General features: G+C 32.5%; 60 protein-coding genes, 4 tRNA genes and 1 other annotated feature (1 of these 65 running past the window's edge). Of the genes, 59 read left to right on the top strand and 5 right to left on the bottom strand.

The genetic code is table 11. From position 1 onward, the window contains the following. On the bottom strand, window positions 1-758 hold the 5' portion of the coding sequence (locus ACI313_RS06985; protein WP_320608026.1) for an MFS transporter. Its footprint begins 475 nt before the window's first position; 758 of the gene's 1,233 nt are visible here — the first part of the coding sequence; it begins with the start codon at window positions 756-758; its stop codon lies off the left edge, out of view. Window positions 759-942: 184 nt separating this feature from the next. Between ACI313_RS06985 and ACI313_RS06980 the strand changes: the two genes are divergently transcribed. The 23 genes from ACI313_RS06980 to ACI313_RS06870 all read left to right on the top strand — a co-directional run bounded on the left by ACI313_RS06980 (window position 943) and on the right by ACI313_RS06870 (window position 22,540). Then, a complete protein-coding gene (locus ACI313_RS06980) occupies window positions 943-3,855 on the top strand; it encodes an acyl-CoA dehydratase activase (protein ID WP_439755614.1) in 2,913 nt (970 codons plus the stop codon). Beyond that, the gene (locus tag ACI313_RS06975) at window positions 3,856-5,106 is read left to right on the top strand and encodes a 2-hydroxyglutaryl-CoA dehydratase (protein ID WP_407066607.1); all 1,251 of its coding nucleotides are present in this window, start codon (window positions 3,856-3,858) and stop codon (window positions 5,104-5,106) included. It abuts the gene before it with no gap. A 111-nt stretch (window positions 5,107-5,217) separates the two neighbouring features. Beyond that, window positions 5,218-5,511 carry a 30S ribosomal protein S6 gene (gene rpsF, locus ACI313_RS06970; protein ID WP_320608025.1) on the top strand — a complete coding sequence of 98 codons (294 nt, stop codon included), beginning with the start codon at window positions 5,218-5,220 and terminating at the stop codon, window positions 5,509-5,511. Window positions 5,512-5,523: 12 nt separating this feature from the next. Further along, a complete protein-coding gene (gene ssb, locus ACI313_RS06965; RefSeq protein WP_439755613.1) occupies window positions 5,524-6,003 on the top strand; it encodes a single-stranded DNA-binding protein in 480 nt (159 codons plus the stop codon). Between the two features lie 14 nt (window positions 6,004-6,017). Beyond that, a complete protein-coding gene (rpsR, locus tag ACI313_RS06960) occupies window positions 6,018-6,248 on the top strand; it encodes a 30S ribosomal protein S18 (RefSeq protein ID WP_003864783.1) in 231 nt (76 codons plus the stop codon). A 166-nt stretch (window positions 6,249-6,414) separates the two neighbouring features. Further along, window positions 6,415-7,293, top strand: a complete 879-nt coding sequence (locus ACI313_RS06955; RefSeq protein WP_320608023.1) for a DUF2232 domain-containing protein — start codon at window positions 6,415-6,417, stop codon at window positions 7,291-7,293. Further along, entirely contained in the window at window positions 7,280-9,244 is a 1,965-nt protein-coding gene (locus ACI313_RS06950) for a DHH family phosphoesterase (RefSeq protein ID WP_439755612.1), read from the top strand. Before ACI313_RS06955 ends, ACI313_RS06950 begins: the two co-directional genes overlap by 14 nt. Further along, window positions 9,225-9,674, top strand: a complete 450-nt coding sequence (gene rplI, locus ACI313_RS06945) for a 50S ribosomal protein L9 (RefSeq protein ID WP_320608021.1) — start codon at window positions 9,225-9,227, stop codon at window positions 9,672-9,674. Before ACI313_RS06950 ends, rplI begins: the two co-directional genes overlap by 20 nt. A gap of 3 nt (window positions 9,675-9,677) precedes the next feature. Beyond that, window positions 9,678-11,027, top strand: a complete 1,350-nt coding sequence (gene dnaB, locus ACI313_RS06940) for a replicative DNA helicase (RefSeq protein WP_320608020.1) — start codon at window positions 9,678-9,680, stop codon at window positions 11,025-11,027. Next, on the top strand, window positions 11,017-11,754 hold the full coding sequence (locus ACI313_RS06935) for an MBL fold metallo-hydrolase (protein ID WP_320608019.1): 738 nt from the start codon (window positions 11,017-11,019) through the stop codon (window positions 11,752-11,754). Before dnaB ends, ACI313_RS06935 begins: the two co-directional genes overlap by 11 nt. A gap of 60 nt (window positions 11,755-11,814) precedes the next feature. Then, entirely contained in the window at window positions 11,815-11,991 is a 177-nt protein-coding gene (locus ACI313_RS06930; RefSeq protein WP_320608018.1) for an AtpZ/AtpI family protein, read from the top strand. Then, entirely contained in the window at window positions 11,988-12,341 is a 354-nt protein-coding gene (locus ACI313_RS06925; protein ID WP_439755611.1) for an ATP synthase subunit I, read from the top strand. Before ACI313_RS06930 ends, ACI313_RS06925 begins: the two co-directional genes overlap by 4 nt. Further along, on the top strand, window positions 12,341-13,048 hold the full coding sequence (gene atpB, locus ACI313_RS06920; RefSeq protein WP_439755610.1) for a F0F1 ATP synthase subunit A: 708 nt from the start codon (window positions 12,341-12,343) through the stop codon (window positions 13,046-13,048). The genes ACI313_RS06925 and atpB overlap by 1 nt, the downstream gene beginning before the upstream one ends. Before the next feature lie 19 nt (window positions 13,049-13,067). After that, window positions 13,068-13,310, top strand: a complete 243-nt coding sequence (atpE, locus tag ACI313_RS06915) for an ATP synthase F0 subunit C (protein ID WP_320608015.1) — start codon at window positions 13,068-13,070, stop codon at window positions 13,308-13,310. 18 nt (window positions 13,311-13,328) lie between these two features. Then, the gene (gene atpF / locus ACI313_RS06910; RefSeq protein WP_320608014.1) at window positions 13,329-13,844 is read left to right on the top strand and encodes a F0F1 ATP synthase subunit B; all 516 of its coding nucleotides are present in this window, start codon (window positions 13,329-13,331) and stop codon (window positions 13,842-13,844) included. Further along, the gene (gene atpH / locus ACI313_RS06905) at window positions 13,838-14,374 is read left to right on the top strand and encodes an ATP synthase F1 subunit delta (protein WP_439755609.1); all 537 of its coding nucleotides are present in this window, start codon (window positions 13,838-13,840) and stop codon (window positions 14,372-14,374) included. The genes atpF and atpH overlap by 7 nt, the downstream gene beginning before the upstream one ends. A gap of 16 nt (window positions 14,375-14,390) precedes the next feature. Beyond that, complete coding sequence (gene atpA / locus ACI313_RS06900; RefSeq protein WP_439755608.1) at window positions 14,391-15,926, top strand: F0F1 ATP synthase subunit alpha; 1,536 nt, start codon at window positions 14,391-14,393, stop codon at window positions 15,924-15,926. Next, window positions 15,913-16,761: an ATP synthase F1 subunit gamma gene (atpG, locus tag ACI313_RS06895; protein WP_320608011.1), complete on the top strand. Its 849-nt coding sequence runs from the start codon at window positions 15,913-15,915 to the stop codon at window positions 16,759-16,761. Before atpA ends, atpG begins: the two co-directional genes overlap by 14 nt. 11 nt (window positions 16,762-16,772) lie before the next feature. Beyond that, entirely contained in the window at window positions 16,773-18,179 is a 1,407-nt protein-coding gene (gene atpD / locus ACI313_RS06890; protein WP_320608010.1) for a F0F1 ATP synthase subunit beta, read from the top strand. Then, window positions 18,179-18,574 (top strand): ATP synthase F1 subunit epsilon, encoded by a 396-nt coding sequence (atpC, locus tag ACI313_RS06885; protein WP_320608009.1) that lies wholly within the window; start codon window positions 18,179-18,181, stop codon window positions 18,572-18,574. Before atpD ends, atpC begins: the two co-directional genes overlap by 1 nt. A 90-nt stretch (window positions 18,575-18,664) precedes the next feature. Then, window positions 18,665-20,155, top strand: a complete 1,491-nt coding sequence (locus ACI313_RS06880) for a PHP domain-containing protein (RefSeq protein WP_439755607.1) — start codon at window positions 18,665-18,667, stop codon at window positions 20,153-20,155. Window positions 20,156-20,187: 32 nt separating this feature from the next. Next, window positions 20,188-20,392: a binding site (T-box leader), on the top strand. Window positions 20,393-20,422: 30 nt separating this feature from the next. After that, window positions 20,423-22,339 carry a methionine--tRNA ligase gene (gene metG / locus ACI313_RS06875; protein WP_439755606.1) on the top strand — a complete coding sequence of 639 codons (1,917 nt, stop codon included), beginning with the start codon at window positions 20,423-20,425 and terminating at the stop codon, window positions 22,337-22,339. Between the two features lie 3 nt (window positions 22,340-22,342). Continuing rightward, window positions 22,343-22,540, top strand: a complete 198-nt coding sequence (locus ACI313_RS06870; protein WP_320608006.1) for a hypothetical protein — start codon at window positions 22,343-22,345, stop codon at window positions 22,538-22,540. 16 nt (window positions 22,541-22,556) lie between these two features. On the opposite strand, the gene ACI313_RS06865 is transcribed toward ACI313_RS06870, so the two are convergent. Next, the gene (locus ACI313_RS06865) at window positions 22,557-23,447 is read right to left on the bottom strand and encodes an NlpC/P60 family protein (protein ID WP_439755605.1); all 891 of its coding nucleotides are present in this window, start codon (window positions 23,445-23,447) and stop codon (window positions 22,557-22,559) included. Window positions 23,448-23,578: 131 nt separating this feature from the next. Here ACI313_RS06865 and ACI313_RS06860 point away from each other — a divergent pair, with 131 nt between their 5' ends. The 4 genes from ACI313_RS06860 (at window position 23,579) to ACI313_RS06845 (ending at window position 27,609) form a co-directional block, all read left to right on the top strand. Next, on the top strand, window positions 23,579-23,875 hold the full coding sequence (locus ACI313_RS06860) for a hypothetical protein (RefSeq protein ID WP_320608004.1): 297 nt from the start codon (window positions 23,579-23,581) through the stop codon (window positions 23,873-23,875). A 259-nt stretch (window positions 23,876-24,134) separates the two neighbouring features. Continuing rightward, window positions 24,135-25,235, top strand: a complete 1,101-nt coding sequence (gene metK / locus ACI313_RS06855) for a methionine adenosyltransferase (protein WP_320608003.1) — start codon at window positions 24,135-24,137, stop codon at window positions 25,233-25,235. 74 nt (window positions 25,236-25,309) lie between these two features. After that, entirely contained in the window at window positions 25,310-26,650 is a 1,341-nt protein-coding gene (locus tag ACI313_RS06850; protein ID WP_439755604.1) for an MATE family efflux transporter, read from the top strand. A 38-nt stretch (window positions 26,651-26,688) separates the two neighbouring features. Then, entirely contained in the window at window positions 26,689-27,609 is a 921-nt protein-coding gene (locus ACI313_RS06845) for a nucleotidyltransferase family protein (protein WP_320608001.1), read from the top strand. Here ACI313_RS06845 and ACI313_RS06840 read toward each other — a convergent pair. Together ACI313_RS06840 and ACI313_RS06835 are read right to left on the bottom strand one after the other, a co-directional pair. After that, entirely contained in the window at window positions 27,606-28,145 is a 540-nt protein-coding gene (locus tag ACI313_RS06840) for a YdcF family protein (RefSeq protein ID WP_439755603.1), read from the bottom strand. The two genes, ACI313_RS06845 and ACI313_RS06840, sit on opposite strands and share 4 nt — an antisense overlap. Continuing rightward, window positions 28,129-29,133: a nucleotidyltransferase family protein gene (locus ACI313_RS06835; protein ID WP_320607999.1), complete on the bottom strand. Its 1,005-nt coding sequence runs from the start codon at window positions 29,131-29,133 to the stop codon at window positions 28,129-28,131. Before ACI313_RS06835 ends, ACI313_RS06840 begins: the two co-directional genes overlap by 17 nt. Window positions 29,134-29,297: 164 nt before the next feature. Here ACI313_RS06835 and ACI313_RS06830 point away from each other — a divergent pair, with 164 nt between their 5' ends. From ACI313_RS06830 to ACI313_RS06695, 28 genes are all read left to right on the top strand, one after another. Further along, window positions 29,298-29,819: a YceD family protein gene (locus ACI313_RS06830; RefSeq protein WP_320607998.1), complete on the top strand. Its 522-nt coding sequence runs from the start codon at window positions 29,298-29,300 to the stop codon at window positions 29,817-29,819. A gap of 12 nt (window positions 29,820-29,831) precedes the next feature. Next, on the top strand, window positions 29,832-30,002 hold the full coding sequence (rpmF, locus tag ACI313_RS06825; RefSeq protein WP_154459682.1) for a 50S ribosomal protein L32: 171 nt from the start codon (window positions 29,832-29,834) through the stop codon (window positions 30,000-30,002). A gap of 324 nt (window positions 30,003-30,326) precedes the next feature. Continuing rightward, window positions 30,327-30,417, top strand: a tRNA-Ser gene (locus ACI313_RS06820). Window positions 30,418-30,435: 18 nt separating this feature from the next. After that, window positions 30,436-30,511: transfer RNA gene (locus tag ACI313_RS06815), tRNA-Asp, on the top strand. A gap of 33 nt (window positions 30,512-30,544) precedes the next feature. Continuing rightward, window positions 30,545-30,620 (top strand) — tRNA-Asp (locus tag ACI313_RS06810). Between the two features lie 4 nt (window positions 30,621-30,624). Beyond that, a tRNA-Gly gene (locus ACI313_RS06805) sits at window positions 30,625-30,698 on the top strand. A 110-nt stretch (window positions 30,699-30,808) separates the two neighbouring features. Next, the gene (locus ACI313_RS06800) at window positions 30,809-31,513 is read left to right on the top strand and encodes a tRNA threonylcarbamoyladenosine dehydratase (RefSeq protein WP_439755602.1); all 705 of its coding nucleotides are present in this window, start codon (window positions 30,809-30,811) and stop codon (window positions 31,511-31,513) included. A gap of 45 nt (window positions 31,514-31,558) precedes the next feature. Next, window positions 31,559-32,233 (top strand): RadC family protein, encoded by a 675-nt coding sequence (gene radC, locus ACI313_RS06795; RefSeq protein ID WP_320607626.1) that lies wholly within the window; start codon window positions 31,559-31,561, stop codon window positions 32,231-32,233. 47 nt (window positions 32,234-32,280) lie between these two features. Continuing rightward, on the top strand, window positions 32,281-33,111 hold the full coding sequence (mreC, locus tag ACI313_RS06790) for a rod shape-determining protein MreC (protein ID WP_320104444.1): 831 nt from the start codon (window positions 32,281-32,283) through the stop codon (window positions 33,109-33,111). Between the two features lies 1 nt (window position 33,112). After that, window positions 33,113-33,679, top strand: coding sequence for a rod shape-determining protein MreD (mreD, locus tag ACI313_RS06785; protein ID WP_320607625.1), 567 nt, complete (start codon window positions 33,113-33,115; stop codon window positions 33,677-33,679). Between the two features lie 52 nt (window positions 33,680-33,731). Beyond that, window positions 33,732-36,284, top strand: a complete 2,553-nt coding sequence (polA, locus tag ACI313_RS06780) for a DNA polymerase I (RefSeq protein WP_320607624.1) — start codon at window positions 33,732-33,734, stop codon at window positions 36,282-36,284. Next, window positions 36,284-37,105 carry a DNA-formamidopyrimidine glycosylase gene (gene mutM, locus ACI313_RS06775; RefSeq protein ID WP_320607623.1) on the top strand — a complete coding sequence of 274 codons (822 nt, stop codon included), beginning with the start codon at window positions 36,284-36,286 and terminating at the stop codon, window positions 37,103-37,105. Before polA ends, mutM begins: the two co-directional genes overlap by 1 nt. Beyond that, window positions 37,078-37,683, top strand: a complete 606-nt coding sequence (gene coaE / locus ACI313_RS06770; RefSeq protein ID WP_320607622.1) for a dephospho-CoA kinase — start codon at window positions 37,078-37,080, stop codon at window positions 37,681-37,683. The genes mutM and coaE overlap by 28 nt, the downstream gene beginning before the upstream one ends. Continuing rightward, a complete protein-coding gene (locus ACI313_RS06765; RefSeq protein WP_439755601.1) occupies window positions 37,673-38,800 on the top strand; it encodes a DnaD domain protein in 1,128 nt (375 codons plus the stop codon). The genes coaE and ACI313_RS06765 overlap by 11 nt, the downstream gene beginning before the upstream one ends. Beyond that, window positions 38,800-39,669: an ATP-binding protein gene (locus ACI313_RS06760; RefSeq protein WP_320607621.1), complete on the top strand. Its 870-nt coding sequence runs from the start codon at window positions 38,800-38,802 to the stop codon at window positions 39,667-39,669. The genes ACI313_RS06765 and ACI313_RS06760 overlap by 1 nt, the downstream gene beginning before the upstream one ends. Before the next feature lie 66 nt (window positions 39,670-39,735). Continuing rightward, on the top strand, window positions 39,736-40,602 hold the full coding sequence (fba, locus tag ACI313_RS06755; protein WP_320607620.1) for a class II fructose-1,6-bisphosphate aldolase: 867 nt from the start codon (window positions 39,736-39,738) through the stop codon (window positions 40,600-40,602). Between the two features lie 99 nt (window positions 40,603-40,701). After that, window positions 40,702-41,967: a UDP-N-acetylglucosamine 1-carboxyvinyltransferase gene (locus ACI313_RS06750; RefSeq protein ID WP_320607619.1), complete on the top strand. Its 1,266-nt coding sequence runs from the start codon at window positions 40,702-40,704 to the stop codon at window positions 41,965-41,967. A 36-nt stretch (window positions 41,968-42,003) separates the two neighbouring features. Next, entirely contained in the window at window positions 42,004-42,681 is a 678-nt protein-coding gene (locus ACI313_RS06745) for a LytR/AlgR family response regulator transcription factor (protein WP_320104373.1), read from the top strand. A gap of 66 nt (window positions 42,682-42,747) precedes the next feature. Further along, entirely contained in the window at window positions 42,748-43,521 is a 774-nt protein-coding gene (locus ACI313_RS06740; RefSeq protein ID WP_320607618.1) for an HAD-IIB family hydrolase, read from the top strand. 30 nt (window positions 43,522-43,551) lie between these two features. Beyond that, window positions 43,552-44,460 (top strand): diadenylate cyclase CdaA, encoded by a 909-nt coding sequence (gene cdaA / locus ACI313_RS06735; RefSeq protein WP_439755600.1) that lies wholly within the window; start codon window positions 43,552-43,554, stop codon window positions 44,458-44,460. A gap of 1 nt (window position 44,461) precedes the next feature. Beyond that, window positions 44,462-45,214: a CdaR family protein gene (locus tag ACI313_RS06730; RefSeq protein ID WP_320607616.1), complete on the top strand. Its 753-nt coding sequence runs from the start codon at window positions 44,462-44,464 to the stop codon at window positions 45,212-45,214. Window positions 45,215-45,218: 4 nt separating this feature from the next. After that, window positions 45,219-46,592, top strand: a complete 1,374-nt coding sequence (gene glmM / locus ACI313_RS06725; RefSeq protein ID WP_320607615.1) for a phosphoglucosamine mutase — start codon at window positions 45,219-45,221, stop codon at window positions 46,590-46,592. A gap of 20 nt (window positions 46,593-46,612) precedes the next feature. Continuing rightward, a complete protein-coding gene (locus ACI313_RS06720; protein WP_320607614.1) occupies window positions 46,613-47,272 on the top strand; it encodes a response regulator transcription factor in 660 nt (219 codons plus the stop codon). Between the two features lie 3 nt (window positions 47,273-47,275). Beyond that, window positions 47,276-48,682, top strand: coding sequence for a HAMP domain-containing sensor histidine kinase (locus ACI313_RS06715; protein WP_320607613.1), 1,407 nt, complete (start codon window positions 47,276-47,278; stop codon window positions 48,680-48,682). Window positions 48,683-48,684: 2 nt separating this feature from the next. After that, window positions 48,685-49,677, top strand: a complete 993-nt coding sequence (locus ACI313_RS06710; RefSeq protein WP_320607612.1) for a Gfo/Idh/MocA family protein — start codon at window positions 48,685-48,687, stop codon at window positions 49,675-49,677. Between the two features lie 28 nt (window positions 49,678-49,705). Further along, entirely contained in the window at window positions 49,706-50,164 is a 459-nt protein-coding gene (locus ACI313_RS06705; protein WP_439755599.1) for an NUDIX hydrolase, read from the top strand. Between the two features lie 73 nt (window positions 50,165-50,237). Beyond that, window positions 50,238-51,356, top strand: coding sequence for an Ldh family oxidoreductase (locus ACI313_RS06700; RefSeq protein ID WP_320608286.1), 1,119 nt, complete (start codon window positions 50,238-50,240; stop codon window positions 51,354-51,356). A gap of 23 nt (window positions 51,357-51,379) precedes the next feature. Continuing rightward, entirely contained in the window at window positions 51,380-52,264 is an 885-nt protein-coding gene (locus tag ACI313_RS06695; protein ID WP_320608287.1) for a patatin-like phospholipase family protein, read from the top strand. 35 nt (window positions 52,265-52,299) lie between these two features. On the opposite strand, the gene ilvA is transcribed toward ACI313_RS06695, so the two are convergent. Further along, entirely contained in the window at window positions 52,300-53,505 is a 1,206-nt protein-coding gene (gene ilvA / locus ACI313_RS06690; RefSeq protein WP_320608288.1) for a threonine ammonia-lyase, read from the bottom strand. A gap of 59 nt (window positions 53,506-53,564) precedes the next feature. On the opposite strand from ilvA, the gene ACI313_RS06685 reads away from it, so the two are divergent. The 4 genes from ACI313_RS06685 to ACI313_RS06670 all read left to right on the top strand — a co-directional run. After that, window positions 53,565-54,731: an ATP-binding protein gene (locus tag ACI313_RS06685; protein ID WP_320608289.1), complete on the top strand. Its 1,167-nt coding sequence runs from the start codon at window positions 53,565-53,567 to the stop codon at window positions 54,729-54,731. 8 nt (window positions 54,732-54,739) lie between these two features. After that, window positions 54,740-55,432 (top strand): FadR/GntR family transcriptional regulator, encoded by a 693-nt coding sequence (locus ACI313_RS06680; protein ID WP_320608290.1) that lies wholly within the window; start codon window positions 54,740-54,742, stop codon window positions 55,430-55,432. A gap of 75 nt (window positions 55,433-55,507) precedes the next feature. Then, complete coding sequence (gene ilvC, locus ACI313_RS06675) at window positions 55,508-56,533, top strand: ketol-acid reductoisomerase (RefSeq protein ID WP_320608291.1); 1,026 nt, start codon at window positions 55,508-55,510, stop codon at window positions 56,531-56,533. 62 nt (window positions 56,534-56,595) lie between these two features. Beyond that, window positions 56,596-57,671 (top strand): SPFH domain-containing protein (locus ACI313_RS06670; protein WP_439755598.1); only part of this gene is annotated, 1,076 nt, incomplete at its 3' end.

Genomic DNA, 57,671 nt, shown 5'->3' with positions numbered 1-57,671 from the left:
ATATCAATAATGGTATAAACACCGTCAATATAGAAGAAGAACGCAAGTAAGAATAAGAATATTTTTTTATCTTTCTTCGCATTTTTTAAAGAATGCCATAAACGCCCTAAAGACTGAGAAACGACACGATCTTGTTTTTCAATATAAGATTTTTGTTTATAAGAACCAGCTAGAGGAATAGTAAAGGCAATCCACCAAATCGCATTTAATAAAAAGGCAATCATCATAGCCGTTGAAGTTGATAAACCAATTTTATCACCCATTAAAACTAAGACTAAACTGATAATAAAAGGAACACAACTTCCAATGTAACCAAGAGCATATCCAACCGAAGAAACATGATCCATTCTTTCGTCTGTAGTAACATCATTTAACATCGAATCATAGAAAACCAATGATAAACTAAAGAATACTTTGGCACATACATATAATAGTAAGAAAATTTTCCAGTTACCTGGAATCCAGAAAGCAGCTAGTCCTAAAGCCCCTAATATAGCAGACGATACAAAGTATTTTTTCTTTTTATCTTTATAGTCTGCTAATGTACCTAAAATAGGACCTGCAAAGGCAACAATGATTGTGGCAATACTTGTCGCATAGGACCAATATGTTAAGTAGTCGCTTTCAGCTACTCCAGCAGCCGATGAAATAGAATTGAAATAAATCGGAATAATGGTTGAACAAAGCAAGATAAAAGCAGAGTTTCCAATGTCATATATAATCCACTTTATTTCTAATGACGTTAGTTTGTCTTTCATATATAACCTCTTTTCTAACACTTCCATCATATCATGAAAATAAGATGGTTATGTAATTATTTTGAAAACGAAAGTAAAATTAATGATTTGATATACAAATTATTAACTATGGTAAAATAAATAGCAAAGAACTTGATTTTTTTTGAAAAAAAGTATAAAAAAGAATAATGTCGAGGAGAAAAAAATGAAATACAAAATTGGGTTTGATATAGGAAGTACAACAATTAAAGCAGTTGTAATCGATGAAAACAATCAAATTTGTTATAAGAGCTATGAAAGACACATGGCTCAAGTTCGTCAAAAAGCATTAGATAAATTATATGAATTAAAAGAATATACAAAAGAACCATTTCAATTTGCGATAAGTGGTTCAGGTGCACTGGGATTATGTGAACAAGGAAATCTTCCTTTTGTACAAGAAGTATTTGCTTCTTCACAAGCTGTGCATACTTTCTATCCTGAAACTGATTGTGCAATCGAATTAGGAGGAGAAGACGCTAAGATTTTATTTTTTAAAGGAAGTATTGAACAAAGAATGAATTCCACTTGTGCAGGTGGAACCGGAGCTTTTATTGATCAAATGGCTTCTTTATTAGATATGACACTTGAAGAAATGAATGAAGCCAGTCTTCATTATAATCGTTTATATCCAATCGCATCACGTTGTGGTGTGTTTGCCAAAACAGATATTCAACCTTTAATTAATCAAGGAGTTGATCATGCTGATTTATGTGCTTCTATTTTTCAAGCTGTAGTGGACCAAACTATTACTTCACTAGCACAAGGAAGAAAAATAGAAGGAAATATATTATTTTTAGGAGGACCTTTATATTTTCTAGAAGGTCTTCGTAATCGCTTTAAAGAAACTCTAAAAATGAGTGATGATCAAATTACTTGTCCAGAAACCGCAATTAATTTTGTTGCCTTAGGAACGGCACTATGTGCTAAAGAAGAATATACATTTGAACAATTAGAAGAAAAACTAGTGAATTTAGTAAATTCACCTGTTCATTTAGAAGAATCAGAACCTTTGTTTGAAACCGAAAAAGACTATGAAGAATTTATGACACGTCATAAATCTCATGATGCTAAGTATGCTCCTTTAAAAGGATATGACAAAAAAGCATATTTAGGAATTGATTCAGGCTCAACGACAACTAAGTTAGTTTTATTAAGTGAAAATCAAGAAATTTTATATCAATCGTATTCATCGAATAAAGGAAATCCATTGGATGTTGTGTTAGAAGAATTAAAAACCATCTATCAAACAAATCCAGACATTCAAATTTATGGAGCCTATGCGACAGGATACGGCGAAGAATTAATGCGTCATGCGTTCCATTTAGATGGTGGGATAGTTGAAACAATGGCTCATTATACAGCTGCAAAAGCATTTAATCCGGATGTAGATTATATTTTAGACATTGGTGGACAAGACATTAAGTGTTTTAAAATTCGTGATGGACACATTGATGACATTGTTTTAAATGAAGCTTGTTCATCGGGGTGTGGATCGTTTATTGAAACATTTGCCAAATCACTAGGATACGATGCCCAAGAATTTGCACAATTAGGATTAAAATCAAAACACCCTGTGGATTTAGGAACACGTTGTACTGTATTCATGAATTCAGGTGTTAAACAAGCACAAAAAAATGGTATGACTGTTGAAGATATTTCAGCTGGTTTATGTAAATCGGTTGTGAAAAATGCGTTATATAAAGTTATTCGTGCTAAAAATAAAGACGATATTGGGAAGAATATTGTTGTTCAAGGAGGAACATTTCAAAATGATTCTGTTTTAAGAAGCTTTGAAATGGAACTTCAAAGAGAAGTAATTCGTCCTAGTATTGCACATTTAATGGGAGCTTATGGAGCTGCTTTATATGCCCAAGATTTATGTCATGAAAAAAGTTCAATATTAACATATGAACAATTATGTAATTTTACTCATGAATCTAAATCAATCGCATGTCAAGGATGTACAAATCATTGTTCCTTAACTATTAATACATTCTCCGACGGTTCTAAATTAGTAGCTGGAAATAAATGCGATAAGATGATTAAGACAAATAAAGCGAAAGTAGAGTTACCTGATTTATATAAAGAAAAAACACAGATGTTAAAGGATGTTAAAAATCGCTACAAACACGATAAGAAAATAGGAATGCCATTGGTATTAAATAACTATGATTTACTTCCTTTCTGGTCAGCATTCTTTGATGAATTAGGATATGAAATTGTCTGGTCTACTCCTTCAACTAAACAAATGTATCATGAAGGACAACAATCCATTCCAAGTGATACTGCTTGTTTTCCAGCTAAGGTAGTACATGGTCACATTGAACAATTAATTAATAAAGTGGATACGATTTTCTATCCTTGCATGACATACAATGTAGACGAAAAACAATCCGATAATCACTATAACTGTCCATTAGTAGCATATTATCCAGAAGTAGTACAAGCAAATATTGACTTAAAAGGAACTAAATTTATTTATCCTTATTTGAGTTTTGATGATATTAATAGCTGTGCCAATGCTTTAGTTTTACACTTCAAAAAAGCAGGTATTAATTTTAAGAAGAAACAAGTTGTTAAGGCTGTAGAAAAAGGAAAAGAAGCTTATCTTGAATTTAGAGAAACGTTAGTTCAAAAACATAAGGAAGCGGTACAATTTGCGCGTGAAAATAATTATCCAATTATTGTATTGTGTGGACGTCCATATCACTTAGATCCACTGATCAACCATCAAATGAATCAATTGTTGACACAATTAGGATTTGTAGTTGTCAGTGAAGAAAGTGTACCAAGACAAGAACAACAAAAAGTGAATGTATTAAATCAATGGACATACCATGCTCGTTTATATCAAGCTGCTAAATATGTTTGTGAAAACGATGATATGAATTTAGTACAATTAGTAAGTTTTGGATGTGGAATCGATGCCATTACAACGGATGAAGTAAGAGATATTTTACGTCAAAAAGATAAGTTCTATACACAAATTAAAATTGATGAAATCGATAATTTAGGAGCCGCTCGTATTCGTTTACGTTCACTGAAAGAAGCAATTGCTCAAAAGGAGGTAAGATAAATGGAATACGCAAGATTTAAAAAAGGAATGCGTGAAGATCATTTAATCTTAGTGCCTTCTATGTTACCTATTCACTTTAAATTATTAACACCTATTTTTAAAATGAGCGGATATAACGTCGAAGTATTAACGAATACAAGCCAACAAGTGAAAGAAGAAGGATTATCTCACGTTCATAATGATACGTGTTATCCTGCACTACTTGTAGTGGGACAATTTATTGATGCTTTAAAAAGTGGAAAATATGATTTAGATCATGTTTGTTTAGCGATGACTCAAACAGGTGGAGGATGTCGTGCCAGCAATTACATTTCCTTGATTCGTAAAGCTTTGGAAATGGAAGGATGGGCGCAAAGAGTTCCTTGTTTATCGGTTAATATGTCTGGTCTTGAAGAAGATAGTGGACTCGAAATTACGGTTCCTATGGTTCTTCATATTGTGTATGGTATGTTGTATGGGGATGCTTTGATGTGGTTAAGAAATCAAGTAAAACCATATGAATTAAATGAAGGCGATACAGATAAGGCAATTGATGAAATTGTAGCGGATTTAATTGTTTTATTTGAAAAAGGCGGATATCAAAAATCAAAGAAAATCTATCGTGATATGATTGCCCGTTTAAAAGCGGTTCCACAAGATCGTACTAAGAAGAAAATTCGAGTTGGAATTGTGGGTGAAATTTATATGAAATATTCACCATTAGGAAATGGAAACCTAGAAGATTATTTAATCGAAGAAGGTTTTGAACCGGTTTTATCAGGAGTCATGGATTTTGCGCTTTATTGCGTAGAAAACGGTATTATTGATTATGAATATTATCATATGCACAAGAATACAAAATGGGTTTATACAATAGTAAAAGATGTAATTATGCGTATGCAGAAGACATTTAGAAACATTGTTCAAGAAGATGGAACATTTTATCCACCAGATGATTTTGAAGAAGTTATTCATAATGGAAAGCCATTTATTAATCCAGGAGTAAAAATGGGAGAAGGATGGTTGTTGACAAGTGAAGTAGTGACTTTGATTAAATCAGGTGTAAACAATGTCATTAGTGCTCAGCCATTTGGTTGTTTGCCAAATCATATCGTGGCTAAGGGAATGGTTCGTAAGATTAAAGAACAGTACCCAAATGCGAATATTGTACCAATTGATTATGATCCAAGTGCATCAAAAGTAAATCAAGAAAATCGTATTCGCCTAATGATGGCCAATGCGAAATTAATGAGTGAAATGAGTGAAAAATAATTCATTTCACTCTTTACTTTTATCGAGTAAAATGATAAAGTGTATAGGCAAGTTTGTGCTTGCTCTCTGTTTCTAGTTAATAGAAACCGAAGTCCAAAGGGAGGTGTACACATGAAAAAATACGAAATCATGTACATTGTTAAAGCATCTTTAGATGAAGCTCAATTTGAAAAAGTTAAAACTCGTTTACACGCTACAATCGTAGACAACGGGGGAAGCATTGACTCATTCGATGACTGGGGAATCAAAGACTTTGCTTATGAAATCAATCACATGAAAAAAGGACACTATGTAGTTATTAATGCAACTGCAAACAACGAAGGTATTTTCGAATTCCAACGTTTAGCTCGTATCAATAACGATGTTGTTCGTGTTATGGTTGTAAAAACAGAAAGTGAAAAATAGTCGAGGGATTCTATGATTAATCGTGTAGTGTTAGTAGGAAGATTGACTCGTGATCCTGAATTAAGAAAGACGCCATCTGGAGCAAGTGTATGTTCATATACTTTGGCTGTGTCTAGAAATCGTAGTGCACAACCTGGTCAACCAGAAGCGGATTTTATCAATTGTGTAACTTGGAATCGCCAAGCGGAAACGATGGCTCAATATTTACACAAAGGTTCATTAATTGGGATTGAAGGTCGTATTCAGACTCGTAGTTATGATAATCAACAAGGACAAAGAGTATATGTTACGGAAGTGTTAACGGATTCTGTTCAATTCTTAGAATCAAAGAAATCTTCTGATTCTAGTTATCAACAACAACGTCCAGCACAACCTAATAATGCTTATAGTTCAATGAATTCTTATGCTGAACCAAGCTATACAGATGATGGATTTGGTTCATTTGATTCGAATGACGCACTAGATATCGCTAGTGATGATTTACCATTCTAGAAAGGATTAAGACAATGGCATTTAAAAAACAACGCATGGGGCGTAAAAAAGTTTGTTACTTTACAAAAAATAAAATTAAAGAAATCGACTACAAAGATGTTGAATTGTTAAAACGTTTCATCAACGCTAATGGAAAAATTATTCCTAGACGTGTAACTGGAACTCGTGCTAAATATCAAAGAATGTTAGCTACAGCAATTAAACGTGCTCGTCAAATGGCATTATTACCATATGTAGTAGACTAAGAATCTCAGAAGAGATTCTTTTTTTTGGAAATCAAACAGATGTATGTTGAATACAGAATATTAATTAGGATTACCTGCTCTGTATAGAGTAGGTAATTTTTTATGTTTGAAATAGAACAATTGTGCAGACTTTTATTTTTCCATTTTTTATGATATAAAGATTGATATGAATACAAAACAATTAACACGAGGTGCGATGGTTTGTGCCATCTATGGAGCACTATTATTTATTAACCAACAAACAGCTTTAAGCATTGAAACAATTGTTCCCTGGATTTTTGTTTTTCCAGTATTGATTTATACAGCCCAGTCTGGTCCAAAATTAGGAATGATTGTCGCAATTGCCATGGCTTTAATGACAATGTTGTTAGGAGGATTTACAACCTGGTTTTATAGCTGGACATCGATTTTAATGGGATGGCTATATGGAACGGGAATTTATAAAAAATGGAGCAATGTCATGAATCTTGTGGTTACGATGATTATTAATATCATTAGTACAGCTCTTATTGTATTGGTATGGGCAAGTTTATTTGGAATGGATTTATCACAAGACTTTGCGATGTTCCATAAATTGATTCCTTTTATTGATTTTAGAGTATTTGCTTGTATCTTTATTGTTTTAATGGGAGGGTTACAAGCTTTATGTATCCATACTGTGGCATTGTTGGTATGTATTAAAATGCGAATTGAAATTCGTCCTATGAAGCCAATTAACCAAATGAATAGTCCTAAATGGCTTGCGTATGTGTCTATGCTTATTTGGTATATTTATTTTTTCGGACAACACAATGTGAATTTATCACAATTGATGGTTGATGCGATTCAAATTATCTGGTTCTGTGATTTTGGGTTGCTGGTATATTTTGGAATCGTATATTTATTAGATATCTGTGTACGACATAATAAAAGAAAACGATCATTTTTTGTCATTTTATTAGGTTTTGTACCTGTTGTGAATTTTCTATGGGCGTTATTAGGAGAGTTAGATTGTCTTTTACAATTAAGAGAAGCAAAATCAGAGGTTCAATATGAAGAAGTTTGAGAAATGGGCAAAAATATTTTTGGGAGCGGCTGTCGTTTCCATTGCTTTGTTTATTTATTTTATTCTATGTAAACAATGGCTATATGCAGCTTTATTCTGCATAGCAGCTATTTTATTAAGTATTCCTTTTGTGAATTTATGGAAAGATATTGAACAATATGGAGTTAAAACCGAAGTTGATATTTCTCGTGTACTTGGAAAAGAAGCCAAGGATGCGTTGAGTTTTGGAAACATCGGTATGATTACCTATGATGATGACTACGTTGTTACCTGGTGTTCTCCTTTTTTTGCTGAACACGGTATCGATATTGTGAATAAAAAAGTCACATCATGGATTGAAAACATTCGTACTTTATTTGATGAAGAAGTGGATGAAGTGATTGGTCGTTATCAAAATAGTATTTTTGAAATTACGCGTAAAGAAGACTCACGTTTATTGTATGTCAAAGATATTACTGAATTTTATGAACTACAACAAAAATACATCAATGAAGATGTAGTTGTAGGAATGATGCAGTTGGATAATTATCTTGAATATCAACAATATGAAAACGAAGAAATAATTGCGAATATTAATACTCATTTAAGAGCACCATTGGTATCATGGGCTAAAGAAAATGGGATGTTTATTCGTCGAATTCGTTCAGATCGTTTTATTTTAATATTGAATCAAGAAATATTACGAAAAGTACGTGCTAAGAATTTTAGTATTTTACAATTGATTCGTGATAAATCAATGGCATTAAATACATCGATTACTTTGTCTATGGCATTTGCCTATGGAACAAGTGACTATCCTAAATTAGATGATATGTTAAATGAATTGATTGAATTATGCCAAAGTAGAGGTGGAGACCAAGTTGCGATTCGTTGTATGGGAGAATCGGTACAATATATTGGAGGCCACTCAGAAGCAGGATCTGCACGTTCGAAAGTTCGTGCTCGTATAATGGCTCAGTCTATCCAACAAGCTATTTCGGATTCAAAGACTATTTATATTGCCGGCCATGTTCATACGGATTTTGACTGTATGGGAGCGGCTTTAAGTATTTCGAACTGGGCAACAGCACTTAATAAAAATGCTTATATTGTTTTAGATGGAGTGGAACGTGATCAACAATTGCAGATGACCATGAATCACTACATGACTACCTTAAATGAAAGACATATATTTATTAGTCCAAGCCAAGCACAAGATCGTATCAATTATAATGAAGATTTACTTGTTTTAGTGGATCATGCCACAAGCTCATTATCATCTTGTAAAGATTTTATTGAACAATGCAAACGTATCATTGTCATTGACCATCACCGTCGCAATGAAAGCTTTGTGAAGAATACAATGTTGAGTTATGTTGAAAGTACTGCAAGTTCAACTTGTGAATTGATTGTGGAATTACTACAAAATATTCCTAATCATATTCCCATTTATGAAGCGGAAGCTACGATTATGTACTTAGGAATTATTGTGGATACCAATCGCTTTAAAATGCATACGGATTCTCGTACATTTGAAGCCTGTTCAGCTTTACGTACTTGGGGTGCTAACTCACAAGTGGCCGAACAAGCACTTAAAGAAGATTATGGACATTTCTTATTAAAACAAGAAATGTTGATTAATGCGAAAGCATATTTAAATATGTTCATGATTGCACAGACAGATACCATGGTAAATCAAACACTAGCATCACAAGTATCTGATTCGTTATTACTTGTTAAGGGATGTCGTGCCTCATTTACCCTTGTTATGTCTGAAATGGACCCAGATACCGTTTCAATCAGTGCCAGGGGCGATGGTACAGTAAATGTGCAAAGAATTATGGAAAAATTAAGTGGTGGAGGTCACTTTAGTGCGGCTGCTGCTAAAATAAAAGATTGTACAATTTCTCAAGCAAGAGAACAATTGTGCAAAGTACTTAAGGAGGTTTATGATGAAGGTAATTTTGCTTAAAGATGTTAAAAAATTAGGAAAAAAAGATGAAGTTTTAGAAGTGAGTGATGGATATGCTCGTAATTATTTAATTAAAAATAAATTAGCGGTTGCGTATACAAAAGGCTCTGAAAAAGTATTAGAAAAACAATTAGAAGAAAAAGCATTGGAAGAAGAAAAATTAAAGGAACAAGCCATTGAAGTAAGTAAGCAACTTGCTTCTGTTCGCCTTGAATTTAGCTTAAATGCAGGAAAAGAAGGACAAGTATTTGGTTCTATTTCTTCAAAACAAATTTTTGAAGCTTTAAATCGTAAAGGAATTAAAGTAGATAAACGTAAAATTAAAATGGATGAAGCTATTTGTTCTTTAGGAACAACAAAAGTAAAAGTTGATTTATATCACGGAATTGTATGGGGAGAAATTACGGTTCACGTTTCAGCTAAGGGGTAGACTATGGCAAGAGAACTTCCTAATAGTCAACCAATGGAACAAGCTCTTCTAGGTTCTATTTTAATTTATCCTACTGTTATGCAAGACTGTCAGGAAATGGATTTAAGAGATGATGAATTTTATTTACCTTCTCATCAAAAAATCTATCAAACAATGATGGAAATCTTTCAAGGAAGTAGAATCATTGATTTAAATACCTTGATTACGCGTTTAACAGATAAAAATGATTTAGATAGTGCTGGAGGAGCGGATTACATTATTCGTTTAGCGGACAGTGCTGTAAGTGCTGCCAATACTAAAAGTTATATTGAAACCATTAAAAATAAAGCCCAACTTCGTCAATTGATTTATACAGCCGATCGCATTGGACAAAATTGTTATGAATCAAGTGATGACATTGATACTGTTTTAGATGATGCCGAACGTTCTATTATGGATGTCACGCGCCATCGTCGTGGAGAAGAATTTGAATCAAGTCAATTAATTGTTTCGCGTGTAATAGAAGAATTAAAAGAATTACGTCTTCATAAAGGAGTGACAGGAATTCAAACAGGGTTTACAGATCTTGATAAAATGACCAATGGATTCCAACGAGGAGATTTAATTATTTTAGCGGCACGTCCTGCCATGGGAAAATCAGCTTTGGCATTGAATTTTGCGAATCAAGTAGCGAAACGAAATGATGGAGCGGTTGCGATTTTCTCACTGGAAATGCCTTCCGACAGTTTGATGAAACGTTTAATGAGTTGTGAATCACAAGTATTTGCGAATAAATTACGCGACGGTAATTTAAATAACGAGGAAATGAATCGTATTAATAATGCCGGAACACGTCTAGGAGAAAGAAAAATCTATATTGATGATACAAGTAGTATTAAAGTCAGTCAGATTTTTTCAAAGTGTCGTAAACTAAGAGCAGAAAATGGTTCATTGTCTTTAGTTGTAATTGACTACTTACAGTTAATTACAGGAACGCGTGCGGATTCACGTCAACAAGAGGTTAGTGATATTTCTCGTAACTTAAAAATATTGGCAAAAGAGTTGGATTGTCCAGTTATTGCCCTTTCTCAGTTATCGCGTAAAGTTGAAGAACGTTCGGATCATAAACCACAACTATCGGATTTACGTGAATCAGGGTCAATCGAACAGGATGCCGATATCGTAATGTTTTTATATCGTGAAGCGTATTATGAAAAAGATAAACAAGAACAAGATGAAACAGAAGTAGTTGACTTGTCTCTTGCCAAGCATCGTAATGGGAGTATCGGGGATATTCAATTGGCTTTTGAAAAATCAATTTCTCGTTTTACTAACTTAGCAACCAGCAATGGAGATAATATCTATGAAAATTGATTTATTTTGTAGTGGTTCTAAGGGGAATTGTTGTTTAATCCGATCGAAGTCAACACAACTTGTGATTGACTGTGGATCGACTAAAAAATATTTAATGGATCATTTTAGAATGGCCGAGGCAAATATTAAAGATACAGATGCTTTATTGATTACACATTCGCATTCAGACCATATATCCCAAATTAAATTATTTGATTCCATTCCTACGTATTCGTATTGTGATTTAGATGTAGATCACACGATTATTGAACCAGGAGAAGTTCTTGAAATCGGTGATTTTTCGATTCATGTGATTGCATTATCACACGATGCAAGTCATACCATTGGTTTTGTGATCTACAATGACAATGAAAAATTAGTTTATATTACGGATACTGGCTATATTCCGAATCGTCAGGCTAAGTTATTAAAAGATGCGACATATTATATTTTTGAGAGCAATCACGATATGGATGCTTTAATGAAATCCAATCGTCCTATGTTTTTGAAACAAAGAATTTCATCGGATGTTGGGCATATGAATAATGTGGATGCTTCTAGATGGCTTTGCCACTTGGTTTCAGATGAAACCAAAGAAGTTGTATTAGCTCATATTTCAGATGATTGTAATACGCCAACATTAGCTAAACAAGTATTTTTAGATACTTTGTCAGAAAATAATGTTCCTATACAATTTTCCATAGAGGCAATGCCACAAAGAACTTGGCATTCTTTTGGAAACAAATAAGGCAATGTGCCACTTTGGTTTTCGTTGTTATCTAATATTTTTTTTGATAAAATGTGAAGTATGAAACCAAGTAATTTTTCAGGAGCGTTGTTAATAAGTTTACTAGTTTTTGCTGGTATTGGATACTTAATTGATTCTTACTTTAATACAACGCCTATTTTTATATGTGTAGGAATTGTTTATTCTATTTTCGGGTGTTTTTACTTGTTGATGAAAAAGACGAGGAATAAGGAATGAAAGAATTTCAAAGTAAAGTAGAAAAAATATCTTTGATAGTTACTTTAATTGCATCGGTTATTATCTGGATTTTTTTTGGATTCAATGCCTTTTTAGGAATTTGGATTGGGTGTATGTGTGCTTTAATTGGTTTTCGTATGATTATCAAGATGGCTAAAAACTTAAATCCAGATGAAAACAAGGCAAAAAAACAAGGAATTACTTCTTATACTTTCCGTTATTTATTTTATGGAGTTGTATTAGCTGTTAGTGCCTTTAGAGGAATTCCTATTTTATCGGTTTTGGCTGGAATAATGTGTCATAAGGCATCATTATTAATATATACAGCAATAGAAAAGGAGGATGCATAATGGAAGATCAAATCAGTACTTTAGTCTTACATTTGGGCTCTTTTGATTTAGAGATTCCGCAATCAATTCTTGTTTGGTTTGTTTTATGCATTGTATTCGCAGTTTTCTTTATTGTGGCTGGGAAAAAGATTGAAAAAGCAGATCCAACTCAAGCACCAAAAGGAATCGTATACATCGCAGAAGAGTGTTACAACATTGTAAATATGGTGTGCAAAGGTAACTTAAAAGAAACTACGATGCATTATTTACCGGTGTTTGGAACATTAATTTTGATGATGGGTGCTGCGAATTTAACTGGGTTATTGGGACTTCAAAATCCAACTAGTAATGTAAGCTTTAATGCGACATTGGCTATTTGTGCTTTTTTGATGATTCAGTATCACGGGATTCGAAAAGCAGGTGCTAAAGCTCGTTTTAAAGAGCTTTGTGAACCAATGTTCTTTTTATTTCCACTAAATGTTATTGGAGAAATTGCTCTCCCTTTGTCATTGACAATGCGTTTATTTGGAAATATTTTAGCGGGAACGATTATTACTATGCTTGTGTACACTTTGATTAAGTCACTTCTTCCAATTGGAGTGATTGGATTAGTTGTAACACCTTTCTTACATGCATATTTTGATATCTTCTCGGGTTTAATTCAGACGTATATTTTCTTTACGTTGTCTTCGTTCTTCTTAGGACAACAAGTGGCAACGGAAGAATAAAAAAAGGAGGAAAAAGGTTATGTTTAATGAATTTTTCGTAAAAGGGATGGCTTGTTTAGGTGCCGGTATTGCCATGATCGCAGGTTTAGGTCCTGGTATTGGACAAGGTATTGCCGCAAGTAAAGGTGCTGAAGGGGTTAGCCGTAATCCTGATGCATCATCAAAAATTCAATCAATCATGGTACTAGGTATCGCCTTAGCTGAAACAACTGGTATTTATGCATTGGTTATCGCTATCCTATTAATTTTCGTTAAAGGATAAAAATGGAGATAATCGGTTATGATAAATTTTAATATTGATAACTATTTGCGTATCTCATTAACCGATGTTGTTTTAGTATTAATTTCTACAAGCTTGATTATTATTGTTGCGAAACATTTTTTCTGGGATAAAATCGTTGCATTCATGCAAAAAAGACAAGACTTTATTCAAGAAAACATTGATGCTTCCAAACAATTAAAACAAGAAGCATTAAGTGAAAAAGAAGCATATGATGCTAAGTTAAAAGATGTTGGAAAAGAAGCTCATTCAATTATTGAGTCTGCTAAAGTTAGAGCGGAAGAACAAAAAGACGAAATCATCAAAGATGCGAATAACCAAGCAGAACACATTAAGAAAAAGGCTCAAGAAGAAATTGAACGAGATAAGAGAAATGCGCAAAAAGAAATGCGAGAAGCCATTAGTGATGTTGCCCTTGAAGCGGCTAAGCAATTAGTGCAAAAAGAAATGAATGAAGAAATTCAAAAACAATTTGTTCAGGATTTCATTGACCAAGCAGGTGATGCCAAATGGTAACTTCTTATAAACCCTACAGTATGGCTTTATTTGAATTGGCTAGTTCGCAAGGCAAAGAAAAAGATTATATGGATAGTTTGAAGGAATTATCTTCTATCTGGAATGAAAATAAAGATTTTCGATTGGCTTTGCGTCATCCTAAAATTACTCGCGAACAAAAAAGAGAATGGATTTCAAATTTATTTGAAAACAAATTAGATTCACTTTTATATCGTTTTTTACTTGTTATGGTTGAACACGATTTAATTGGATTTATTCCTGAGTTATATGAAGCATATGTTGAAGTATATAAGGAAAGCCAAAACATTGAAAGTGTTTATGTGGAAAGTGCTATGCCATTAACACAAGAAACAATAGAAGACATTAAAAAAGTGATTGAATCAAAATTAAATAAAAACATTGAAATTACAACGAACGTGAATCCCGAATTAATTGCAGGAATTCGTGTGCGTACAAAAGACTATGTATTAGATAATTCAATGTTATCTCGTATTAATAACTTAAAAGAAAAGTTAAGTAATACAAATTAGAAATGTAGGTGATACTATGAGTTTAAATCCAGCTGAAATCAGTAAATTGATCAAAGCCCAAATTCAAAATATCGACCAAGACTTAGAAATGAATGAAACGGGAACAGTTTTAAGTATCGGAGATGGAATTGCCACTGTATATGGATTAAAAAATGCCATGATGTCGGAATTATTATTGTTTCCACATGATGTTTATGGAATGGTCATGAACCTTGAAGACGATCATGTAGGTGTTGTTTTAATGGGAGATAATCCTGATATTAAAGAAGGAGATATCGTTAAACGTACTGAAAAAATCGTGGAAGTTCCTGTTGGGGATGAAATGATTGGACGTGTCGTTAATGCCTTAGGACAACCAATTGACGGAAAAGGACCAATTCATACAACAAAAACACGTCCTGTTGAACGTGTGGCACCAGGAGTTATGACACGTAAAAGTGTATCTGAGCCTTTACAAACAGGATTAAAAATCATTGATTCTATGATTCCAATTGGTCGTGGTCAACGTGAATTAATTATCGGAGACCGTCAAACAGGAAAAACAGCAATTGCGATTGATACCATTTTAAATCAAAAAGATACAAACGTTAAATGTATCTATGTTGCCATTGGACAAAAAGCAAGTACAGTTGCTCAAATTGTTGAAAAATTAAAACAAAACGATGCTTTATCTTATACAACAATCGTTGTCGCAACAGCATCAGAAGCAGCTCCACTTCAATACTTAGCTCCATATGCTGGATGTGCAATTGGAGAAGAATGGATGGAAAACGGAGAAGATGTTTTGATCGTATACGATGACTTATCAAAACATGCGGTTGCTTATCGTACAATGTCTTTATTGTTGAGACGTCCTCCTGGACGTGAAGCATATCCTGGTGATGTTTTCTATCTTCATTCAAGATTATTAGAACGAGCTGCTCGTTTAAATGAAGAAAATGGAAATGGTTCATTAACTGCTTTACCAATCATTGAAACACAAGCCGGAGATATTTCTGCTTATATTCCAACAAATGTTATTTCTATTACCGATGGACAAATTTTCTTAAAAACAGATATGTTCAACGAAGGTATTCGTCCAGCCGTAGATAGTGGATTAAGTGTTAGCCGTGTTGGTTCGGCTGCCCAAATCAAAGCGATGAAACAAGTTTCTGGTTCATTAAAACTTGAATTAGCACAATATCGTGAAATGGCTGCTTTTGCTCAATTTGGATCTGACTTAGATGCAACAACAAAAGGAGTATTAGACCATGGTGCTCGTTTAACACAATTGTTAATTCAGAAACAATATTCACCACTTCGTGTAAGTGAACAAGTTGTTGTGTTATATGCAGCTAAAAATAAATATTTAAGACCAGTAGCAGTTGAAGATGTTGGAAAATATGAAGAAGGATTATTGTCTTTCATTCATAAAGAATATCCATATATTATTGATCAAATTGAAGAAAAACGAGCATTGGATTCAGATTTAGAAAATCAAATGAAAGTGGCACTAGATGCCTATGCGATTAAATTTAAAAAGACGATAGAGGAAGCACATGGCGCAGAATAGACAAGCCATTCAAGCTCGTATTCGTTCAGTTGATTCTACTAAAAAAATCACTAAGGCCATGCAATTGGTTGCGAGTAGTAAATTAAATAGACAAAAACAATTAATGGAGGACAATCGTGTATATGCTAGTGCCCTTCAAGAATTATTAACTTTGGTTTTACAATCCATTGGAGATAATTCTGTTTATTTAAATGAAAACGAAGGTAAACCTGCTTGTGTGTTTGTAATCACAAGTGATATGGGACTTTGTGGTGGATATAACGCAAATGTTTTAAAGATGATTCAACAAGAAGTAAAACCAGAAGATCACATTATTATGATTGGTTCACGTGGAGCAGCTTGGGCTAAATCACAAAAATTACTTCTTGAAGAATGTTTTGTTGATTTAAACGAAGATGAAGATTATCTTGTTTTATCAACGCAAATGCAAAAAGCATTAAATCAATTTCTTAATAAAGAAATATCAAGTATAAAGATTTTATACACATACTATAAAAATACTTTGTCATTTATTCCGACTTTAGAAACTATTTTACCGGTTTCTAAACGAGAAGAAAAAGTGGAAGCTAAATCACATGCCCAGATGATTTTTGAGCCAAGCAAAGAAGAAATGATGGCTAATGTCATTCCGATGATATTGAAATCAACTTTGTATTCACGCTATCTTGAAAGTAAGACAAGTGAACAAGCTTCACGAAGAATGGCAATGGAAAACGCAACCGATAATGCTCAACAGTTGCGAGATGATCTTGAATTCGCATTTAACCAAGCAAGACAAGCAGCAATTACGCAAGAAATTACTGAAATTGTCGGTGGTTCAGATGCAGTTTCCTAAGGAGGAAGAAAATGAGTCAAAATATAGGAAAAGTAGTACAGGTTATTGGACCTGTTGTCGACATCGCTTTTGCCGAAGATAAACTACCTGACTTGTTGACAGCCATTGAAATCAAACGCCCAAATGAAGAATCATTAATTGTGGAAGTTGCCCAAGGAATTGGTTCTGACCGTGTTCGCTGTATCGCCATGGGACCTACAGATGGTTTAACTCGTGGAATGGATGCGATTGATACAGGAGCTCCTATTCAAGCTCCGGTTGGAGATAACATTTTGGGAAGAATGTTCAATGTTTTAGGAAGACCAATCGATGGATTAGGAGAAGTGAATGATGTTAAATACATGCCAATTCATCGTGAAGCCCCTAAATTTGATGAACAAAGTACAGAAAGTGTTCCACTAGAAACAGGAATTAAAGTTATCGACTTATTATGTCCATATGTTAAAGGTGGAAAAATCGGTTTATTCGGTGGTGCCGGTGTTGGTAAAACCGTATTGATTCAAGAGTTAATTCATAATATTGCCAAAGAACACGGTGGAAAATCCGTTGTTGTTGGGGTAGGAGAACGAACTCGTGAAGGAAATGATATGTACCACGAAATGAAAGACAGTGGTGTATTAGATAAAACGGTATTAGTTTATGGACAAATGAATGAATCACCAGGTGCAAGAATGCGTGTGGGTTTAACAGGTCTTACAATGGCTGAAAACTTCCGTGATGAACAACACCAAGATGTGCTTTTATTCATCGACAATATTTTCCGTTTTACCCAAGCTGGTTCAGAAGTAAGTGCCCTTTTAGGCCGTATGCCTAGTGCCGTTGGATATCAACCTACATTGGCAACAGAAATGGGACAACTACAAGAACGTATTACTTCTACAAAAGATGGTTCTATTACATCTGTACAAGCTATTTATGTACCTGCCGATGACTTAACAGACCCAGCTCCAGCAACAGCCTTTACACATCTAGATGCTAAAACGGTATTGGATCGTGAAATTGCAGCGTTAGGTATTTACCCAGCTGTTGACCCACTTGGATCAAGTTCACGTATCTTGGATCCATTAGTTGTAGGACAAAGACATTATGACGTTGCCCGTGGAGTTCAAAATTTACTTCAAAAATATAAAGACCTTCAAGATATTATTGCTATTTTAGGTATGGATGAATTAAGTGAAGACGATAAGAAAATCGTTAACCGTGCAAGACGTGTACGTAACTTCTTGTCACAACCATTTAATGTTGCCGAAGTATTCAGTGGTATTCCAGGTAAATATGTACCTCTTGAAGATACAATCGATAGTTTTGAAAAGATTTTGGCAGGGGATTATGATGATTTACCAGAACAAGCTTTCATGATGGTTGGTACCGTTGAAGATGCTGTTAAGAAAGCAGAAATGTTGGCTGGTGATCAATAATGATTTCTTTAAGGATTGTAACACCAAAAGGAAATTACTTAACTCGTGATGTTAAAAGTATTCATATTAAAAGCGTAGAAGGGGAAATGACAATTTTATCAAATCATATTCCTATCTTTGCTTCCATTGTTCCTAATGATTTAGTATTAGAAGAAGAAAATGGTGAAAAAAATCATTATGCCTTGTCAGGTGGATTTCTTCACTTTGAAAACAATGAAGCATTACTTTTAACAGATGCGATTGAAGGAAAAGGCGAAATTGATCTTGAAAGAGCTAAAAAAGCGTATGAAAGAGCTCGTAAACGTATTGAGAAGAAAGACTCTGATACAGATATGAAAAGAGCGCAATTGGCTTTACAAAGAGCAATCATTCGTATTCATGTATATGAAGAATAAACTGTTCGTTTTGAACAGTTTTTTTAATATCGACTATATCCTTTTGAAAATATATTTTATTTGTTATAATAAATGAAAAGGATAAAGAATATGGAAAAAAATTATAGTTTTGTTGATTTATCAATGGCTTATTTTGAAAAGAAATCCAAAATATATAAAGAAGGCGGATATAAAAAAGCCATTTCATTAAAAAAGAATAAAGAAGATTACGAAAACCATTTATTTGTGTTTTTAATTGATTTAAATATTTGTTTATTACCCGTTTATTTATGGGTATTAGAATTTTTATTGATTCTAACAGGATTAATTCCTCCCCGAATCTTTGATTTATTATTTTATATTATGTATGCCCTGTTATTTGTTGTTAGTGTCATTCTTTTACCATTGTTCACAACGAAAACAAAAGGAGTTACATTTGGTGGCGAATTCTTGGATATGCGAATTGTGAATCGCAAAAACCAAATTGTAGAAGGGCTTCCTCTTTTATTAAGACAAGCCATTGGAATGGGAATTCCCTTAATGTTGTTTGGATATTTATTTAAAACTGCTGGTATTGTTGCTTGGTGGTTATTAAATGGAATTGTATCTTTAGTTATGCCTAACCAACAAACCATTGTGGATGTTATTTTAGGACTTCATCTAGTCTATGAACCAGAAGTGAATATTTGTTTTGAACAAGCAAAACAAGAACAAGAAATTTGTCCAATTGATCTTCATATTCGCTCAAATTATAGCGACGATGGATATTATGATGTTGAGGAAATTTTCAAACAAGCAAAAGAATTAGGATTAGAAACCATTTCAATTACAGATCATAACTGTGCAAGACAAAATGCGGCTGCTTTACGATTTGCCAGTCTTTATGGAATTCAATATATTCCAGGTGTGGAATTAGATGCCCAGTATGGTGATTTAAGAGTACGTGTATTAGGATATTACATTGATTGGGAACATGAAATTTTTGATGCCTTAGAAAGAGCTTCTTTAAAACGTGAAAAAGAAAATTCACTTCTTCGTGTCAAAAAATTTGAAGAATATTCAGGGGTATCGATTGATGTTAATTCATTAATGGAAACAAGTCGTTTCCAAACCATTACGGCTACAGATATAACAAATATGGTATTCAATAATGAACGTGTGCGTTCACTTTCATTTGTGAAAAAATACATTGATTCAACTGATAATATAAATGAAGCTATGAAACAATTTAAATTCCATATCTTTGGAAAAGGTGGTCCTTGTTACGTTAAAGGAAATTATCCACGTTTAGAAGATGTAATCAAAGCGATTCATATTTCCGGTGGTATTTGTGTTTTAGCTAGTTGGCATATGGATTATATTGATGATGAAACAATTCAAAAGATTGTTGACAAAGGAATTGATGGAATTGAATGTTTCTCACCATGTGTTCAAGAAGAAACAATTTCATCGTTATTGAAGATTGCGATGAATAATAAATTATTGATTTCTTGTGGTTCAGATTATCATGGACCAACAAAACAAGATCGTCATTTAGGACAAACACATTGTCCTGAAAAAGGACTTCAATTAGTAAGAATATTGACAAATCAAGCAAATTAAGGTTGAAACAAGATTTGAATTTATCGTATAATACTAAAGCGAAGATAAGAAGAGTATTATTTCTGTTTGATTGTAGAGAGCGAATGTGTGGTGAAAATTCGTATCAAAGGAAGTAAGAATATGGACTTTGAGCTTCTTTTTCGAATAATTAGAAAAAGACGTTGCTGGCGTTAACAGATTGAGGCATACACTGAGTGTATGTGAACTAAGGTGGTACCGCGAACTTTCGTCCTTGGATGAAAGTTTTTTTATTTTAGGAGGAAAAAAATGGAAAATAAAGGACCTTATTATTTAACAACCGCAATTGCCTATGCTTCAGGGCGACCTCATATTGGAAATACATATGAAATTATTTTATCCGATGCAATTGCTAGATTTAAAAGAGCCCAAGGATATGATGTTTTCTTTCAAACAGGAACAGATGAACATGGAATAAAAATTGAAGAAAAAGCAAAAGCTGCAGGAATTACACCTAAAGAATATGTTGATGATGCTGCTGCCAAAATTAAATCAAACTGGGATTTAATGAATGTAAGCTATGATTATTTCATTCGTACAACAGATGAACAACACGAAAAACAAGTACAAAAGATTTTCAAAAAATTATATGACCAAGGGGATATCTATAAAGGATATTACGAAGGAATGTATTGTACACCTTGTGAAAGTTTCTGGACAGAATCACAATTAGTAGATGGATGTTGTCCAGATTGTGGACGCCCTGTTAAACCAGCTAAAGAAGAAGCTTATTTCTTTAATATGCAAAAATATGCAGATCGTTTAATGCAATATATTGATGAACACCCTGATTTTATTCAACCAGAATCAAGAAAAAATGAAATGATTAACAACTTTATTAAACCAGGACTACAAGATTTATGCGTTTCTCGTACTTCATTTACTTGGGGTGTACCAGTTGATTTTGATGATAAACATGTTGTTTATGTATGGATTGATGCTTTATCAAACTATATCACTTCACTTGGATATGATGCAGAAGGTAATAGTTCGGAAATGTATAAAAAATATTGGCCAGGAACTCATATTATTGGAAAAGATATTTTACGTTTCCATACGATTATTTGGCCTATTATCTTAATGGCACTTGGAGAACCACTTCCTGAAAAAGTATTTGCGCATCCTTGGTTATTGATTGGTGACGGCAAAATGTCTAAATCAAAGGGAAATGTAATTTATGCAGAAGATTTAGTAGAACACTTTGGTGTAGATGCAGTTCGTTATTATTGTTTACATGAAATGCCATATGCACAAGATGGAACAATTACATGGGAATTAGTTATCGAACGTATTAACTCGGATTTAGCTAATATCTTAGGAAACTTAGTTCAACGTACAATTTCAATGTCAAATAAATATTTTGATGGTGTCATCACAAATCCAAATGTATGTGAAAGCGTTGATGATGAATTAAAAGAAATGGCAACAAGTGCTTTAGCTAAAGTCACTAAGAAAATGGATGAATTCAGAGTAGGAGATGCCCTAGATGAAATTTTTGCAGTATTAAGAAGAACAAATAAATACATTGATGAAACTACGCCATGGGCGCTTGCAAAAGATGAAGATAAGAAAGATCGTTTAGCAACTGTTTTATATAATTTATTAGAATCCATTCGTATTTGTGCTGTATTACTTCATAGTTTCTTACCAGAAACAGCGGATAAAATCTTAGATATGATTGGTACTCAAGCCCGTGATTTTGATACAGTTGAAACATTTGGTCAATTAGAAGTAAATGGTAAAGTATGTGAAAGTCCTAAACCATTGTTTGCTCGTATTGATGAGAAAAAATTCATGGAAGAGTTCAATAAACAAAAGGAACAACCTAAAAAAGAAGAACCAAAAATCTCTATTGATGATTTTTCGAAAGTGGAATTAAAAGTAGGAACTGTCTTAAAATGTGAAAAACATCCTAAAGCAGATCGTCTATTGGTATTCCAAATTGATTTTGGAGACGAAACAAGACAAATTATCAGTGGAATTGCCAAATTCTATAAACCAGAAGAAATGGTTGGAAAACAAGTTGTGGCTGTAACTAACTTAGAACCAACTACGATTCGTGGCTTAGAATCAAATGGTATGATTTTAAGTGCTGATGGTGGTAAGAAGAGTTTATGTGTAGTTTCACCAGAAAAAGAAATGAAAAATGGATCAAAAGTTTGTTAGGAAATGAACGAAAAACAAAAGTTATTTAAAAACCAGCTTCAATTAGCTGGTTTAGGCGTTGTGATTGGTGTATTTGGTCTCATTGAGAAAAATACACCTTGCATCGTGATTGGAGCTTGTATCTTTCTTTATGGGCTTTTCAGACTATTATTCTTTAAAAAGTTATTTAATAAAATAGAAAAGGATGATTCAAATGAATGAATCACCCTTTTTTATTTTAATGATTAACATGAATATAACCAATAAATGGATTTGTACAAGCAACTGTGCTTATTACTGTTTGATTACCAAGCCATCCACCATGAACCGCTTGTCCATTTCCGATATATAAAGCAACATGCCCTTGATAAATACAAATATCGCCTGGAACAGGATTGTCTGTCCATTCTCCTAATGTTGAATAAGCATATGGAGCGCCATGGAAATTAATACCAACAGCTTTTAAAGAATTTGTGACCAACATTGTACAATCTTGATATACACCAAGTTGAGCTAAAGCTGCATCCGCAATTCTTTGATAAAAAGCTTCGTCTTTTACTTTAATCGTAATTTCTTTTTTTGTTTCATTTCCCGCAGTATCTGTACAAGAAATGATACAAGGATAAGAACCTTCTTTAGAATAATCAACTTCTGTATCAATTGTATAAGATAATTTTGTATCCACATTATCAGTTACTGAAATCATTTCATCAAAATTGATCTCTTGAGCCAATTCAGTAACAATTTCATCTTCAACTTCGATTACAGGCGCTTGGGTATCAAAAACTGTTTCATCAAATTCAATGGATCCCAATGAATAAGCAGGAAAACCTAATTTTGCTAAGAAAGGGCTGATACTTTTTACATAAATTGTAGCTGAGTATGTTTGATCTTCTTTTTCATTTACTTTAACGGAATAAATATTATTTTCAAAGTAATGTACATTTTCATCTGTTTTGATATATTCAAGATCACTTAAATCTTGAGAAAAATTCTCATCAACAACAGACATCATAGTTTCTTGTCGTTTGTGTGTTATAGGTGTAACATCGTTGGCATGTATTGGACAAGTAAATACTAGTAGAGAATTACATAACGCGATTTGCGCTGCTATGAATTTTTTGTTCATATTTTACCTCCTTGCATGTGCAAATTGTCTATAATTTGAGCACACAACACTGAAACCTTAACAAATTCTTAAGAAAATGTCAAATTTTACCATAATTTCACACATTACCAAAAAAATGGTATAGTATACATATGAAAGACTTTATCAAAAATTTTAGCCAAGGATTCTATGATTCTTGTCCCAATAAACAAAATATTACCTACCAAGAAGTAGAAGACGTTTTTATGAAATTGATTCCTTCTTTAGTCAAAAAACTCATTTTAGTTTTGATAGCTATGATTGTTACAATACCATTTTTATTTAGTTTTAAAATTTCAAATAAAATGAATTTTTTGATTCTAGAATTTTTATTATGGATTGTATGGATTTCCAGTACTTTAGACTTAGATGAATTTAGACAAATGAAAGCAAAAATTAATTCCAAATAAAGAAATTGATTTTTTTGGACAATAAAATTGATTTGTATAAAATCCTTTTTTTTATAGTTGAAATATAAAAATTAATTGCTATAATAGAGAAGCATTATCAAGAGATGAAGTAGAGGGTTAGCTCAATGACTTCACACCAACCTGAGTACAAAAAAAGTAGTTAAGGTGGTTCAACTAACATAGATAAGAAGACATATGCGATTTACGTGCTTCTTATCGCACGTTTTTTTATTGTTTATCGTAAATAAGGAGGGTTAATATGAAAGATTTTATTTTTACGAGTGAAAGTATTACAGAAGGACATCCAGATAAAGTATGTGACAAAATTGCTGATTCTATTTTAGATGCAGCTTTAGCTCAAGACCCAGAAAGTAAAATGGCAGTTGAAGCTACAATCAAAGATGATTTTGTATTGATTTATGGTGAAGCAAATACAAAAGCTGTTATTGATTACGAACAAATTGCTAAAGATACAATTAAAAAAATTGGATATACAGAAGACTATACAGTATTGACAAAAGTTAATAAACAATCACAAGAAATTAATACAGCTGTAACACACCAAGAAAACAATGAAGTTGGTGCTGGAGATCAAGGTATTATGTTTGGATATGCTTGTGATGAAACTAAAGAATTATTACCAGCTCCAATTTATTATGCACATCAATTAGCACTACAATTGACTCGTGTTCGTAAAGCGGGAAATCCATATATTAAACCAGATGGAAAAACACAAGTATCTGTTGAATATAAAGACCATAAAGTTTCTCGTATTGATACAATTGTTGTATCAACACAACATAGTGCAGATATTACTCAAGAACAATTAAAAGAAATCATTATGAACGAAGTCATTAAACCAGTTATTGATGAACACTTAATTGATGAAAATACAAAATTCTTAATCAACCCATCTGGAAGCTTTGTAGTAGGTGGTTCATTTGGAGATTCAGGAACAACAGGAAGAAAAATTGTATGCGATACATACGGTGGAATGGGACGCATTGGAGGAGGATGCTTCTCTAGTAAAGACCCAAGTAAAGTAGACCGTTCAGCTGCTTACTATTGCCGTTATGTAGCTAAAAACGTTGTTGCCAACCATTTAGCAAGCCGTTGTGAAGTACAAGCTGCTTATGCGATTGGAAAATCACATCCAGTTTCTTTATGTGTAGATACATTTGGAACAGGTAAACAAAGTGATGAAGAATTATTAGAAATCATCAAAAGAAACTTTAACTTCGAAGTTGGAAACATCATTCGTGAATTAGATTTGAAAAAACCAATTTATGAAAAAACTTCTTGTTATGGACACTTTGGAGATCCACAATTCACTTGGGAAAAAATCATTGAAATGAAATAAGAGAACGAGTTAATCGTTCTTTTTTTGATTTTTATAGTAAACAAGACTATACTAAAACAAAAAACGGAGAGAATATGAAGAATACAGATTTATTAAATGGTAAAATATGGAAAGCAATTTTATTGTTTTCCATTCCTTTGTTGATTGGAAATTTATTTCAACAATTATATAACACCGTGGATTCGTATGTAGTAGGAAACTATATATCATCTCATGCCCTAGCAGCCGTAGGACAATCTACTTCTATTATTAATATGTTAGTTGGATTGTTTAGCGGTTTGGCAACAGGTGCAGGTGTTGTGATTAGTCAATATTTTGGCTCTAAACAATATGAAGAAATGAAAGAAGCTATCCATACTTCTTTGGCACTTACTATTGTATTGTGTATCTTATTTACGTTTATAGGAATTATGATGGCGCATCCTATTTTAGTGATGATTGGGTCTCCTAAAGAAATATTACCTTTAGCTACAACATATCTACAAATTTATTTTGCGGGTGTATCTTTTATGTTGATTTATAATATGGCCTCTGGAATTTTACGAGCATTAGGAGATTCTAAAAATCCTTTGATTTATTTGGCTATTTCGTCTGTTGTGAATATTATTTTAGATTTGATTTTTGTGTTGTATTTAAATCTAGGAGTTGCCGGAGTTGCCATTGCCACAACGATTGCTCAATTTGTTTCAAGTGTATTGGTTATGATTCAATTATGTACGACGAAACAAATATATAAAGTAGAACTAAAGAAAATAAAATTTAATTCAAGTATGCTCTCACGCATTATTTCAATCGGTTTTCCAGCTGCGATTCAAAATAGTATTGTCTCTTTTTCCAATGTAATTGTACAATCATATATTTCTTCTTTTGGAGCTGCAGCGGTAGCTGGATATAGTACAACTATGAAATTAGATGGCTTCCTACAACTTCCTATTCAAAGTTTTTCGATGTCTATCACAACTTTTGTTGGACAAAACTACGGAGCCCATCGCTTTGATCGTGTCAGAAAAGGTTTGTATGTCACTTTATTAATGTGTTGTTCCATTATTATATTTGGATCCATTGTGATGTATACCAATGCCCAATCGCTAGTAGAAATCTTTACCCATGATGTTGATGCGATTAAAGCCGGTGTAACAATGATTTCAGTTTTTGCGCCTTTCTATATTATGTTGACTATTTGTCATGTGACAGCAGGAGCTTTAAGAGGCGTTGGACAATCGAAAGTTCCTATGTTGACTATGATTTTATGTTTTGTGCTTTTAAGGCAAATTTATTTATATGTAGCCACTCATATTGTTCATGAATTAGTGGTGGTATTTCTAGGATGGCCAATTACTTGGGTAATTAATGCATTTATATTAACAATCTATTATTATTTGTATTCAAAAAAATTAGTTGAAATGAATAAATAAAAAAGTATGTTATACTTAATAGGTAAAGGGGTTTATATATGAATACAACATTAATTATTATGGCAGCAGGAATTGGATCTCGTTTTGGTGGTGGAATCAAGCAATTAACGGAAATGGGAAAAAATAAAGAGTTAATTATTGATTATTCTATTTATGATGCCATCCAAGCTGGATTTAATAAAGTTGTCTTTATTATTCGAAAAGATATTGAACAAGAATTTAAAGAAAAAATTGGAAATCGTATTTCTCAACATATACAAGTTGGATATGTATATCAAGATTTAAATGATTTACCTGAAGGATATAGTGTTCCAGAAGGAAGAAAAAAACCATGGGGAACAGGACAAGCAATCCTTTGTTGTAAAGGAATAGTGAAAGAACCATTTGTGATTATTAATGCGGATGATTATTATGGAAAAGAAGCGTTTGTACAATTACATGAATATTTAATTTCACATTCATCAAGTCCAGATCATTTTAATATGGCTATGGCAGGATTTATTTTAAAAAACACATTAAGTAAAAATGGAACTGTAACAAGAGGAATTTGTGTTGTTGATGAGGATTTGAATTTAACAGATATATATGAAACAAGAGGAATTCAAGAAAATGAACATGGAAAGATTGTATGTGATAATGAAAGTGTTCAAAATTGGATTACTAAAGATCATTTTACTTCCATGAATATGTGGGCTGGATATCCTGATTTTATTGATTATCTACAAGAAAGTTTTATTGAATTCTTAAATAATTTAAATAACTTTGATCCACAAACTAAAGAATATTTACTTCCAGAAATTGTAGGTCAATTATTAGAAAAAAATAAAGCCAGTGTCAAAGTATTAAAAACAAATGACAGCTGGTTTGGTATTACTTATATGGAAGATAAACAACGTGTACAAAATGAATTTGCACAGTTAATCGAAAAAGGTGTTTATCCAGAAAAACTATGGGACTAAGAAATTAGTCTCTTTTTTATATCTGTGAAAATATGAATCCAACGCGCAAAGAATTCACGTAAAACATGTTTTAAACGATGTTCAGAATAATATATTCCCGCATAATCCGAAAAATAATTTTTCGCAATTACACATGCACGACGAATATGTGTTTGACTTGTGATGATTAAAACAGATGTATCTTTAACCATGTTATAAGTGAATTCCATGTTTTCAAAGGTGTTAATGGATTTTGTTTCTAGTAAAGTAGGAATCTGAATTCTATCTTGAATGTATTTATTCATTTCAATAGCTTCAACATAGGAATTTCGATTAGCACCACCAGAAATAACTAATGTCTTATAATATCCTTTCTTAAAACATTCAATAGCTAAGTTACATCGCTTAATTTGAGAAGAACATAAGCTACCATCACTATGACATGGACATCCTAAAACAATGGCATAATCATATTGTTTTTTTGGTTTTGGAACAGGCGGAAAATAAATGGTATATACAATAAATAATATAATAAAGACACTAATCAATAGAATCATAACGAATCACCTTGTTATCATCGATAGACGTAAAATTCTGATATAAAGCCTGTGATTTAAGTTCTACTTCTTGTAAAAAAGAAGGAAGATCCTTAAATTTAGTATAAATACGATTATTTTTGTGTTCCTTTAAATATTGTTGTCCTATAGAATCAAATCCTAATACACGACAACCAAAAAAAGAGTCCATCATTTCATCTTTTTTGATTTGAAGTAAAATCATCATACAAGTTCGTTGAATACGAGCTTTCGTATACGTTTTGGAAATGCACTGATTTAAAAAATTATCCCATGTTTCACATTGCTTGCTGGCACTTTTTAAACGATACTCAATGCCTTCGTTTACTAGAAAAAAAGAAGCAAGTGTAGATGCATCGGTTAATTGTAGAAATAATCGTAAATAAGGATAATATGAATTCCAATTTTGTTCCAAATGAAAATACGATTGATAGTCTTGTTCAAAATGAAATGCATCTTTTCGTGTCTGAGTGGCACTTTTAAAGTTGTTGTTTCTTTGAATAGAGACAGGTTCAATATCGTATTTATCACAATATTTAATGTATTGATATCCTAATATATCATTTGGTTGAAGAGATATATTCTGATTTTGATTAATGTTTTTAGATGCATCGATTTCATTTAAAAAAGACAATGAACGAAGATAATTGATATCGTTTGTTTCCGAACCAAAGCAAAGATAATCAATATCAAGTGTAGATAAAGATTGAATCGCATATTTAGCAAAATAATCTGCACTTTGACAACTAAAACAAGCAGGTAATTCAAGTACGATGTTTGCACCATGTTCTAAAGAAAGTTTTGTCTTATCACTTCGCGTTAAGTAACTAGGTAATCCACGTTGACTAAAATAACTTGAAACAATAACAATCAGGCAATCGCAATTGGTTTTTAAGCGTGCTTGTTGCAAGTGATATTCATGTCCTTTATGAAAAGGATTGTATTCAGCAATAATTCCACAAGATTTCATAAAATGATTTTATCATATTGACAAATAAATTGAAATTTCGATAAAATAATTTATGGTTATAAAACCAAAATTTTATGCGAATATTTAAAGAAACTAGAGGAAATTAATATTGACTTTAACTTTTAGTTTGTTTATAATATTCAATGCGACATGAGGTGAGGATCGTGAAATACACTAAAAAAGATTTTCTAAACGCACAAGATCATACAATTGAAGTGGATGAGTGGATTGCGATTGAGGAAAACGATCTCCTTCATCATACTCAAGTCAAGTCCATACCAGAGGTACACGTTACTGGTACTTTACAGTTTGATGGATCCACATTGGTATTCTCTGATTTGGAATTAGAAGGAACTATGATTGTTTTGGATTCCATAACGGATGAAGACCTGGATGTGGCATTTGACACGAAGTCGCAGGAAACGTATTCGTTTGTTCCAGTTAGTCAAGAGGAATGCAACGAAGACATTATCGTGGTAAAAAAAGATACAATTGATATTAATCCGGAAATATTTCAGGCAATTTTATATGAAGCGCCAATGAGTATTACACGACTTCCAAGAAGTGAATACCCTAAAGGAGATGGATGGCAATTGATATCGGATCAGGATGAAGCAAAGCCTGCCATAGATCCACGATGGGAAAAGTTAAATGAATTCAAACTGGATGAAGATGAAGACAACTAGGAGGTGCAAGCAATGGCTGTTCAACAAAGAAGAGGATCAAAAACACGTAAAGCTAAACGTAGAACTCACTACAAATTAAGTAAACCAGCGTTAACACGTTGCCCTAACTGTGGTGAATATAAACTTGCTCACAAAATGTGTGCTTGTGGTGAATACAACGGCAAACAAATTATTGCGAAATAGTTTTTGAAAAGTAGGTTATCCTGCTTTTTTTTTATAACATGGTTATTGTAGTGTGATGTTTTATATGAATGATAAAAAGTATTTTACAAAAGTCATTGGTGTAAATATCATTTAAAATATTGAAATATAACAATTAATAGCGGATATAAGATAAATATTGAGACTATTAATAAAAGATAAAATCTGTTTTTTAATAGGAACAAACTAGTAAAATTTAATGTTTCAAAAAAAATATAATTTTTTTAAAAAAAATGCTTGCAAATGGTATAAACGCGTGGTAATATAAATGGGCGCTAAAGAGTAGCGTTCCGATCTGAATAACTTGGAGAAGTACTCAAGTGGTTGAAGAGGTGCCCCTGCTAAGGGTATAGGTCGGGAAACTGGCGCGAGAGTTCAAATCTCTCCTTCTCCGCCATCTTTTATAAAATTTAATGGTCCAGTGGTGTAGTGGTTAACATGTCTCCCTGTCACGGAGAAGATCGTGGGTTCGAGTCCCATCTGGACCGCCATTAATTTTATTAAAGATTACAATTGAATAGTTTGGTCCAGTGGTGTAGTGGTTAACATGTCTCCCTGTCACGGAGAAGATCGTGGGTTCGAGTCCCATCTGGACCGCCATTTTGCAGGTGTAGTTCAATGGTAGAACTTCAGCCTTCCAAGCTGACTACGTGAGTTCGATTCTCATCACCTGCTCCACATGATATCAACTAATTCATATGAATTAGTTTTTTTTATTTTTATGCAAGTAGTATTGCTTGCATTTTTTTTATTTTCTATTTAAAATGCAATCTAACAGGATGGATTTTATGGAAGAATTTGAAAGAACCGAGTTATTACTTGGACAAGAAAATATGGATAAATTAAAACAATCACGAGTTGCTATTTTTGGTATTGGTGGAGTTGGAGGTTATGCTACAGAGGCTTTGGCTCGTAGTGGAGTTTGCTCCTTTGATTTAATTGATAATGATACGGTAAGCGTAAGCAATATCAATCGTCAAATCATTGCTGCACACTCATCGCTTGGAAAATATAAAGTTGATGTGATGAAAGAACGTATTTTAGATATTAATCCCAATGCTAATGTAAATACATATAAAGAATTTGTTACTCCGGAAAACATTGACATATTTCCGTTTGCAGAATATGACTACGTTATTGATGCCATTGATACAATAAGTGCGAAAATTAGTTTGGTTTTGCGATGTCAAGAAAATAATGTGCCGATTTTATCAAGCATGGGAGCAGGAAATAAGCTAGATCCTACGCGCTTTGAAGTGGAAGACTTATTTAAAACAAAAGTATGTCCTTTAGCGAAAGTTATGCGACATGAATTAAAGAAACGTGGAGTAAAACATTTAAAAGTTGTTTATTCACAAGAACAACCTATGAAATTAAAAGACGGTCCAGTAGACCCTAAAAGTAAAAAGTCGATTCCAGGATCAACGGCCTTTGTACCATCGGTGGCAGGACTGGTTATTGCGTCTGAAGTTATAAAAGATTTAACAAAATAGAATTTGTTTTTTACAAATTCTATTTTTTTTCGAATATAAATATATATGAAAGTAAAAGAAATGAATATCGAACAACGTCCACGTGAAAAAGCATTGCGCTTTGGTTTAGAATCTTTAACGGATTTAGAACTCATTGCGCTGATTTTACAAAGTGGAAACAAAAAAAGAGATGTCTTTGAAATCGCAAAAGATGTGCTAAAGAAGTCGGAGGATTTAAATAAAATGTATGAATTATCGGCACAGTCTTTAATGGAGATTCAAGGAATTAGTAAAGTTAAGTCTCTTCAATTATTAGCTGGCATTGAATTATCTAAGCGAGCTTTAAGAACCAATGCCTACCATAAAACCATTCGACAAGCCCAGGATGTAATTGATTGGTTTAAAATGGAATATGGAACACTTAAACAAGAAAACTTTGTGGTCTTGTATTTGGATGTTAAACAAAGATTGATTTGTCATTCAAATTTATTCAAAGGAACACTTAGTGAAAGTACAGTGCATCCAAGAGATATTTTTAGAAAAGCGTTTGAATTGAGTGCGTATTCCGTTATGGTTATGCACAATCATCCTTCAAATGATCCTACTCCATCACAAAATGATATTTATTTAACACAAAAGTTAAATGAAATCGCACATACGATGGGAATTATTTTTTTGGATCATGTCATCGTTGGTAAAAATACATATTTTTCTTTTCGTGAACAAGGATATCTTCATTGAAACAATTCGAAAATATCGCTATAATTAAATGGAATTTGGGAGATACTATGCGAAAACTAACACGACTACAAAAAATATTATCTATTTTAATTTGTATATGTTTGATTTTTAGCTTTGTGATGCTCTCTCTTCGTCAGAATTCATTATCAAATTTAGGCTATAGTGCATGGACTTATATAAAATATGGATTAATTGAACATCCTCTTGAATCTTTGACCAATTCTATTTCGGATTTATCTAATTTATGGCACGTATACGAAGACAATGAATTCTTAAAAGAAGAATTAGCACAACAAAGAAGCTATAAAACACTTTATGAAGAAGAACGAAATAAAAATGAAGACCTTGAAAAATTACTAGACATGAAAAATTCATTGCTAGATGCACTTACTATATCATGTAGCGTAGTGCAAAGATCAGCTTCATCATGGAAACAAACCGTAACAATTTCAGCTGGAAAAGCGCAGGGTGTGAAAGAAAACATGATTGCGATTACAAGTGAAGGGGCTATTGGTTTAGTTGAAAGTGTTCAAAGTGCTACAAGTATAGTTCGTTTATTGACGAGTGAAGACTTAGTGAATGATATTGCGGTTAAAATTTCATTGGAAGATGGAAGCTCGGTAGAAGGTGTACTACAATCGTATGACCCTGATAAAGGTGCATATTGTGTTTCTTTGTTTAATAATGATGCGCAAGTATCAATAGGACAAAGCGTTGCGACAAGTGGGTCGGGAGGAAATTATCCTTCTGGTTTATTTGTTGGTACGGTTGTTGATGTAAGTAAGAGCGATGATGCGATTATTTCAACGGTATATGTTTCACCTGTATCAAATATGAAAAGCTTTGAATATGTACTCGTAGTTGGAAATGAGGAATAATATGAAAACAAAGTTTTATATTGGCTTGTTGTTTGTATTAGGATTTATGGAAACGGCGATTACGTTTATTTTTCCAGTTGATTATCAATACAGGGCGGTATCGTTTGTTCCTCATTTATGTTTAACAGCTTTATTTTTGATTGTGTTTAAAAGAAATTGGTTAGATCGTATTTTAATAGGATTTCTATTTGGAATACTTTATGATGCCTTGTTTCAATATGGATTTTCATTTCATATTTTGATTTATCCTTTATTGAGTGTATTAAGTGGTATTTTTTCGGATTACATGGATCAAGATAATCGTGTTTTACTATTTAATATATTGATTTTGATGTTTTTATATGACTGTATTCCATTTTTCATTTATAAATTTTTAGGAAAATTAAGTGTTTCTTTTACAACTTGGTTCATTTACTTTGAATTATCTACTTTATTGATTCATATCGCTTTAATTGCAGTATTGATATATGTATTTAATGTATTTGATCGATATGAAGCCATTCAAAGAATTCGAACACAAAGACTTGAAAAGAAAAAATATCGTAATTTAAGATTGTCACGAAAATAGACTAGAGAATTTCTAGTCTATTTTTGATAAAATAGGAATGAAGGTGATTTAGATGAATAATTTATTATTAATAGATGGGAACTCAATGTTGTTTAGAGCATACTATGCAACGCTATATGGAAAATCCATGACAACAAGTAATGGCATTCCAACTAATGCGGTATTTAGTTTTATTTTAATGATGAATAAAGCTATTGATATGATTCAACCTGATTCAATATTAGTCGCATTTGATGCAGGTAAATCAACATTCCGTCATAAAAAATATGAGGCCTATAAAGGTACAAGAAAGCCATTAGACGATGAATTAAAAGTACAATTTCCAATTGTCAGAGAATTTTTAGATGCGGCTGGAATTATGCGCTATGAAAGCGAAGACTATGAAGCCGATGACATAATTGGAAGTATGGCTTTAAAAAGTAAAGACATTCAAACGACAATACTTACGAGTGATCGTGATTTACTTCAATTAGTTGATTCAAGTACCAATGTTTTATTAATGAAAAAAGGACTAACGGAAATGGATTTAATGAACGTTGGAAACTTTGAAGAAAAATATGGTTTAAAACCAGAACAAATCATCGATTTAAAAGGATTGATGGGAGATGCTTCTGACAATATTCCAGGAGTGGCAGGAGTTGGTGAAAAAACCGCAACGAAATTACTACAAACATATGGAAGTGTAGAAAATGTATATGAAAACATTGATCAAGTAAAAGGAAAATTAAAAGAAAAGTTGATTAATGATAAAGATAAAGCTTTTTTATCAAAAGAATTGGCAACGATTTATCGTAATATGGATTTTCCTTTTGAAATGGATGCTTGTGAGTTCAAAGACTTTGATGAACATGTATCTGATTTCTATAAAAAATATGAAATGTATTCGTTTGTGAAGACTAAAGAAACCAAAAAAATGAGTGTTACACAAATCAAGCATTGGAAATCAGATAATCCTTTATTTATGGCTGTTTGTACAAATGGCTCTTATTTAGATCAAAAATTATATGGTTTCATTTCTTGTGATGAAAATGAAATTTATTTTGAAGCCGTGGAAGATGCTTTAGAAGACAAAGAATTTAAACAATATATTCAAAAGGAATGTATCACATGGGATGCCAAAGAAATGATGCATCTATGCCAACGATATGGCTTTGACATTCCTAATATTAAACATGACATGCACATCGCATCGTTTTTACTTCATTCTCAGGCAACTAATACCGATGATTTACTACAAACACTAAAAATTGAATTGCCAGAAAGTTTCCATGAATTATCAAAGAAAGTAAAAGATAAAGAAGCTTTTGAATATAATCGTACCATAGCTGTTTATGGAGCCTTTGTGAGTCAATTAAATAATGAAATTGAAGAGATTTTTGAAAAATTAAAAAATCAAGAATTATGGGATTTATATCAAAATATAGAATTACCTTTAATTCCGGTATTATTCAATATGGAAAATGAAGGAATTAGTGTGAATGAGAATATATTAGATGAAATTAATGATGTCGTAGATGAAAAAATTGATAGTTTATCAAAAGAAATTTATGGCTATGCCCATATGGTATTCAACATTAATTCACCTAAACAATTGGCAAATGTATTATATGATGAATTGAATTTACCAAGTGGAAAGAAACGTTCTACTTCAGCGGATGTTTTAGAAAAACTACAAGATAAACATCCTATTGTTCCTTGTTTATTGGAATATCGTAAATATGCGAAAATTAAATCTACTTATATTGATGGTATTTCTAAACATATTAAAGAAGATGGTAAAATCCATACTTGTTTCAATCAGACAATGACACAAACTGGTCGTTTATCAAGTAGTGATCCTAATCTACAAAATATTAGTGTTCGTGATGAACAAGGAAAAGAAATTCGTAAAGCGTTTGTGGCTAGAGATGGATATCAATTGTTGTCAGCGGATTATTCGCAAATTGAATTAAGAATATTAGCTCATATGGCCAATGAAAAAAATATGATTGAAGCTTTTAATGAAGGTGTTGATATTCACACGCAAACAGCTACTAAAATATTTATGGTCAATAAAGAAGATGTGACCAGTTCTATGCGTCGTATTGCCAAAACCGTAAACTTTGGGATTGTTTATGGTCAAACAGAGTTTGGATTGGCATCGCAATTAAATATTTCTCGTAAAGAAGCAAGTGAATTTATGAAAACTTATTTTGCCTCTTTCCCTGCGATTCATTCTTTTATGAATGAAATTATTGCCTTCTGCCAAGAACATGGATATGTTAAGACAATGTTTAATCGAAGAAGAGAAATCAGTGAAATCAATGATAAAAACTTTATGACACGTGAATTTGGAAAGCGTGCGGCAATGAATGCGCCTGTACAAGGATCAGCTGCAGACTTAATTAAAATAGCGATGATTAAAGTTTATGAGCGAATGAATAAAGAAAACGTCAAATCAAAATTACTTCTTCAAATTCACGATGAATTGATTTTTGAAGTACCTGACGATGAAATTGATTTAATGGTTAAATTAGTAACAGAAGAAATGGAAAATGTGATTCCATTAAAAGTCCCTCTAGTGGCAAGCGTTGCCTATGGCAAAAGCTGGTATGAGGCAAAATAATGCCAGAGGCACCAGAGGTACAAACTGTTATATCTACATTGGCTAGTCAAATTAAAGATAGCACAATAGTGGATGTAACTGTTTATTACGATAAAATATTAGAAACAGAAGATTTTGTGAATAAAATAAAAGGACAGTCTTTTCTTTCTTTTTCACGAATTGGGAAATATTTGATTTTCACAACTGAAAAATATGATTTTGTGGTTCATTTACGAATGGAAGGAAAGTTTTATATCATGGATACTTTTCCTAAAGATTTAAAACACATCCATGTGATTTTTCATTTAGATGATGGCCGGTATTTGTGTTATCATGACACAAGAAAATTTGGTCGCATGGCATTGTATGATAAAGTCGATAATAAATATGATTGTCCGGCTTTAAAAAATGTAGGATGGGATGTATTGGATGATCGTTTTAATGCCATGTATTTTTATAATAAAATACATAAATCCAATCGTAATTTGAAAACTGCTTTATTGGATCAAAGCATTCAAGCCGGTATTGGAAATATCTATGCCGATGAAATATGTTTTATGTCACGATTGGATCCAAGAAGCCGTTGTTCTCGCTTATCTAAAAAAGATTGTGAAAAGATTGTGGAAATGACAAAATATATAATTAAGGGAGCAATTAAAGCAGGGGGAACAACTATCCGTTCTTATACATCGAGTTTAGGTGTTACGGGTTTATTTCAGCTTCAGTTACATGTTCACACTAAAAAAGATGAACCATGTGAAATTTGTCATAATAAAATTATTAAAACAGTTATCGCTTCAAGAGGTACGTATATATGCACACATTGCCAGAAAAGAAAGTAATTGCGATTACGGGTTCAATGGGATCGGGAAAATCACAAGTATCTAAATACATTGCGAATTTTTATCCTGTAATTGATTGTGATCGTATTAATGCGGATTTAATAAAAAAAGATCATGAAGGATATAGAAAATTAGTTCAATTTGATTGGATTGTCTTAGATAAAAACTATGAAATTGATAAAACCAAAATGGCAAGTTCTATGTTTAGTGATAAAACAAAGAAAAAACAAGTGGAGCAAATTCTTCATCCGCTTATTTTTGAACAAATAGATAAATGGAAACAAGAACAACAGAGTTCTTTGGTTTTTGTAGAAGTTCCTATTTTATTTGAAATCCAAGCTCAATCAAAATTTGATGAAATATGGTGTGTTTATTGTGATGAACAAGTGGCCCTTGAGCGTTTAGTGAAATATCGTCATTTTACTCTTGAACAAGCCAAACAGCGTCTACAACATCAATTTTCAGTGGAATATAAAAAACAAAATAGCGATGTTTGTATTGAAAACAACGGAGGCTTAGAGCAGTTAGAAAAACAAATAGATGAATTATTAGAAAAGAGGAGTGTTAATGGAAAATAGTGGAGAAGCGATTATTCAATTATCAGGTACGTTTCATCAAGATTCAACAAAAGTGTTAACGCTTCTTTATTATCCAATTATTGGCAAAGATGCTTTTATTCTTTATCAATTGTTGTATAGTCTTGAAGATTTATCAATTGGTGTTAATCAAATTATTGAATTAAGTAATTTAAATGATGGAACCTATCAAAAGGCAAGAGAAACTTTAGAGGAATTTGGTTTATTAAAAACATTTTTAAATACTTCTGAAAATCGTTGGCTTTATTTTGTTTGTCCACCATTAGATTCCACTTCTTTTTTTAGTCATGATAGCTATGCGCGTATTTTTATAAATGAATGCGGGGCTAGACAATATGATTATTTAAAAGCTTATTTTCATGTAGATGAAATGAAAACGGATGGATATTTAGATGTGTCTAAACCATTGGATACTTCAAGACTTGATTTATGGAATGATAAAAAAGAAGAAGTGTTCCAAAATAATAAGGCCAATGAACAAAGAGTATATGACTTTGATTTTAATGTCTTTTTACAAGGGATGGATCGTATTTTTCCAATTCGTCTTCGTACCCCTGAAAATTTAAGTTTTATCGCTCAGCTATCATCAATTTATGGAATTGATGAAAGAGATATGAAGTGTTTAGTGCAAAGAAGTATTCATCCTTCTACCAAAGAATTTGATAAAGATTTATTAAAGGAATTGGTATTTGTATCTCGTAAGAATGTTAAAGCAAGCAAAGATCCATATAAAATGGGACCAGTGGCGTTCTTTAAATCAAAACAAAATGGTGCACCAGTATCCAATAGCGATAAACATTTACTTGAATCGCTTTGTGTGGATTATGGATTTACCAATGAGGTTGTGAATGTATTAATAGAATATTGTTTGGATAAGACCAATCAAAGTTTTAATCATAGTTATGTTGAAAAGGTGGCTTCGAGTTGGGCTCGTTTAAAAATTGATACGAAAGAAAAAGCTCTAAATCAAATTAATAAAGTACCAACTAGAAAGAAAGCACCTGAGTGGTATGAAAATACAGAACAAACAAAGCCTAGTCAACAATCTTTACAAGAGGCTTTAAAATTACAAGAAAAATTGAAGGGAAGTGAAGGATAGTGGAACAAGAATTATATGAGCGTCAACTGCTTGAGAAATTAAAGAAAAATCGTCATGTCCTTTCGTTTTTAAAGAAAAATAAATTGGATTTGGATTTTGTGGATGGATATTCGGATTTATTTGAACAATGGCTTCAAAATCTAAAAAAATGTGAAGGATGTCAGGGACTTCCTTTTTGTACGCAAAAAATAAGAGGAAGAGTTAAAAATCTTTATATGGATGGAGATTATCTAGAAGAGACTTTTATGCCTTGTCGTTATAAGAAAAAAGAAAATAAAGAATTAAAGCATGTTTCTTCTTATCGTTTTTCACATTTATCCACAAATGAATATTTCATCGATTTGAATGCGATTGAATTAAAAAATGAATCAGCACAGTATTTAGAAGCGTATGCTAGTGTAATAAAATCCATTGATGATAAAAAAGGAGTTTATTTATATGGACAACCTGGTGTGGGAAAAAGTTATTTATGCATTGGATGCGCTAATTATTATGCCAAACAAGGTCATGTTGTTAGTTTTGTGAAAGTTCCTCAGTTGGTACAAGAATGCAAAGATTCATTAAGTGACTATGAATACCAGGCAACAATTTTATCGCATTTAAAGTTTAGCGAAATATTGTTTTTAGATGATTTAGGGTCAGAATCAATTAGTCAGTGGTCAAGGGATTCTTTATTGTTTCCAGCTTTGAATTATCGTATGGACCATAACTTAAAAACATATTTTATTTCTAACTATACATTGGAAGAATTAAAGAATCGTTATTTTATTAAAGGAAAAGATGAAAATATTGTGAGTAGTGATCGTTTTATGGAGCGAATTCGTGCTTTATCAAAACCACAAGCTATGACAGGAAAAAGCCGTAGATAAAATGCTTTTAAAATAGTGTCTTTTGTATTAAAATAATAGCGTAGAATTCTAAAGGAGGATAATAAAATGTTAGTTTCTGCTACTGAAATGATTAACAAGGCTCATGAAGGTCATTATGCTATTCCACAATACAACATTAACAACATGGAATGGATCATCGCGATTTTAAAAGGATGCCAAGCTACTAATTCACCAGTTATCTTAGGTGTTTCTGAAGGTGCTGGAAAATATATGCAAGGGTACAAAAATGTTGTTGGAATGGTTAAAAACATTCATGACAAATTAGGAATCACTGTTCCTGTTGCTATCCATTTAGACCATGGATCATACCAAGGAGCATTAGATTGCATCGAAGCTGGATTTACTTCAGTAATGTTTGATGGATCTCATTTTGATTTCGAAGAAAACGTAGCTAAATCAAAAGAAATCATCGCTTTAGCTCATTCAAAAGGAATTTCTGTTGAATGTGAAGTTGGTGGAATCGGAGGAGAAGAAGACGGTGTTGTTTCATCTGGTGAATTAGCTGATCCAGAAGAATGTGGTGCTGTTGCTGCTCTTGGAGTTGATTTCTTAGCTGCTGGAATTGGAAACATCCATGGTAAATATCCTGCAAACTGGGCTGGATTAAGCTTTGATCAATTAGCTAAAATCCAAGCTAGTACAAATGGTAAACCATTAGTATTACATGGTGGTTCAGGAATCCCTGCTGAACAAGTTAAAAAAGCAATTTCTTTAGGTGTTTCTAAAGTTAACGTTAACACTGAATTACAATTAGAATTTGCTGCTGCTACTCGTAAATATATCGAAGAAGGTAAAGACCAAATCGGTAAAGGATACGATCCACGTAAATTATTAAAAGCTGGTACAGATGCTATTCAAGCTAAAGTAGAAGACATGAACAAAAACTACTTTGGTTGCGCAGATAAAGCTTAATTTATGAAACTTGAGGTGACTATATGTCACCTTTTTTTATTTTCAGTTGGAAAAAGTGAGTGAATAGTGTAAAATTTATATGCCTTAGGGGAGGTTTTTATGGAAAAAGTTATAAAAATCGAAGGAGGACATCGTTTAAATGGTACGGTGCGCATAAGTGGTTCTAAAAATGCGACAGTCGCATTGATTCCTGCTTGTGTTTTAGCAAATAAACCCGTAACTATTTTTGGTGTTCCCAATATCTCAGATGTTCAATCATTACAAATTTTATTAGAAGAATTAAATGTTAAAGTAGAGAAAAAAGGGGAAGATACTTTATACATTGATCCAACTCATATTAAAAATATTCCAATGGTTTCAAATGCTGTTTCTAAATTGCGTGCTAGTTATTATTTTATGGGGGCTTTACTAGGTCGTTTTGGACATGCAGAAATCAAAATGCCTGGTGGATGTTATTTAGGTCCTAGACCAATTGATTTACACTTAAAAGGATTTGAAGCACTGGGTGCTAATATTTCTTATGAAAATGGGTGCTATATTTTAGATGCACCTGAGTTAAAAGGAACAAACATTTTCTTGGATATTTCCAGTGTTGGTGCCACAATTAATATTATGATGGCAGCTGTCTATGCTAAGGGTAGAACGGTTATTGAAAATGCGGCTCGTGAACCAGAAATTATTGATATTGCTACGTTATTAAATAAAATGGGAGCTAAAATTCATGGAATGGGAACAAGTACACTTGTAATTGATGGTGTAGAACAATTAGGTGGATGTTTCCACGAAATTATTCCAGATCGAATTGAAGCGGCTACTTATATTATCATTGCAGCGGCTATGGCAGATGATATGGTAATTGAAAATATCATTCCTCAACACTTAGAATCCGTTATCATGAAATTAAAACAAGTGGGAATTGAAATGAAAGTGGGAGCTGATTTTGTGGAAGTCTTTAAAACAGATGAACCATTAAAACCAACAGAAATTTTAACAAAACCTTATCCTGGTTTTGCCACGGATATTCAACAACCATTTACGGCTTTATTAACACAGGCAGAGGGAATTTCTACAGTAACGGAAACAATTTATACGGAGCGTTTTAAACATTGTAAGGAATTGAATAAAATGGGAGCCGATATTGATGTTATGACACCTAGTTGTTTTATCAATGGAAAAACAAAATTACATGGAGCTAAAGTTACTTCAACGGATTTACGTTGTGGAGCTGGTTTAGTTGTTGCGGCTTTAATGGCAGAAGGTGTAACAGAAATTCATGATGTTTATCATATTGATCGTGGATACGATAATTTAGATGGTAAATTAATTAATTTAGGTGCTAAAATTTGGCGTGAAGAAGTAGAATAGACTACTTCTTTTTTTTAATTATGATAAAATAGAATCATGATAAAAATCGCATTTTTAGAATATGAAAATGAAATAAAAGAATTATCTTATCTAATGGCAAAAACATTTCATGAACAAGATTGGACGTTTCGTATTTATTCCAAGGCAAGTGATTTGATGAAAGGAATGAAAAATGAATCGTATCAAATCTTTGTGTTTGATGAAATATTTAAAACACCTCGAATTGAAAGTGTTTTTGTTCATGATAATCCCAATGCTGTGTTTGTGTTTGTGGTTGAAAATAAATATAAATATATAAAAGAAGATAAAAGAGGTCGTATTTTATATATTGAAAAAAATCATATTCAAGAACAGTATGAAAATATTCAGAATTCTTTATTAAAACAAAGTAAACAATCGGATATATATCATTTAAATTATGATCGTGTGAATGTGAATCTTCCTTATGAAGAAATTTATTATTTAGAAAAAGATGATAAAATGGTGTATTTTTATACGAAAAAAGGAAAATTTCATCAAAGAATTAATATTGGGGAAATGGAAGAAATTTTTGTTCCTTATGGATTTATTCGCATCCATGTTTCTTATTTAGTAAATGAAAAATATATTCTTGCTTGGTACAAAGATAAAGTCGAATTAACAACGGGAGAAGTTCTTCCTTTGTCTCGTCTACAAAAACAAAAGATTCTAGCTTCAAAGAACAAGTCTATATAGGGACTTGTTTTTATTTTTTACGAGTGAATTATGTGATACAATAAAAACAAAGGTGAGGAAAAAATTATGACTAATATTTTAGCAACAGATTATGATGGAACATTAAAATACGCACAAAAAGTAATGCAAGAAGACTTAGATGCGATAAAAAAATGGAAAGAACAAGGCAATTTATTTGTGATTGTGACAGGTCGTTCTATGGAATCAATCGCTAGACAAGCTGAAATCTATGATTTGCCTGTTGATTATTTTGTCACAAACAATGGTGGAATGGTTTATGATGCCAATAAAAAAGAGTTATATGCCTCTTATTTGGATACAGTGACAAGTATTGATTTAATGTATATTGCCAAAGAAATAGAGGGTGTTTGTTCTTATGTTGTCAACGATGGATATTATCGTCATCGTATTGTTGTAGATTCTGAACTAGAAGAAAAAAGATATTTGGATTTAGAACCTGATTTGGATGAACAACATGTTATGGACTTAGGAAAATATGCTCAAATTGTGATTTCAATGGTTGAAACAGAATATGCAGTTTCATTAGCTGAACAAATAAATTCGAATTTTGGTGATGTAGTGGTAGCTTATGCCAATAATTTTGTGGTTGATATTGTACCAAAGGGAACATCAAAAGCACTTGGAATTGATTTTGTTTGTGAATGGGTTAATATCGATGAAAGTTGTGTTTATACAATTGGTGATTCTTACAATGATATTCCATTAATGGAATATGGATTAAATGGAGCTTGTATGTCTACGGCTTTAGAAGATGTAAAAGCCCATGCAAACAAAGAATATGATTCAATAAGTTGTATGATTAATGATATTTTAAAATAATAAAATAGATAATAGAGGGGAAGTGATCTTATGAGCTTTAGTTTAAGCGAAATTAAATTCATTTTTCAGCTCATTGTTGATATCTTGGTGGTATGGTTTCTTATTTATTCTTTATTAAGAATTTTAAGCAACAATTCCCGTACTGTTCAAATTATTAAGGGGGCATTGATTGTCTTATTAGTTAAAGGACTTTCAATGATTTTGAATTTGATGGCAGTTGGATATATTATTGATATCTTTTTGAATTGGGGAGTTGTTTTAACAATTGTGATTTTCCAACCTGAAATCCGAGAGATGCTTGAAAAAGTTGGGAAATCAGGGCAAAGAAGTGCACATCTTTCTTCATTACAATATGAAGAAATGATTGATAATATTGTCGACGCTTGTGATTCTATGTCTAAGAAAAAAACAGGTGCTATTATTACCATCCAACAAAACCAAGATTTACAAGATTATATTCAATCAGGAATTAGTATGGGATCGGAAGTTTCAAGTGAACTTCTTTGTACCATTTTTCAATATGGAACGCCTTTACACGATGGAGCCGTTATTATTCAAGGAAATCGTATTGCCTGTGCAGCAGCGTATTTTCCACCAACCAAGCGTGATTTACCAAGTAAATATGGGGCAAGACATCGTGCAGCAGTTGGAATTAGTGAAATAACAGATTCTATTACGATTGTTGTTAGTGAAGAAACGGGTGCTATTTCGATTGCGATGAATGGACACTTGGCAAAATATACGACTTCTTCACTAAAGAGTTTTCTAACGAGTACATTGGTTTTAGCGGATAATAAAGAAACGACAAACAATTTCTTTGAACCCGTGATTCAAACCGCGAAAAGCTTTACATCTCGTTCTAAGAAACAAGATTTAATCGTTGATGAAAGAATTAAGCCAATTAAGATCATTGATAATTACTCTCAGGAGGCGAAATAATATGATAAATAAAATATATGAAATGATTCGTTATATTTTTTCACCTGTTGTTCGTCGTTTTTCTAAGTTATTCGATCGTATTGTGTTTGATAAAAAAGGAATGGTTATTGTTTCTTTTATCTTATCTGTATTAATTTGTATTTCGATTGACTACGATACGATTCGTGTTCAATTATTTAATGATTTGACAACATCTGTTACGATTAGTGATGTAGCGGTGGATGTAAAAGCTGATAAGAGTCAATATGAAATCGAAGGAGTTCCTGGGGTTGTTACAGTTGTCTTAACTGGTAATTCAACGGATATTCAAGTTTTTAGACAACAAAAAGGTGTATCTGTAATATGTGATTTAAGTAAATGTGAACCAGGAGAAAATCTAGTAAATCTAACTGTTGATTCTTTGCCTTCTAGTTTAAGTGCTAAAGTATCTCCTGAAACAGTGGATGTGACTTTAAATCCAAAAGTAAAAGCAGTCTTTACACTTTCGTGTGATTTATTAGTTGGAAATGGACAAAAAACAACCGACTTTGAAAAACCGGTTTTATCACAAAACCAAGTAACCGTTAAGGCAAGTCAAGATACATTGGATTCGATTCGTGTTGTGAAAGCTTTAGTGGATGCGACAGGTCAAGTTTCTGACTTTACTACAAATGTTAAATTAGTTGCCTATGACATAGAAGGAAATGTAATCAATGTGGATTTCTTAGATGATTCCATTACCGCTAGCGTTAAATTGGCAAAAGAGGAGGAATAAAAGAATGGGTAGATATTTTGGTACAGATGGTTTTAGAGGAGAAGCCAATGTTACTTTAAATGCAGACCATGCATATAAAATAGGAAGATTTTTAGGATGGTATTATTCAAAATTAAAAAATGGAGAAGCAAAAGTTGTGATTGGAAAAGATACACGACGTTCTTCTTATATGTTTGAATATAGCTTAATTGCCGGATTAACGGCATCAGGAGCAGATGCCTATATGCTTCATGTCACTACTACACCTAGTGTTGCTTATATTGCACGTGTAGATGACTTTGATTGTGGAATTATGATTAGTGCTTCTCATAATCCATACTATGACAATGGAATTAAATTAATTAATTCAGATGGTGAAAAAATGGATGAAACTACAATTTCATACATTGAAGATTATCTTGATGGAAAATTAGAATTATTTGGACAAAGTTGGCCTGAAATTCCATATGCCACAAAAGATAAAATTGGAAGAACTGTAGATTATGTATCAGGAAGAAACCGTTATATTGGTTATTTAATTTCGTTGGGGATGTATTCATTTAAGGGATATCGCGTTGGTTTAGATTGTGCCAATGGAAGTAGTTGGCAAATCGCAAAAGCTGTTTTCGATGCGTTAGGAGCCAAAACATATGTAATAAATGCGCAACCCAATGGATGCAACATTAATAAAGACGCTGGATCAACACACATTGAAGGACTACAAAAATTTGTGGTTGAAAATGGTTTAGACATTGGTTTTGCCTATGATGGAGATGCGGATCGTTGTCTTTGTGTTGATGAAAAAGGAAACGTAATTACTGGAGATCATATTTTATATATTTATGGAAAATATATGAAAGAAAGAGGAAAATTACTTACTAATACAGTTGTTACAACGGTTATGTCTAACTTTGGCTTATATAAAGCATTTGATAAAGCAGGTATTGGCTATGCGAAAACAGCTGTTGGGGATAAATATGTTTATGAATATATGAAAGAAAATGGTTGTCGTATTGGTGGGGAACAATCAGGTCATATTATCTTCACAAAATATGCTTCAACAGGAGATGGAATCTTAACTTCATTAAAAATGATGGAAGTCATGGTTGCGAAAAAAATGCCAATGAGTAAACTTCATGAAGATTTGAAGATTTATCCTCAGTTATTAGTAAACATTAAAGTGAAAGATAAAAAATTAGCTCAAAATGATGAGGATGTACAAAAAGCAATCCATGAAGTTGAAGAAGCTTTACAAGATACAGGAAGAATCTTAGTTCGTGAATCAGGTACAGAGCCATTGGTTCGTGTCATGGTTGAAGCCGAAACACATGAAGAATGTGAAAAATATGTTTATCATGTCATTGATGTGATAAAAGCTAAAGGACATGAAATTGTATAATTAGAAAAGAGGGATGAAGTATGAAACGTGTCATTTGTGTAGTTGAAGATGAAAAAGACATTAATAATCTAGTCGCTCAGTATTTGCGCAAAGAAGGATACGAAGTTCGTTCTTATTATACTTATGAACAAGCAAGTGTTCATGTTCAAGATGATGATGTACATTTGTGGATTCTTGATATCATGCTTGATGACAAATCAGGTTTTGATTTATTAGAAGAAATTCGTCTACAAGGACCTAATATTCCGATTATCTTTATGTCTGCACGTGATAAAGAATTTGATCGTATTATTGGATTGGAAAAAGGATGCGATGACTATATCACAAAACCTTTCTCACCAAAGGAAATGGTATTACGTGTAAACAATATTATTCGTCGTGCATATAAAGATGAAAACAATCGTATTAGTATTGATGGATATGAATTAGATGAAGAACAAAGAAAGATTTATTCAGATAATGTTGAAATTGAACTAACAACTAAAGAATTTGATTTATTAATGATGTTTATCAAGAATAAAGGAATTGCGTTTTCACGTGATAAAATCTTAGAAAATGTATGGGACGAAAATTATTTTGGATCGGATCGTGTTGTAGATGATACACTTCGTCGTTTGCGTAAAAAATTGCCAAAATTAAATATTCACACGATCTATGGATATGGGTATCGATTAGGATAGAATATGAAAAAATTTAAACAATTATTTCATAAATTGTCTTTGACCAAACAATTTGTTTCTATTATATTTCTTTGTTTGATTGCGTTCTTAATATTCTTTTTTGCGATTTTAAGAACGGGAATTAATAACACAATTGAGACACAAATGGTTTCGATGCTGCAAGATAATCAAAGACCAATAGTTAATTTAATTGAAAATGAAGGAAACGTAGACGAGGAATTTTATTCGTATCTAGCCAAAAATTCTACGCAAGTAGATTGTTTAATTCGAAATAATGTATTACATGTATTTGGTGGAAAAGACGATAAAATTGGAAACGTAGATTTATATGAATATTTAATCAAAGAAGCAAGCGATATGTCCCCTGTTAATAACGTGGAATATGGAACTGTTATGATTGATGACATGGAATATTATTATAGTCTTGTCTTTTGTACTAAATCACATGTAATAGTCGCAAGTTTTATGGATAATACATATCCATCTTCTTTCCGTTCAATTCTAGTCGATTCAACGGTGTATTTAATTATTATTGCTTTTATTTTAGTGTTTATGGTGATTTTAATTTGGGTATTCTCAATCATTCAACCATTATCACAAATTAAAGACTATATTACCCAAATTAATATGGGAAAAGACGTGGAGTTAAACATTAATCGTGGTGATGAAATTGGACAAGTGGCTCATTCAATTGTGGTCATGAAAGATGAATTGACAAAACAAGAAAAATCAAAAGAAGAAATGATACACAACATTTCCCATGATTTAAAAACACCAATTGCAACGATTAAATCATATGGAGAATCAATTAAAGATGGTATTTATCCATATGGTGACTTGGAATCAAGTGTTGATGTCATTATTGATAATGCCAATCGTTTAGAGAAAAAAGTATATAATTTACTTTACTTGAATCGAATTGAATACTTGTTGACATCGGATTCTGAAGGTGTGGTCACAAACATGAAAGAAGTTGTGGAAGAGGTTGTATTAAATTCAGCTGTCATTCGCCCTGAAATTGAAGTCATTACGGATATTGAAGAAGTATTCTTCGATGGTTTATTAGAAGCATGGCGTGTATGTATTGAAAATATCATGGACAATGCGTTTAGATATGCAAAGACATATATTAAAATTGAAGTGCGTGAAGATGATTTAAGAATTTCAAATGATGGTCCAAAGATGAGTGAAGACCGCATTGAAACGTTATTCCATCCTTTTGAAAAAGGAGAAAAAGGTAAGTTTGGTTTAGGTCTTTCTATTGTTTCTAAGGTCACTAAAACAAATAACTATCTTGTCAAAGGATATAACACAGACGATGGTGTTTGTTTCAGAATTTATCGAGAACCTGTGGAAGAAAAGAAAAAGACTAATTCTTCGTGGAAGAAGCGTGAAACAAAAGGAGAATAAAGATGAAAGTAGGAACAATTGGTACAGGATTTATCGTTGATCGCATGATTGAATCAATGAAATTAGTGGATGGAATTGAAGTAGTGGCGTGTTATTCACGAAGCGAAGAAAAGGCAAAAGCTTTTTGTGAAAAACATGAAATGAAAAGATACTATTCAAATTTAGATGAAATGATGAAAGATGAAGAATTGGATACAATCTATGTTGCCAGTCCAAACTCACTTCACTATGCACAATCTAAAAAAGCACTGGAAGCGCATAAACATGTAATCAATGAAAAACCATTTTGTCCAACTTTAAAAGAAAGTAAAGAATTATTTGAAATTGCCCAAAAGAATGGTGTATATATTTTTGAAGCTATCACTAATCAATTTTTACCAAACTACAAGATTATTAAAGAAAATTTAAATCGCGTAGGAGATATTAAATTAATTCAAGTAAATTATTCACAATATTCTTCTCGCTATGATAAATACAAAAACCATGAACAAACCAATGCCTTTGATCCTGCTTTTAACGGTGGAGCTTTAATGGATATTGGTGTATATTGTCTTCATTTTGTGACAGGATTATTTGGAAAACCACAATCAACGCAATATTATGCCAATATTGGATATAATGGCATTGATACAAGTGGTACAGTCGTATTACAGTATCCAAAATTCATTGCGACTTGTACAGGAGCTAAAGATAGTTCAAGTGATGTATTTGCGTTTATTCAAGGCGATAAAGGATGTTTAAGAGTAAAGGGAATGAGTATTGGTATTTTACCGAGTGTTGATTTCATTCCACCTAAAGGAGAACCAATCAATAATAAAAATAGTCAATCTTCTTTAAATTTAGGCATTGAACAAGAAGCACATATGGTTTACGAATGCCGTGAATTTAATCGTATTATCAACGAAAAAGATGATGAAACATATCAAAAATTATGTGATCATACTAATGTTGTCGTTGAAATACTTGAAAAATCAATTGAACAAGTTAAGCATTAGCACCGCTAATGCTTTTTTAAGAGGAACTATGAAACTAAATACATTATGTTATATTGAATCAGGAAATAATATTTTAATGTTGAATCGAAATAAAAAGAAAAACGATGAAAATCAAGGAAAATGGATTGGTGTGGGAGGAAAATTAGAGCCTCATGAAAGTCCAGATGACTGCATGATTCGTGAAGTAAAAGAAGAAACAGGATTAAAGTTAATTGATTATCAATTAAGAGGAATTATCACTTTTGTTTTACCAAAATGGGAAGATGAAATCTGTTTTCTATATTCAGCTACTCAATATGAAGGAACACTAAAAGAATGTAATGAAGGAGAACTTCAATGGATTAAAAAAGAAGATGTATTTAATTTACCTTTATGGCAAGGAGATACATACTTCTTAGATGATTTATTTTATTCGAATCAGTTCATCAATATAAAACTTGTTTATAACGAACAAGATGAACTGGTAAAAGTGTGCAAATATACATAATTTATACAAATCTAAGCTTTAGTTACCATGCTAAAGCTTTTCTTATGGTAAAATAAAAACGGAGGCGTAAGTTATGTTAAAAGATAAAGATAATAGACCCTATGTTTCATGGGAATTAATGGAATCATTTATGACACAAGCATTTGTGAAATATGGAGTACCTGAAGAAGATGCGAAATTATGTACAGATGTGTTATTGGATTCAGATCGTAAAGGAATTGAAAGTCATGGATGTAATCGTTTTAAACCAATTTATTTGGATCGTATTAAAAAAGGAATTTTAAATCCTGTTACTAAAATTGATGTTTTAAAAGAAACACCAACTACGGCTGTTCTTGATGCCAATGATGGAATGGGAATGGTCGCAAGTAAAAAAGCTATGGAAATGTGTATTGAAAAAGCACATAAATATGGAATGGGAATGGTGGCTGTTCGTAATAGTTCTCATTTTGGAATTGCTGGTTATTGGGCGGAAATGGCTAGTAAAGAAGGAATGATTGGTATTTGTGGGACAAATGCAAGACCTAGTATTGCACCAACTTTCGGAGTTGAAAACATGTTAGGAACCAATCCATTAACTTTTTCAATGCCTACAGATGAAGAATTTCCATTCACATTAGATTGTGCAACATCCGTAATTCAAAATGGAAAAATTGAATACTATGCTCGTATTGGACATGATACACCATATGGTTTAGTGATTGACCGTGATGGAAACATTATGACAGATTCAAAACAAATCATTAAAGACATTCGAAGTGAAAAAGCAGCATTAGCCCCTCTAGGTGGATTTGGAGAAGAAATGGGTGGATATAAAGGATATGGATATGCGACTGTTGTTGAGATTTTAAGTGCCGCTTTACAAGGTGGTATTTTCCTTAAAGCATTAGAAGGAAAAAATGAAGATGGTTCCATTCGTCCATATCATTTAGGTCATTTCTTTATGGCCATTGATACCGAAGCGTTTATGGGACTTGAATCCTTTAAAAAGACAACAGGAGATATCTTAAGAGAATTACGTAATTCACAAAAAGCACCAGATCAAGATCGTATTTATACGGCAGGAGAAAAAGAATGGGATGTATGGCAAGAACGTAAAGATAAGGGTGTTCCTATTACGGAAGCTGTACAAGAAGAATATAAACAAATTCGTGATGAATTGAACTTAGATATTCGTTTCCCTTTTGAATAATGATGGAAAAAATATATTCTAAAATGAATCAAATTCCACAAGGACACGCCTCAATGAATATTACACCAGGGTGTATTGTTTGTGAGGGAGGCGCCTTTCGAGCTGTCTATGGAGAAGGTGTCTTAGATGCTTTGATGGAAAATGATATTAATATGGAATGTACAATTGGAGTATCCGCTGGTGCTATGAATGGATACAATTATGTATCAGGACAAATTGGAAGAGCCGCTCGCTTTAATTTATCACATCGCTTTGATTCAGAATATATTGCAGGACCTAAAACAGTGATTCACAATAAAGGCTTAGTTGGCTTTGATTATGTATTAGGGCCTTTAAAAGAAGAACCCTTTGATCGAATGTTCTTTGATCGAAAGACAAGACGTTTTGTAGCGGTTGCCTGTGATTGTCAAAAAGGAGAAGCTGTATATTTTGAGAAAGGTAAATGTGAAGATATTGAAAAAGCTATTCAAGCTTCGGCTTCCATGCCTTTTGTATCAAATATGGTTGATGTAGAAGGAATTCCTTGTTTAGACGGAGGAATTTGTAATCATATTCCCGTTGATTGGGCAATCAATGAAGGCTATGAAAAAATAATTGTTGTGAAAACGCGACATCATTCATATCGTAAAAGTGAAGATGAAAAAATGAATGCGATGATTGATGTTCGCTATCCTTTGTATCCTAAGTTAAGAAATGCGTTGCGTAATATGAATAAAGAATATAATGAAAGTTGTGACAAAATTGATGAATTAGAAAAAGAAGGTCGTATATTTGTACTTTCACCATCTATTAACCAAGAAATATCACGATTAGAAAGTGACATTGAAAAATTAGGGGACTGGTATTTTTTAGGATATCATGATACTTTAAAACGCATCGATGAATTAAAAGCATATTTATCAAAATAAAAGCTCTAGAATGAATTTTCTAGAGCCCTTTTTTGTTATACACGTTCATGAACAACATTAAAGCCATTGGCAATTAAGTCATTTTTGATTTTTTCAATATGTTCATGATTTCTTGTTTCTACTGTAATCTTTAAGAAACAAGAAGTAATGGCCATTTCAGGATCACCATTATCATAATCAATAGCAACAACGTTTCCACCATTTCTAGAAATGATTTTAGAAACACCTAATAATTGTCCTGGTTTATCTGTTAGTGCAATCGTAAAGCTTGTTTTACGTCCGCTTAATAATAAACCACGAGTCATAACGCGATCGATAATATTGATGTCAATATTTCCACCAGAAATTACACAAACTACATTTTTACCTTGGATTGGTAGTTTATTGAACATAGCAGCGGCTACAGAAACAGCACCTGCTCCTTCAGCAACTAATTTTTGTTTTTCCATTAAAGTTAAAATAGCAGCCGCAATTTCATCTTCACTTACAGTGACAATGTCATCTACATATTGTTTAACGATTTCAAATGTATTTACACCAGGGTGTTTTACTGCAATTCCATCGGCAAATGTATTTACATGATCTAGAGCAATGTTTTTTCCTTGTTTAAAAGACTCATACATACTAGCAGCATTAGCTGCTTGTACACCATAAATTTTAATACTAGGTTTTAAATTCTTAGCGGCAAAGGCAACTCCACTAATAAGTCCTCCACCACCAATTGGAACGACAATGGCATCTACATTATCTAATTGATCAAGGATTTCAAGTCCGATGGTTCCTTGACCGGCAATGACATCTTCATCATCATAAGGATGAATAAACGTCAGATTTTTTTCTTTGCATTGACGCATTGCTTCTTCATAAGAATCGTCATAGACTCCTTCTACCAAACAAACATTGGCACCATAACTTTTGGTTGCTTCTACTTTAGAAATAGGTGAGCTATCTGGCATACAAATAGTACATGGAATTCCAGCTTTTTGAGCAGATAGTGCAACACCTTGGGCATGGTTTCCAGCTGAACTTGCAATGATTCCATGGGCTTTTTCTTCTTCTGTTAGTTTACTGATTTTGTAGTAAGAACCTCTGATTTTAAAACTACCTGTTAATTGAAGGTTTTCTGGTTTTAGATAAATGTTATTATTGGCATGTATATTTGTGGCAGGAATAATATTTGTTTTATGAACGATTTTCTTTAATACGTTTTTGGCATCATATACTTTATCGATTGTTAACATGTTATATCCTCCTAGTAAAATCGTGGTATAATTATACCATGGCTTTGGAGGGATGTAGAATGGATTTAAAACAATTTCAATGCGAATTGAAGACATTGGTGATTTTTCATCGCATTTTAGAAGATAAAACAGTACAACTTGTTCTTAAAACAATTGATGATTCACAATATTATTGTCAATTATGTGCATCAATTTATGACCAAGGAGCTAATTTATCCGATATCATATATAAAATGGTTATGAATGATGAAAATATCTATGTATTAAAAAAAGCAGAAAATAAAAGTATTCCAGGAGTGATGGAACAAAGCTTAAAGCGTGAGTTAAACATTCTTCAAAAGCTTTGTGATTTAAAGAGTGAAGAATTTAGTTTGGGTATGAATATTGAATATCCAACATGGGAAAATACATCATATGACTTAGTAAAAGACTATGAAAAACGTATTATTGATCTTCCTAAAAAAGGATATGGAATCTTTGCGAAGTATTATGTCTTTGGAATTAACTCACAAGGATTATTTCCAATTAAACATCCAGATGCACAATCTTTAAAAGATATGACAGGATATGAGCAACAGCGTTCTTTATTGATTAAAAATACATTGGCTTTATTACAAGGAATGAAAGCAAATAATGCGCTTTTATATGGAGATGCAGGAACAGGAAAGAGTTCAACAATTAAAGCGGTTGTGAATGAATACCATGATCAAGGTCTTCGTTTAATTGAAGTTAAGAAAAAACAAATTGCGCTTCTTCCTTCAATTATTGAAACCATCAGCAACAATCCTCTAAAATTTATTATTTTTATTGATGATTTAAGTTTTTCAAGTAATGATGATGATTATATTGCTCTTAAGAATATTCTTGAAGGATCAACTACATCAAATAAAAATAATATCGTAATTTATGCGACAAGTAATCGTCGTCATTTCATGAAAGAAAACTTCTCAGATCGTGCTGGTGATGAATTACATCGCAATGATACGATTCAAGAAACAATGTCTTTAGCAGCTCGTTTTGGCTTGACAATTACTTTCCAAAAACCAGGTGCAAATTTGTATTTAGATATTGTTAAACAATATGCCAAAGAATATGGCTTAGAATTAAGTGATGATGAATTGAAAGTGAAAGCAGAAGCCTTTGCGATTCGAAACAATGGACGCTCAGCTCGTACGGCTAAACAATTTGTTGAATACGAGAAAATTAATCAATCGATTTTGGACTAGGTGTTAGCATGAAAAAAAGAAGTTTAGCACAAATTACCGCGGATAAAATAAAAGAAGACATTAATAATCGTAAATATTGTCCGGGTGAAAAATTACCAAATGAAAATGTGTTATCAGATCAATACGGCATTTCTCGTTCTACGTTACGTGAAGCTATTCGCATACTTGTAGCGGAAGGTATGTTAGAAGTTCAAAGAGGAAATGGAACGTTTGTTTTATCGCAATTAAATCAAGTAGCTGAAACTACTTTTTCTACGAGTCCAGATATTAAGGTAACTTTAAAAGATTTATATGAAACACGTTTAATATTTGAACCCGAAGCAGCAGCTTTAGCTTGTAAAAGGGCAAGCAATGAAGAAATTAAAGAAATTCTTCGTTTAGGAAATATATGCCAACAAGAAATATTAAAAGGACCTACAAGTATAGCACGTGTCGCATCAGAAACGGCTTTTCATGGAGCTATTATTAAAGCGTGTCATAATGATTTTTTAGTGCAGTTTTTACCGATTGTGAATGAAACCATTGAAAAGACATTTGACTTAAAAATTAATTTAGATGTGATTGCCGAAGATGCGTATAAAGACCATATTATGATTATGAATTTTCTTGAAAAAAGAGACGCCACTGCTTTAAAAAGTGCCGTTACGATTCATTTACATCATGCAGCTTGGACAGAGCAATTATTCTCAAATAGTGATTGACAAAAAGGAAAATCAATATTATACTTGTCATACAAGTTAACCATTAGTTGTTAGACAACTTAGGAGGAAAATATAATGGCTGAAGCAAGAATTTTTTATGAACAAGATTGTAATTTAGGATACTTAGATGGAAAAACAATCGCAATTATTGGATATGGATCACAAGGACATGCCCATGCATTAAACTTAAAAGAATCTGGATGCAATGTAATTGTTGGTTTATATGAAGGATCTAAATCATGGGCTAAAGCAGAAAAACAAGGTTTACAAGTTTATACAGCTGCTGAAGCTGCTAAAAGAGCTGATATCATCATGATCTTAATCAACGATGAAAAACAAGCTGATATGTACAAACAAGACATTGAACCAAACTTGGAAGAAGGAAACATGTTAATGTTTGCGCATGGATTCAATATTCATTATGGATGCATCGTTCCACCAAAGAATGTAGACGTTGCGATGATTGCTCCTAAAGCACCTGGACACACAGTTCGTTCTGAATACCAAGCAGGTAAAGGTACACCTTGTCTAGTTGCAGTAGAACAAGATGCGACTGGTAAAGCTTGGGACTTAGCATTGGCTTATGGTGCTGGTATCGGTGGAGCACGTGCTGGTTTATTGGAAACAACTTTCCGTACAGAAACAGAAACAGACCTTTTCGGTGAACAAGCTGTATTATGTGGTGGTGTTTGTGCATTAATGCAAGCTGGATTTGAAACATTAGTTGAAGCTGGATACGATCCAAGAAATGCTTACTTTGAATGTGTTCATGAAATGAAATTAATCGTTGATTTAATTTATCAATCAGGTTTTGCTGGAATGCGTTACTCAATTTCAAATACTGCTGAATATGGTGACTATATTACAGGACCAAAGATCATTACAGAAGACACTAAGAAAGCTATGAAACAAATCTTATCTGATATCCAAGATGGAACATTTGCTAAAGAATTCTTATTAGATATGTCACCAGCTGGTCGTCAAGTACATTTCAAGGCTATGCGTAAATTAGCTGCTGAACATCCTGCAGAAAAGGTTGGAGCAGAAATTCGTAAGTTATATAGCTGGAACAACGAAGAAGACAAATTAATCAATAACTAATCTATAAAGACATCGAAAGATGTCTTTTTTTTGGTATAATAAATGCATTAGGAGGGCTTTATATGGGATTAATTAAAAAAGCAATGTATTCTGCTTCTAGTGTTTTATCGGATCAATTTAAAGATTATTTTTATTGTGATTCGCTTCCCAATAATGTATTAGTAAGAAAAGGGACTTCCAAAAGAAAAAACGATAATATTATTTCAAATGGATCCATTATAGCTGTAGCCGATGGTCAATGTATGATTATCGTTGATCAAGGACAAGTTGTGGAATTATGTGCGAATCCTGGGGAATATGTATATGACATTTCGAGTGAATCATCATTGTTTTTTGGTGATTTAGACGACAACATTGATGAAATGTATAAAACAATTGAAAGACGCTTTAGCTTTGGAGGCCAAAGTGCAAGAGAACAAAGAGTTTATTATATTAACACGAAAGAATGTGTAGGAAATAAATATGGAACGCCTTCACCCATTCCATTTCGTGTAGTAGATGAAAATATTAATTTAGATATGGATATTTCGATTCGTTGTTTTGGAGAATACAGCTATCGTATTACCAATCCTATTTTGTTTTACACCAATGTATGCGGAAACATTGAACAAGACTATACAAGAGATCGCATTGATGCGCAATTAAAAAGTGAATTACTAACGGCTTTACAACCAGCTTTTGCCAAGATTTCTAATATGGGAATTCGCTATAGTGCTCTTCCTGGTCATACTATGGAATTAGCTGAAGCATTAAATAGTGTACTATCAAAAAAATGGAGTGAATTAAGAGGAGTTGAAATTGTGTCTTTTGGTATCAATAGCATTAAGGCAAGCCAAGAAGATGAAGAAACCATTAAACAACTTCAAAAAAGTGCTACATTCAAAAATGCATCAATGGCCAATGCGCAAATGATGAATTCACAAGCAGAAGCAATCAAAGAAGCTTCGAAGAATCCCAATGGAGCGGGAATGGCTTTTATGGCTATGAATATGGCTCAAAATGCGTATGTGAATCAAAACCAAGATACAACGGATTCTTGGACATGTTCTTGTGGTCAGCTGAATACAAAAGGTAAATTCTGTATGAATTGTGGAAAGCCTAAGCCAGAGACAAAAGGATGGACTTGTCCAAATTGTCA

The sequence above is a fragment of the Floccifex sp. genome (assembly GCF_051873495.1).
Classification (GTDB): Bacteria; Bacillota_I; Bacilli_A; order Erysipelotrichales; family Erysipelotrichaceae; genus Floccifex.
Note: the sequence above shows the minus strand (reverse complement) of the source record. Positions and strands in the feature narration are given on the sequence as shown.

Coding starts and splice junctions, on each gene's coding strand:
- ACI313_RS06980 (WP_439755614.1), top strand. CDS start 943: ATGAAATACAAAATTGGGTTTGATATAGGAAGTACAACAATTAAAGCA.
- ACI313_RS06975 (WP_407066607.1), top strand. CDS start 3,856: ATGGAATACGCAAGATTTAAAAAAGGAATGCGTGAAGATCATTTAATC.
- rpsF (WP_320608025.1), top strand. CDS start 5,218: ATGAAAAAATACGAAATCATGTACATTGTTAAAGCATCTTTAGATGAA.
- ssb (WP_439755613.1), top strand. CDS start 5,524: ATGATTAATCGTGTAGTGTTAGTAGGAAGATTGACTCGTGATCCTGAA.
- rpsR (WP_003864783.1), top strand. CDS start 6,018: ATGGCATTTAAAAAACAACGCATGGGGCGTAAAAAAGTTTGTTACTTT.
- ACI313_RS06955 (WP_320608023.1), top strand. CDS start 6,415: ATGAATACAAAACAATTAACACGAGGTGCGATGGTTTGTGCCATCTAT.
- ACI313_RS06950 (WP_439755612.1), top strand. CDS start 7,280: ATGAAGAAGTTTGAGAAATGGGCAAAAATATTTTTGGGAGCGGCTGTC.
- rplI (WP_320608021.1), top strand. CDS start 9,225: ATGAAGGTAATTTTGCTTAAAGATGTTAAAAAATTAGGAAAAAAAGAT.
- dnaB (WP_320608020.1), top strand. CDS start 9,678: ATGGCAAGAGAACTTCCTAATAGTCAACCAATGGAACAAGCTCTTCTA.
- ACI313_RS06935 (WP_320608019.1), top strand. CDS start 11,017: ATGAAAATTGATTTATTTTGTAGTGGTTCTAAGGGGAATTGTTGTTTA.
- ACI313_RS06930 (WP_320608018.1), top strand. CDS start 11,815: ATGAAACCAAGTAATTTTTCAGGAGCGTTGTTAATAAGTTTACTAGTT.
- ACI313_RS06925 (WP_439755611.1), top strand. CDS start 11,988: ATGAAAGAATTTCAAAGTAAAGTAGAAAAAATATCTTTGATAGTTACT.
- atpB (WP_439755610.1), top strand. CDS start 12,341: ATGGAAGATCAAATCAGTACTTTAGTCTTACATTTGGGCTCTTTTGAT.
- atpE (WP_320608015.1), top strand. CDS start 13,068: ATGTTTAATGAATTTTTCGTAAAAGGGATGGCTTGTTTAGGTGCCGGT.
- atpF (WP_320608014.1), top strand. CDS start 13,329: ATGATAAATTTTAATATTGATAACTATTTGCGTATCTCATTAACCGAT.
- atpH (WP_439755609.1), top strand. CDS start 13,838: ATGGTAACTTCTTATAAACCCTACAGTATGGCTTTATTTGAATTGGCT.
- atpA (WP_439755608.1), top strand. CDS start 14,391: ATGAGTTTAAATCCAGCTGAAATCAGTAAATTGATCAAAGCCCAAATT.
- atpG (WP_320608011.1), top strand. CDS start 15,913: ATGGCGCAGAATAGACAAGCCATTCAAGCTCGTATTCGTTCAGTTGAT.
- atpD (WP_320608010.1), top strand. CDS start 16,773: ATGAGTCAAAATATAGGAAAAGTAGTACAGGTTATTGGACCTGTTGTC.
- atpC (WP_320608009.1), top strand. CDS start 18,179: ATGATTTCTTTAAGGATTGTAACACCAAAAGGAAATTACTTAACTCGT.
- ACI313_RS06880 (WP_439755607.1), top strand. CDS start 18,665: ATGGAAAAAAATTATAGTTTTGTTGATTTATCAATGGCTTATTTTGAA.
- metG (WP_439755606.1), top strand. CDS start 20,423: ATGGAAAATAAAGGACCTTATTATTTAACAACCGCAATTGCCTATGCT.
- ACI313_RS06870 (WP_320608006.1), top strand. CDS start 22,343: ATGAACGAAAAACAAAAGTTATTTAAAAACCAGCTTCAATTAGCTGGT.
- ACI313_RS06865 (WP_439755605.1), bottom strand. CDS start 23,447: ATGAACAAAAAATTCATAGCAGCGCAAATCGCGTTATGTAATTCTCTA.
- ACI313_RS06860 (WP_320608004.1), top strand. CDS start 23,579: ATGAAAGACTTTATCAAAAATTTTAGCCAAGGATTCTATGATTCTTGT.
- metK (WP_320608003.1), top strand. CDS start 24,135: ATGAAAGATTTTATTTTTACGAGTGAAAGTATTACAGAAGGACATCCA.
- ACI313_RS06850 (WP_439755604.1), top strand. CDS start 25,310: ATGAAGAATACAGATTTATTAAATGGTAAAATATGGAAAGCAATTTTA.
- ACI313_RS06845 (WP_320608001.1), top strand. CDS start 26,689: ATGAATACAACATTAATTATTATGGCAGCAGGAATTGGATCTCGTTTT.
- ACI313_RS06840 (WP_439755603.1), bottom strand. CDS start 28,145: ATGATTCTATTGATTAGTGTCTTTATTATATTATTTATTGTATATACC.
- ACI313_RS06835 (WP_320607999.1), bottom strand. CDS start 29,133: ATGAAATCTTGTGGAATTATTGCTGAATACAATCCTTTTCATAAAGGA.
- rpmF (WP_154459682.1), top strand. CDS start 29,832: ATGGCTGTTCAACAAAGAAGAGGATCAAAAACACGTAAAGCTAAACGT.
- ACI313_RS06800 (WP_439755602.1), top strand. CDS start 30,809: ATGGAAGAATTTGAAAGAACCGAGTTATTACTTGGACAAGAAAATATG.
- radC (WP_320607626.1), top strand. CDS start 31,559: ATGAAAGTAAAAGAAATGAATATCGAACAACGTCCACGTGAAAAAGCA.
- mreC (WP_320104444.1), top strand. CDS start 32,281: ATGCGAAAACTAACACGACTACAAAAAATATTATCTATTTTAATTTGT.
- mreD (WP_320607625.1), top strand. CDS start 33,113: ATGAAAACAAAGTTTTATATTGGCTTGTTGTTTGTATTAGGATTTATG.
- polA (WP_320607624.1), top strand. CDS start 33,732: ATGAATAATTTATTATTAATAGATGGGAACTCAATGTTGTTTAGAGCA.
- mutM (WP_320607623.1), top strand. CDS start 36,284: ATGCCAGAGGCACCAGAGGTACAAACTGTTATATCTACATTGGCTAGT.
- coaE (WP_320607622.1), top strand. CDS start 37,078: ATGCACACATTGCCAGAAAAGAAAGTAATTGCGATTACGGGTTCAATG.
- ACI313_RS06765 (WP_439755601.1), top strand. CDS start 37,673: ATGGAAAATAGTGGAGAAGCGATTATTCAATTATCAGGTACGTTTCAT.
- fba (WP_320607620.1), top strand. CDS start 39,736: ATGTTAGTTTCTGCTACTGAAATGATTAACAAGGCTCATGAAGGTCAT.
- ACI313_RS06750 (WP_320607619.1), top strand. CDS start 40,702: ATGGAAAAAGTTATAAAAATCGAAGGAGGACATCGTTTAAATGGTACG.
- ACI313_RS06745 (WP_320104373.1), top strand. CDS start 42,004: ATGATAAAAATCGCATTTTTAGAATATGAAAATGAAATAAAAGAATTA.
- ACI313_RS06740 (WP_320607618.1), top strand. CDS start 42,748: ATGACTAATATTTTAGCAACAGATTATGATGGAACATTAAAATACGCA.
- cdaA (WP_439755600.1), top strand. CDS start 43,552: ATGAGCTTTAGTTTAAGCGAAATTAAATTCATTTTTCAGCTCATTGTT.
- ACI313_RS06730 (WP_320607616.1), top strand. CDS start 44,462: ATGATAAATAAAATATATGAAATGATTCGTTATATTTTTTCACCTGTT.
- glmM (WP_320607615.1), top strand. CDS start 45,219: ATGGGTAGATATTTTGGTACAGATGGTTTTAGAGGAGAAGCCAATGTT.
- ACI313_RS06720 (WP_320607614.1), top strand. CDS start 46,613: ATGAAACGTGTCATTTGTGTAGTTGAAGATGAAAAAGACATTAATAAT.
- ACI313_RS06715 (WP_320607613.1), top strand. CDS start 47,276: ATGAAAAAATTTAAACAATTATTTCATAAATTGTCTTTGACCAAACAA.
- ACI313_RS06710 (WP_320607612.1), top strand. CDS start 48,685: ATGAAAGTAGGAACAATTGGTACAGGATTTATCGTTGATCGCATGATT.
- ACI313_RS06705 (WP_439755599.1), top strand. CDS start 49,706: ATGAAACTAAATACATTATGTTATATTGAATCAGGAAATAATATTTTA.
- ACI313_RS06700 (WP_320608286.1), top strand. CDS start 50,238: ATGTTAAAAGATAAAGATAATAGACCCTATGTTTCATGGGAATTAATG.
- ACI313_RS06695 (WP_320608287.1), top strand. CDS start 51,380: ATGAATCAAATTCCACAAGGACACGCCTCAATGAATATTACACCAGGG.
- ilvA (WP_320608288.1), bottom strand. CDS start 53,505: ATGTTAACAATCGATAAAGTATATGATGCCAAAAACGTATTAAAGAAA.
- ACI313_RS06685 (WP_320608289.1), top strand. CDS start 53,565: ATGGATTTAAAACAATTTCAATGCGAATTGAAGACATTGGTGATTTTT.
- ACI313_RS06680 (WP_320608290.1), top strand. CDS start 54,740: ATGAAAAAAAGAAGTTTAGCACAAATTACCGCGGATAAAATAAAAGAA.
- ilvC (WP_320608291.1), top strand. CDS start 55,508: ATGGCTGAAGCAAGAATTTTTTATGAACAAGATTGTAATTTAGGATAC.